Raw genomic sequence first — 57,671 nt, forward strand, 5'->3', positions numbered from 1 at the left:
CCTCGTCGTGCAGGCGCTGCTGCTGCCGGGGTCCGGCGGCGGGCTGAACGCGCTGTTCACCCCGGACTGGGCGGCTCTGGCCGAGCCCGGTGTCTGGGGAGCCGCCTTCGGGCAGATCTTTTTCTCGCTGTCGATCGGGTTCGGCGTCATGATCACCTACGCGTCGTACGTCCGGCGCAAGACCGACATGACCGGGTCCGCGATGGTGGTCGGCTTCTCCAACTCCGGCTTCGAACTGCTCGCCGGTATCGGCGTGTTCGCCGCGCTCGGATTCATGGCGCAGGCGTCCGGAGTGGCCGTCGGCGAGGTCGCCTCCGACGGCATCGGACTGGCGTTCGTCGCGTTCCCCGCCATCATCAGTGAGGCACCGGGCGGGGCGGTGCTCGGTGTGCTGTTCTTCGGCTCGCTCGTGGTCGCCGGGCTGACGTCGCTCATCAGCGTGCTCGAGGTCGTGATCTCGGGTGTGCGGGACAAGTTCGAACTGTCCCGCCTGACGGCGACCCTGTCCGTGGTGATCCCCACCGCGCTGGTGAGTCTGGTGCTGTTCTCCACCACCAGCGGGGTGTACGTGCTGGACATCGTGGACCACTTCGTCAACCAGTTCGGCATCCTGCTGGTCGCGGTGGTGAGCATGCTCGTGCTCGCGTGGGGTGTCCGGCTGCTGCCGGAGCTGATCCGGCAGCTCAACCACCACGGTTCGATCTCGGTCGGCCGGGCGTGGAAGCTACTTGTCAGCGTGGTGGCGCCGCTGGCGCTGGTGTACGTGCTGGTCCGGCAGTTCATCACCGATATCGGCACGCCGTACGAGGACTACCCGGCGTGGATGCTGGCCACCTTCGGCTGGGGCGTCGTCGTCGGCGTGATCGTCGTGGCGGCCCTGGCTTCGCTGGCGCCGTGGAAGCCGGAGACCCGACTGGACCTGACCGAGGAGGAGGTGCGCTGATGGGCGTCTCGGCTGTCGTGATGATGGTGGTCGCGATCGCGGTGATCTGGGGTGGCCTCGCGCTGGCGATCGTCAACCTGGTCCGGCGCAGCCCGGAGAACGGCGAGGACTAGGCCACCGCCGGTTCGGGCCCGGCCGCGCGGCGCGCGCCGCCGTGCCAGCGGTCGGGTGCGCGCGCCCTGAGCACGAGCGTCGAGCCCGCCCGGAAAGCGTCCTCTCCGGGCGGGCTCGACGGGTCCCGGACGCCGTCGGGCGGTCACCCGCGCTGCGGCGTCGTGGCGTTCCGGGTCACTTCGTGGCCGGTGCGGTGTCCTCCTCGGGGTTCTCCTCTTGTTCCTCGGCGGCGAGCGCCGCCACGGCCGGCTTGGTGATCAGCACGGCCAGGGCGATCGCGAGCACGCCGCCGACCAGCTTGCCGATCAACAGGGGCAGGATGAGGTTCGGCTGGAAGTTCGCCGTGAAGGCGAGGTGATCGCCCACGAGGAACGCCGCGCAGACGGCGAACGCGATGCACAGCACCTTGTCCTTGGGCGGCATGTCGCGGATCAGCCGGAACAGTGCCAGCACGTTCGCGACCGCGGCCAGCAGGCCTGCCGTGCCCTCGGAACTCATGCCGACCCGGCGCCCCAGCGCGCCCAACGGCCGGGCGAGGCCCTTGCGCAGCACGTACACCATCGGGAAGGCACCGGCGAGCATGATGCCGATGTTGCCCGCCACCTCCAGTGCGCGGTACTGGTCCTCGGAGTCGGCGATGATCGGGTCGAACCCGAAACCGCCGAACACGGCGGAGAACACACCCGTGAAGTGCTCGATGATGCTGACCGCCAGCACGAGCTTCAGGGCCGCGTCGAGGATCCGTCCGAACCAGATGAACAGGCGGATCATGAACTTCGGTGCGAACCACAGCGCGCCGGCGAGCACGACGACGAACACCGCGAGCGGCAGCAGGTTCAGCAGGATCGAACCGGTGTCCAAACCCGACAGCGCGGTGTCGGATGCGCTGTCGGCGGACACCTCACCGCGTACCGTGGTCGACGACGCCGCCAGGATCGTCGTGGTGACGAGCACGCCGATCGGGATCGCGAGCACACCGGACATCACGCCGAGCGCCATGTACCGGTGGTCCCGCTTGTGCAACATGGCCAGGCCGACCGGGATGGTGAAGATGATCGTCGCGCCTGCCATGTAACCGACGACGGTGGCCATGATCCAACCACCGGTGCTGGCCGCGGTCTCCTGCGCCAACTGGTAGCCGCCCATGTCGACGGCGATCAGGCTCGTCGCGGCGATCGCGGGATCGGCGCCGATCGCGTCGAACAGCGGCCCGGCGACGGACTCGACGAGCGCCGACAGGTAGGGGATGGCCGCCATGATCCCGGCGACCGGGATGAAGATGGCGCCGATGGAGTGCAGGCCTTCCTTGAACTCCTTGCCGAGGCCGTGTTCGTCGTCGCGGATCGACGCGACGGCGCCGATCACGACGAACGCCATCATGATGTAGATGATCAGGTTCCCGAAGGACTCCACGCGTCCTCCTCCTTCCGGTGGGGGACAGGGTCAGCGCAGGAGCGGGCGCAGGTGGTCGTTCAGGAACACGCCGTCCGGGTCGAACTCCCGGCGTACGGCGACGAACGTGTCGAACTCGGGGAACAGCTGCTCCAGCCGGTCCCGGGTCATGAAGTGGATCTTGCCCCAGTGTGGGCGGGCCTGGTACTGCTGCAGCCGCTGGTCGACGGCGCGCAGGAACGGCCAGTAGTCCGTGCCGGGCGCGCCGGAGACCGAGATGACCATGGTGTCGCGCTTGTAGTTCGGCGACAGGTACGCGTCGTCGGCGGCGGTCCAGCGCACCTCGATGGGATAGAGCTGATCGGGGAACTCGTCGAGCATGAGCCTGCGGATCTTGTTGAGTGCCTCCAGTCCGTGCTCGGCGGGCACCATGTACTCCATCTCGTGGAAGGGCTCGTCGTACCCGCCGGGGTACACCCGGTAGGCGCGGTCGGTGCGGTTGCCCACGTCGTCGGAGACCAGTCCGTCGGGTTCGGTGACCTCGACCTCGTCGTAGATCTTGACGTAGCAGTGGTTGCGCATCGGCTGGTCGGGAGGCGCGGGCAGCTGGTACAGGTCGACCGAGTGGTCGGCGGGGCACCAGAAGAACGAGAAGTGCCGATGGTTCGCGATCAGCTCGTCCCAGGACTCCTCGATCTCCTGCCACGGCCGATAGCTGATCTCCTCGGCGATGTAGTACTTGGGGGAGACCTCGAGTTCGACCTCGAGCATCACGCCGAGCGTGCCGAGTGCGACCTGTGCCGCGCGCAGCTCCCGCATCCGGTCCTCGCCGATCTCGACGACCTCGCCGCGGCCGTCGACCAGGCGTACCCGGCGCATCGCGGCGGACATGTTCGGCAGTTCGATGCCCGAACCGTGGGTGGCCGTCGCGAGCGCACCGGCGATGACCTGCTTGTCGATGTCACCCTGGTTGGACAGTGAGAGCCCGTCGTTCCACAGCGGTTCCCCGAGCCTGCCGACCGTCGTGCCGGCCAGCGCGGTGGCTCGCAACCGCTGCGGATCGGTGCCCGTCACCCCGCTGAGCTGCGTCAGGTCGAGCATGAGGCCGCCGGTCGGCACGATCGGCGTGAACGAGTGGCCGGTTCCGGCGACGCGCACGTTCATGCCCTGCCGGACCGCGTAGCGGACCGCGTCGACGACTTCGGCTTCCTCCCGGGGCTGGGCGTACATCGACGCGGTGACGGTGTGGTTGCCCGCCCAGTTGGTCCATACCCGGTCGTAGCTGGTGGGCGCGGACAGCGATGGCTCGGTCACGTGCATGCTCCGATCTTGTGCAGCGGATCTCGGTCGGCGCCGCGGCCCGCCTCCCGTGCAGGCGGCGCGGGTGTGACAGCGCGGGCCGGCATCGGCACCCGGTGGTCCGGGGCCGATCAGGACGCGTCGACCACGACGTGCCGCGTCCGGGAGCGGGCGTCGAGCGGGCATCCGGGTGCCCTGCCGAGGCTCCGAGCGCCGGGACCCCGGACGGGTCGGTCGGTCCGGGTGCGGCGGCGGTGGCCCGACGTCGTCGTCATGGACCTGCTCCCGATAACTCGTCGGGTGCGCACCGGCAGGCGAAGTGTTCGACGCTGAACACGGCCGGCGGCAGCCCGGTGGACGGCGGCGCAGGAAACATAAAACACTCAAATTTAAATGACAAGTCCGTGTGAAGCCGGGTGTGGCGGCTACGCCGGATCGGTGCCGTACCGTGACAAGCGGGCGACGCGCCCGCGTCCGCACGTTCGAACCAGCCTGGACCATGTCGTGAGCAGAGGAAACGCAACGGTGTCGAGTTTTGCTGCGTATCTGCGGTTGGACGCCACCGAAGGTCCGGGCCTGCCGCAGAACGTGGCGCGGCAACTGGAGACCGCGGTCGCCGTCGGACTGCTCAGCCACGGCGACCGGCTGCCGCCGGAGTCGGAGCTGGCGGGCGAGCTGGGCATCTCGACCGGCACGCTCCGGCAGGCTCTGGAAACGCTGCGTCAGCGCGGTGTGATCGAGACCCGCCGTGGCCGCGGCGGCGGCAGCTTCGTGCGGAGCGCCACACAGCCGCCGCCCGAAGCCGTGCTGAACCGGCTTCGCGAGCGCAGTGCCGACTCGCTTCGTGACCTCGGTGACGCCTGCGCAGCCGTGATCGGTGGCGCCGCACGGCTGGCCGCCCAGCGCGCCGCGGGGGACGACGTGGCACACCTGCGGTCATTGGCCGAACACTTCCGCCGCGCCGAGACGGCCGACGAGCGGCGCCGCGCGGACAGCCGTTTCCACATCGAGATCGGTGTGATCGCTCACTCCGCCCGGCTCACGCAGTCGATCGTGCATCTTCACGACGAGCTGGCGTCGTTGTTCTGGATGGTCGGCGGGGAGGCCGGCCATCACCCGGTGACGGAGAGCGCACACGCTGCGGTCATCGCAGCCATCGACGGTGCCGACCCCGACACGGCGCGTGACCTGGTGATGCGCAACGTCGAAGAACGCGTCCAGCACCTCCTCGACCTGCACCTGGACCTGGCGGTGCGCGGTGAACCATGATGCCGACAACGCGCAGGCGAGAAGGTGAAGGATCGTGACCGACGGAGACCTGACGTCGCTGCGCCGCCCCGCGGAACGCATCAGGCAGCGTGTCGACAGTGTGCTGACGGACCTCGGTGCCACGGCCGACGACATCGTCCGGACGCTCGCGCCCGCACCGCGCCCGCTGCACCGAGCCGACCTCACGCGAGTGCAACCCGCCCTGTCGCAGGTCATCGACCGGCATCACGGCTTCGTCCAGGGCGTCGGCCTGGCACTGGACGACGGCCATCTCACCGACGCGCCGCGGTGGATGGAGTGGTGGCGCAGCGAGGACGGTGAACCCGCCGTGTTCGTCCGTCACAACCTGGATCCCGAGCACAATCACTTCTACGACTACGTCGGCAAGGAGTGGTTCGCCCTTCCCCGGAGCACGCGGCGGCCGACGGTCACCGGTCCGTTCGTCGACTTCGCGGGAACCAACGAGCACACCATCACCCTGGCCGTTCCGGTGGTCCACGACGACGGTTTCGTCGACGTCCTCGGTGCCGACGTCGCGGTCGAAGGCGTGGAGCGGCTGCTGATGGAGTCGCTGCGGTCGCGGTCACCGGACACCGTGCTGCTCAACGAGCACGAACGCGTCGTGGCCTCCACCAGCGCCCGCTGGTGGAGCGGGACGCTGCTCCGCACCGACGAGCCCGGCGCGGACTGGTCGGAGGTCGTCGACCTCGGCGGCGACCTGCGCTGGCGCCTGGTCAAAGCCCGCGACTGACGTGCGGGCGCAGGCCGGTGCGCCGGAGGGCGTAACTGGTATTCGTTATGGTCGCCACGGGTGAGCGCTCGTACCGTCGACACCGGACCGGCCAGTTGGCTGTGGCCTCCATCCTCTAAGGATCGCTGACCATGGGCGTATGCGGTAACGGTGTGGCGCGGGGACACACGCACGTTCGTGACGGCGGGGATGCGTTGAGTCAGGACGATGCCTTGTTGGATGCCGCCAATGCGAGGCTGTGGCGGTGTCCGACGCCGGAGATTCTTCGCTGGTACGACGATAACGTTACGGCGAACCACCTCGAAGTCGGTCCGGGAAACGGTTACTACCTCGACCGTTGTACGTTTCCCTCGAAGTCCCCGAACGTCACGTTACTGGACAATGATCGTGCAGCGCTGCATCGTTCGGCCTCGCGAATTCATCGTCACAGGCCCCGTGTGATATTTGCCGACGTGTGTGATCCGTTGGCCGCTGGTGTATTCCGTTTCGAATCGGTCGGCTTCAACTATGTGTTGCATCTTTTGCCGAGAAGCATGCAGGTCATCGATGTGGTCATGGTGAATCTGAGACGACTGCTGGTTCCGGGGGGTGTGATATTTGGCGCTACGATCCTGGGGAGTGGGGTGGAGCACACGCGGGTGTCCCGAAGGGTCAATGACCGAAATAACGCTGCGGGCTACTTCTCAAATCTCCATGACAGCCCCGAATGGCTGGAGAGAACGCTACGATCATATTTCGACGACTGTCGCGTCCGGTTGCTGGGTTGTGTTGCGCTGTTCAGCGCACGGCGGCGCCAAGGGCGGGACGTACAGGCGTCGCCGTCACCTGAGAAGTATTGCGGCACTGTCGGCGGATGTGTACGTCGCGGGACGTTCGAGTGGTAGGGGTGGGCGGATACGGTTCCGCTCCGAGTTGGCACCGCGCTGTTGGCGCCGGCGGCGCGCCGCTCCGACATGGGAAATCCGTGTGGAAACGTTTCAACAGATCAATGTAGTGGGCCGAACGGCCCAGTACCTCGGTATTCCGTTCCGCTTACTGAGCGGTAGTCGGACGCCGTCAAGCGGCGCTTCTTCTGTTTACTTTACGGTCAACTCGGTTGCGTTGACATGCCCAAAATGTCTGCATAGTCTTGGCGTCACGATGGCCGACGCTGGGGGTCAGCGGATGAACGCGCTCGATGGTCGGAAGTGGCTGATGGGCCGCTTCGGTGGAATGTTGGAAAGAATACTGGAAGTGTCACCACTCAGGGCAGGTCCTCGATAGTGTTGTTCGCCGTTCGGCGTACCACTGTCAGGGTTTCCACCTATTGCGAAATCGGTCTTCGTCCCGCGTCGGGATGTGCGTCGATGTAGCCTGTCCTAGTGGAAGGAACGCGTATGTTCCAGCACTGTCCGCCCGGTCTTCGCCCCTCGTTTGGGAGGGGATTCTCCGTTGGATCGAACGGATTTCACGCGTTCCTCCGTGAGCAGCTGGCGGGTCCGGATCGGCGTATCGCCGTACTGAACGACGAACTGGCGAAGATCGGAGCGCGCGGTCCGGCGGCGGTGCCACTCTTGATCGAGGCCGGGCAACATTACGGCCTCAAGCACGACCACAGGACGCGCCTGCGATATGCGGTGCAGGCATATGAGTGCGCCGTCGAAAGTCGGGATCGCAACGCGATCATGGACGCCCACGTTGCCGTCGCCGTCGCCTCGTGCTGGACCGGCGACCGACTCGCAGCGAATGCGCACGTCGAGCAGGTTGTGCGCGACGTCGACGTCATGGACGAGTCCGACATCGGGGACAGGTTGCCGGTGCTGACGGAACTGGCATGGGTCGAGTTGCAGCTGCAGCGCCTGGCGGCGGCGGAAGCGCATGCGGGACGAGCGCTTCGTGCCGCCGAGCTCGCGGGGAAGGATGTCCACGCGACGAGCTGCCGCCTTCTTCTGGCGAAGATCGCCTGTGAGCTGGGCAGTCTTGCCGAGGCCCGGAGGCACAGCGACCACGTCGGGTCGAATGCGGAGGAGAACGGAGACGTGTTCCACGCGGGGCTGGCCGAGCTTGCGAGGGGCATGATCGCCATGGAATCAGGGGATTACGAGGCGGCCCGGTCGCATGCCGAACGGGCACAGGAAGCTGCGTGCGGATACGAACACGCTGCCGGTGTCCTGGCCGGCCTCAGCATGATCCGTACCGGCGAGGTGCGCGAGGGAAGGGACGCCGTGGTCGAGGCGGGTGGTGGAAGGCTGCTGCCGCTGGTGCCGGTGAGTACGCGCGCGAAGGTCTATGGTGGTTTGGCCTGCGCCGAGGCCTCTCTTTCGAATGGGGAGGAGGCGGTTCGATGGGCGGATCTCGCGATGAGCTCCACGTGGGCGGGGGGCATCGAGCGGACACGTGGGCATGCGCTGCTGGCGCGTGCGGAGGCGCTGCTCCGGTCCGATCCGCACGCTGCGCGAGTGGCTGCCTGTGCGGCCTGGGAGATCTTCGACGGTCTCGAAGCCGATCTGGGACGCGCGGCCGCGTCGGTGCTGGAGGGGATCACGAGGGACGCCGCTCGTGATGCGATCGAGCGTGAGGAGGCGCTGACGCGTGGCGAACGGATGTACCGCCGTGCCGGTGCAACGGCGGCGGCGGACCGCATTGCGCTCGCGCGGGTCAGGTCGGCGGAATCGGTGGACGTCCCGACGGATCGCCCGAATCCGCCGACCGACTGCTTGTCGCCGCGGGAGACCGAGGTCGCCAGGCTGATTGCCGAGGGTAAGACGAACCGTCAGATCGCAACGTCGCTCAACATCACGCTCAACACGGTGCAGGTCCACGTTGGACGGATATTGCGCAAGCTCCGTGTCGAATCGCGGGCGGCGGTGGCGAGGTTGGTGACACTGGCGGAGTCGGAATCGATCGTTCTCGGCGCGCCCGTGGCGGGCGGCTAACTGGTTTCTGTTATGGCCCGGCTGTGAGCCACGTTGCTAGCTTCGAGGGGCGTTACACCGACAGGAGAGGGTACGAATGACTACCGTGGCCGGCCCGAACCGTGATGTACTCGACATGTCGTTCTTCCAGGACCCGTACGCGGTGTACGAGCGACTGCGCGAGGCCGGTCCGGTTCATCCGATGCGCACACCGGACGGCATCGACGTGTATGTGATCACCCGCTACGAAGAGGCGAAGGAAGCGCTGTCGGACGCGCGCTTCACCAAGGACTTCAGCGGTGTTCCCGAGATCTTCGCGCAGCAGAGCACCGGAATCGCCTCGCACGAGGCCTACACCGACGTGCTGACCAAACACATGCTCTTCGCCGATCCGCCCGACCACACGCGCCTGCGTGAGTTGTCGTCGAAGGCGTTCACGCGACGGCGTGTGGAAGGCCTGAGGCCCGAGATTCAGCAGATCGTCGACGGTCTCCTCGACAAGATTGCGCCGCAGCGAGAGGTCGACCTGCTCCGCACGCTGTCCTTCCCCATGTCCATGGCCGTGACCTGCCGACTGCTCGGAATCCCGCCTGCCGACGAGGATGCGTTCCGCGCGTGGACCGAGACGATCTTCACGACCAACGAACCTGCGCGGATGAACGAGGCGGTGCGCGCGGTCGACGAGTATCTCATCGGCGTCGTCGAAGCCAAGCGTGCCGACCCGGCGGACGATCTCATCACAGCGCTGATCAACGCGCGCGATCAGGGCGACAGGTTGACGGACCGCGAGCTCGTGTCGACGTGCGCGCTGATGTTCGTCGCAGGCTACGAGACGACGGCGAGTATGGTCGGCAACGCGGTGCTTGCGCTGCTCGAGCACCCGGAGAAGTTGGCCGAACTCAAGGCCGACCCCTCCTTGATGCCCAACGCCGTCGACGAGTTGCTGCGGTTCGACGGTCCGGTGAACGTCGCGACACTGCGTTCCACTGCGACGGAGGTGACCGTCGGCGACGTCACCATCCCCAAGGGACAGTTCGTCCTCGTGTCGCTCATCTCGGCCAATCGTGACGGCGACAAGTTCCCGGATCCGAAGGCGCTCGACTTCAACCGGCCCCTCGGGGGAAGCCTGGCGTTCGGCCACGGCATCCACTACTGCTTGGGCGCACCCCTGTCGCGCGTCGAGATCGAGGTGGCGTTGAGCAGGTTGCTCACCCGGTTCCCGGATCTGAGCCTCGCAGGTAAGGCGGAGACGCTGAGCTGGCGTAACAGTCTCCTCGTGCGGGGACTGACGTCGTTGCCGATCCGGTTGTACTGAAGGGCCGGCGGAGACCACGGGCAGGGGGCGACGTGCTTGGTGCGAGTCTCATGGACAGGGCGGCCGAACGGCTCCTGCAGGACGAGCCATTGTCGGGATCGGAAGGTACCGGTGGAAGCGCTCGATCCTTGCTCGCCGAGGCCGGACAGTTCATCGAGCTGTACTACGGGGAGGGCAACGACCCGGAGGGGTCGGCGGCCACGCGCATGGAGCGGATCCGCGCCGAGGTGGAACGGACAGGAACGTACGAGCACACCTACGACGAGCTCAGCTTCGGTGCCCGGGTGGCGTGGCGGAACAGCAACAAGTGCATCGGCAGGCTGTACTGGAAGAGCCTGAAGATCCGCGACCGGCGGTCCACAACGGACGCGGCGGAGATTGCGGCCGAATCCGCCAAGCACCTCGTCGAGGCGGGCGGCGGAGGCAGAATCCGTCCCACGATCACCGTGTTCGCCCCCGACCGGCCCGGGCGGCAGGGGCCCCGGTTCCGTAATGAACAGCTGATCCGGTACGCCGGGTACGTCCACGAGGACGGAACTGTGACGGGCGACCCACGGAACTCGGCTGTCACGGAGCTGGCGCTGCGGCTCGGATGGCGGGGCGCGGGCACCCGGTTCGACGTTCTCCCACTGTTGATCGAGACGGCCGACAACGGGATCGAGGTGTTCGACCTGCCCACGGACGCTGTACTCGAGGTCGAACTGACCCACCCGAGGTACCCGTGGTTCGCCGCGCTGGGTCTGCGGTGGCACGCGGTTCCCGTGATCTCCTCGATGAATCTGGAGATCGGTGGCGTGAACTACCCGGCGGCACCGTTCAACGGCTGGTACATGGGGACCGAGATCGGGGCGAGGAACCTGGCGGACACCGACCGATACGACCTGCTCCCCGTGGTGGCGGCCAGGATGGCGCTCGACACCAGTAGCGAATCCACGCTGTGGCGGGACCGTGCCCTCGTCGAGCTGAACATCGCCGTGCTGCACTCGTTCGAGCGGGCCGGGGTGAAGATCACGGACCACCACACCGAATCGCAGCGCTTCCTGACCCATCTCGAGCGGGAAGAGGAGGCGGGCAGGGTGTGCCCGGCCGACTGGTCGTGGATCGTGCCACCGGTTTCCGGCGGGTCGACGGCGGTGTTCCACCGCTACTACGACGACGTCGACCTACGTCCCAACTATCTACATCGGACGGATTGTCCGGTGGTCGGCAACGCCGGCGACGGATAACGACGAACCGACGGTGAAACACGGCGGGTGGACACCCGTCGTGGCGATGGCGCGCGCCGTCGGCACATCGATGAGTTACCGAGACAGGAGGAGGTGCAGAGATGGCGGGCGACAACACACCGCCCGAGGCGGTCGCGGTCGTCGGTGTCTCGTGCCGCCTCCCCGGCGCTCCGGCCCCGGCGACGTTGTGGGGGAACCTGCTCGGCGCCGTCGACAGTGTCGGCAGGCCGTCGACCGAGCGGCGGACGGCCCCGGTCCCGGTGGGCGAGGGGATTCCCGAGGACGGTGGTTTTCTCGACGACGTCAGTTCGTTCGATGCGGGGTTCTTCGGGATACCGGCGCGCGAAGCGGCGGCGATGGACCCGCAGCAGTGGCTGGCACTCGAACTCGCGTGGGAGGCTGTCGAGGACGCCGGTTCGGCGACGGGAGATCTGCGTGCCCGTCGCGTCGGCGTGTTCATCGGAGCGGCCTCGGACGATTACGCGATGGTTCGTGCGCGTGACGCGGACACCGAACTGTCCCACCACGCCATCACCGGGCTGCAGCGCGGCGTCATCGCCAACCGTGTGTCGCACCATCTGGGTGTCCGCGGGCCGAGCATGGTGGTCGACACCGGCCAGTCGTCGTCGTTGACGGCGGTGCACCTGGCGCGCCTCGGCCTACTGGCGGGTGAGTGCGACGTGGCCGTCGTCGGCGGGGTGAGTCTGGCATTCTCACCACACAGTCAGGTGGCGGCGGCGAGGTTGGGAGTGCTGTCGCCGACGGCGCGGTGCCGCGTGCTGGACCGCGGCGCGGACGGCTTCGTTCGTGGCGAGGGCGGCGCCTGTGTCGTGCTCAAACCACTCGCCGCTGCGCGTGCGGACGGCGATCACGTCTACTGCGTGGTCGAGACCAGCGCGGTCAATCACGACGGCGCGGGCGAGGAGATGGCCGCGCCCGATCGCGGCGCGCAGGCCGAGCTGATCGGCGAGGCGCTCCGGAACTCAGGCTCCGGGGTCGACGGTGTTCAGTATGTCGAGCTGCACGGCACCGGGACGCCCGCGGGGGATGCGACCGAAGCGCAGGCGCTCGGCGACGTGTTCTCCGGCCGCGAGGAGCCGGTCGCGGTTGGCTCGGTGAAGACGAACATCGGGCACCTCGAGGCCGCGGCGGGCATCGCGGGTCTGCTGAAGGTCGTGCTCGCGATCCACCATCGCCGACTGCCGCCGAGCCTGCATTTCGCGGCAGAGCCGGCGACGATTGCGGTCGGCACGCTGGGCCTCCGGGTGACCACGGAGTCGGCGCCGTGGCCGCGACCGGTCGAGAGACTCGTGGCCGGTGTGAGCTCGTTCGGAATGGGCGGCGCGAACTGCCACGTCGTCCTCGCCGAGAACCCTGATACGGATCCGCCGGCGGACGGCGCCGATCCCGGACCGCTGCCGTACGTGCTGTCCGCGCGGACGCCCACCGCACTGGCGGCACGGGCATCCGCGTTGCGCGACCACTTGTCGGGTCGACCGGACCTACGCGGTCTCGACGTGGCGTACACGCTGGCGACGGGGCGCACGGTGCACGAGTGCCGAGCGGTGGTGCTCGCGCGTCACCGGTCCGAGCTCGTGGCACGGTTGGACGAGGTCGGCGACGGTGAGGTCACAGGACCCGCCGTGCCGGAGCCGTTCGGCCCGGAGGTGGCGACGTTCCTGGAGGGCGGGGACGTCGACTGGCGCGCCGCGTTCGACGGTCTCGGCGCCCGTCGCGTCCCGTTGCCGACCTACCCGTTCGAACGGGCCCGGCTCCTGTCCACGCCGACGGCCGGGCGAGCCGAGGCCGCGCTGCCGGCCACTCCGCAGGCTTACGCTCCGGCGCTGACGCTCGACGACGTCCTCGGAGCCGCGGCCGAGGTGCGCGGGGAGTCCGGGGTACTGGACCACGTGCCGTTCAAGGAACAGGGGTTCGACTCGATGGCGGGCCTCGAGCTGCGTGACCTGCTCGAGGAACGGTCGGGCCGACGGCTCCCGGCGTCGCTGCTGTACGACCACCCGACCCCGGCGGCCGTCGCGGTGGCGTTGGGCGGGGGACCAGGCCGCGCGGTTCCTCCGACGTCGTCGGTCGGCGACGGTGAAAGCCGCGACGCCGGCCACGGGAATGCCGGGAACGGCGACGCCGGCGTGTCCGATCCGGTGGCGATCGTCGGCATGGGGTGCCGGTATCCGGGCGGCGTCGAGAATCCGGACGACCTGTGGCGGATCGTGGCCGAGGCGGTCGATGTGATCACCGATCCGCCCGAGGACCGCGGATGGCACCGACTGGACACTGCGGCGCTGCGCCCGGGCGGATTCCTGACCGGGATCGACCTGTTCGACGCCGAGTTCTTCGGGATATCCCCGCGTGAGGCCGCGGCGATGGATCCGCAGCAGCGGATCTTCCTCGAAACCGTGTGGGAGGCCCTGGAATCGGCCGGCATCGTGCCGGGTGCGCTGCACGGCAGCAGGACCGGCGTGTTCGCGGGCGCGACGGGCCAGGACTACGGCGCCCGATTGCACGAGCCCGCGTCCGATGCGGACGGCTTCCTGCTGACCGGTGGTACCCCCAGTGTGCTGTCCGGCAGGATCGCCTACGTTCTCGGCCTCGGTGGGCCCGCCATCACCGTAGACACCGCATGCTCGTCGTCGTTGACGGCGGTGCATCTCGCATGCCGGTCGTTGTTGTCCGGGGAGACCGACCTGGCCGTGGCCGGCGGCGTCGCCGTCATGCCCTGGCCGGGCATGTTCACCGAGTTCGCCAGGCAGGGAGGACTGTCCGAGGACGGGCGTTGCCGGGCCTTCGGTGCGGAGGCGTCCGGCACGGGGTGGGCCGAGGGATCCGGTGCAGTCGTGCTGGAGCGGCTCTCGGTGGCACGACGGAACGGGCATCGGGTGCACGCCGTGATCCGAGGAACGGCCGTCAATTCGGACGGGGCGAGCAACGGGTTGACCGCGCCGAACGGAACGGCGCAGCGGGACGTCATCAACGCCGCACTTGCGGCGGCCGCGCTGAATCCCCGCGACGTCGACGTCGTGGAGGCCCACGGGACGGGAACGACGCTCGGTGACCCGATCGAGGCGAACGCACTGTTGGCGGTACAGGGCGCGGAGCGCGACGCGCAGCGTCCGCTGCTGTTGGGCTCGCTGAAGTCGAACATCGGTCACACACAGGCGGCCGCCGGAGTGGCGGGTCTGATCAAAATGGTGATGGCGATGCGGTACGGCTCGGTCCCGCCGACGCTGTACGCGGACCCGCCGACACCCCACGTGGACTGGTCCCCGGGCACCGTCTCCCTGGTGCGGAACCGCATGCCGTGGCCGGAGACGACATGCCGGCGAGCCGGGGTCTCGTCGTTCGGGATCAGCGGCACGAACGCGCACGTCGTTGTGGAGCAGGCCGAGGAGGACCCGTCCTGCGGGCATGCCGAGCGCCACCCGGTGGGTGACGACGCGCAGGTGATGCTGGCCGTGTCGGCACGCACGGAACAGGCTCTGCGCGCACAGGCTCTGCGGTTGCGCGAGTTCGTGACTGCTTCCGGCCACGAGGACACCGATATCGCCCATTCCCTCCTGACCACGCGCACCCGGTTCGCCCATCGCGCGGCCGTCGTCGGCCGCGGTCGCGGGGAACTGACCCGCGGGCTCACCGCTGTGGCGGAGGGAAGGGAGGCCTCCGGCGTCGTTCGCGGACGCGCCACGGACGGGCATCGCCCGGTGTTCGTGTTCGGTGGGCAGGGCGCGCAGTGGGCCGGCATGGGTGCGGCGTTGCTCGACGCGGAGCCCGTGTTCGCGGCGGCCGTCGAACGGTGTGAGCGCGCCCTGGCTCCGCACGTCGCGTGGAGTCTCACCGCCGTTCTCCGGGGTACGGAGGGTGAACCCGGTCTCGACCGGGTGGACGTGGTCCAGCCGGCCCTGTTCGCCGTGATGGTGTCGCTGGCGGAGCTGTGGCGCAGTCGCGGCGTCGAGCCCGCGGCCGTGATCGGGCACAGTCAGGGTGAACTCGCCGCGGCATGCGTCGCAGGGGCGCTGTCGCTCGAGGACGCCGCACGCGTTGTCGCTCTGCGGTCGCGCGCACTCACGGCGCTGTCCGGACGTGGCGCCATGGCGTCGATCGCCCTTCCCGTCCGAGACCTGCGCGCGCGGCTGGACGAGACGGGTGACGACGTGGCCGTGGCCGCGGAGAACGGACCCACCGCCGTTACCGTGACGGGCGAGCCGGACGCGGTCGACGCACTCGTGCGACGGTGCACGGAGGCGGGGGAGCGGGCGAAACGGATCGCGGTCGACTACGCCTCGCATTCGCGCCAGGTCACCGAACTGCGGGAGCAACTGCTCCGTGAGCTGAGCGGTATCGAACCGCACGGGGCCGAGATCCCGATGATGTCCACGGTGCATGCCGATTGGATCGCAGGAGGCGACCTCGACGCCGACTACTGGTACCGGAACCTGCGGGAACGGGTGCGGTTCGACGAGGCCGTCGGCGTTCTGCTGGCGACGGGCCACCGGACCTTCGTGGAGATGAGTCCGCATCCGGTGGTGTCGGCGGGTATCGCAGAGCGGGCGGACGAAGCCGCCGAAACGCTGACCCTGCTCGACACCCTGGCCCGGGACGACGGCGGGGCCGACCGCTTCCTACGTTCGCTCGCGGCGGCGGACGCCCACGGGCTCCGCGTCGACGTCGGAATCCGCGGCCGCACGGTTCCGCTGCCGAGCTACGCGTTCCAGCGGACGTCCCACTGGCTGGCTGCCCCCGCCGGCTCCGGTGATCTGGGTCCGGCCGGCCTCGACACGGCCCGTCATCCCTTGCTCGGTGCGCACGTCGATCCCGCCGAACACGGGGGAGCACTGTTCACCGGATCCCTTTCGCCCACGACGACGACGTGGTTGTCGGACCATGTGGTCCTCGGTACACCGGTGGTTCCGGGGACGGTCCTGCTGGATCTCATGCTGTGGGCGGCGCGCCGGTTCGGTTGCACGGAGATCACCGAACTGCTGCTCGAGAACCCTGTGGTGCTGTCCTCCGGCGATCCGATCCGCGTCCAGGTGACGGTGACCGAGCCGGATGTGCGGGGGTCGCGGTCGGTCTCCCTGTACACGCGCGCCGACGCGGTGACCGGCTGGTGGCGGAACGCGACGGCCGAGGCTCGCCCCGGCGTGCGGGGCCGACCGGACTCCGTGGAAACCGAGCCTCCCGCCGGCTCCGAGATCGTGCTGTCCGGCCACTACGACCGCCTTCGTGGTATGGGACTCGACTACGGTCGGGCTTTCCACGGCCTGCGCGGTGCCTGGACGGACGACGACGGCGCGATCTGGCTCGATGTGGCGCTGCCCTCGGGCGATTCCGAGGGGTTCACCGTTCACCCGGCGCTGTTGGACGCGGTGCTGCACGGTGTCTGGCTGGTTCCCGGGCATGACGAGGGCTGTCGTCTGCCGTTCGCGTGGGCCGGTGTGCGTCATTGGAGTGACGGCGGCACCGCGCTGCGGGCCCGGTTGTCGAGTGTCGACGACGACGGCGTCGCACTCGAGGTGTGGGATGCCGACGGCGCGCCGGTGATGACCGTCGACCGCTTGCAGTTGCGGCCCGTGGCGGAAGACCTGATCGGCGGCGTGGGTGGGCTCTTCGCCGTGCGATGGGAAGCGCCGCGGGAGACGGCTACGGAAGCCGCAGGCTCCGGCACCGAGGTCGTGGTGCTCGACGACGCCCTGCCCGGCGTACCGCCCGAGATCGCGGTGCTGCCCTGCCGGCCAGGCACTGACCCCGAGACCGCCGCCGCACGCGTGCTGGGGGTCCTGCGTACCTGCCTCGGAGACGGACGCTACGAGCGGACCCGCCTCGTCGTCGCGACGGTCGGCGGGGACGGTGAGGGAACCGACGCGGGCCACGGCGCGGTGTGGGGACTCGTCCGCTCGGCACAGGCGGAGAATCCGGGACGGCTGATCCTGCTCGACACCGACACCCTCGACGAGGCCCGGATCGCGGAACTGGCCGTGCGCGGTGAGCCCCAGGTGAGGGACCGGAACGGAACGATCACCGTCCCGCTGGTCAGGAGGCTCCCGGCCACGCCGGCTCCCGCCGCCGGCATGAGACCGGGTGGTACCGCCCTCGTCACCGGAGGGACCGGTGAACTCGGCGCGCTGGTCGCGCAACGTCTCGTCACCGCCCACGGTGTTCGCAACGTCGTGTTGCTGAGCCGCCGCGGACCCGAGGCACCCGGCGCGGATGCCGTGATCGCCGAGCTCACCGGACGGGGCGCGCGGGCGTGCGCCGTTGCGTGCGACGTGACCGACCGCCGAGCCCTGCAGGAGGTTCTCGCGACGATCCCTGCCTCCGAGCCGTTGACCACGGTCGTGCATGCCGCGGGGGTGCTCGACGACGGTCTGACGGCCACGATGGACGACGAGTCGTTGACCACGGTGATGAGGCCGAAGGCGTCGGCGGCCGTGTTGCTCGACGAGTTGACGTCGGGTATCGGCACAGTGCGGGCGTTCGTACTGTTCTCGTCGGTCGCAGGATTGGTCGGCACAGCGGGGCAGGCCAACTACGCCGCCGCGAACGGCGTGCTCGATGCGGTCGCCCGTCGTCGTCGTGCTCACGGCCTTCCCGCGACGTCGATCGCATGGGGACTGTGGTCTCGCAGGTCGGGTATGACCGCCGAACTCGACGACACCGCCGTCCGGAGGCTCGCCGCGGCGGGCATCGAGGAACTCGACACCGAGACCGGCCTCCGGATGTTCGCCGCGGCCGTGGAATCGGACGAGCCGTACGTGGTGGCGGCGCGGTTGAGGCCGAGCAGGACGGGACCGCTGCGCGGCCTCGCTGCCGACCCGCCGCGCAGCCGTGCCGACGAGCCGGGTGGGCCGCTCGAGATCGCCGATCTGGCTGCGCTGCCGGTGCCCGCGAGGCGCGCGCGACTGGTCGAGGTGGTCCGTGAACACACGGCCGCAGCGCTGGGCCACACGACAGCGGAGGTGATCGACGGCGAGTTGTCGTTCCGTGATCTCGGATGCGACTCGCTCATCGGTGTCGATCTGCGCAACCGGTTGGCACGGATCACAGGACTGCGGTTGCCCGCGACCGTGATCTTCAGTCACCCCACCCCTGTGGAGCTCGCCGAGCGGTTGCTGACCGAGCTCGGGCTGGCCGGCGCGGACGACCCCGGCGACGACACCGGCGGGGAGACCGAGGGCGGTCGCCGTCGGACCGCCGTGCCTGCCGACGACCGTGCCGACGAGGAGGCGGACCCTGTGCTGTTCGCCGATGCCGACGTCACCGAACTGTTCGCGGTGATCGATGCCGACCTGGACGAGGACGTCGAGGCGGGCGCCGCAGGAGGAAGGGGTCCCGATGGCCGATGAGACCGAGCTCGTCGCATACCTCCGCAAGGCGACCACCAAGCTGCACGCCGCTCGGCAACGGCTCCGAGAGGTCACCGAGGCCACGCGCGAACCGGTCGCGATCGTGGCGATGGGATGTCGTTTCCCCGGCGGAGTACGAGGGCCGGAGGATCTGTGGACCCTGGTCGACCGGGGCACGGACGCCGTGACGGAGCTGCCGGCGGACCGTGGCTGGGATCTCGAGACGTTGCTGGCCCCGCAGCCCGGCACGCCGGGGCGGACCTACAGCACGGCGGGCGGTTTCCTCGACGACCCGTACCGGTTCGACGCCGCCTTCTTCGGGATCAGTCCGCGGGAGGCGGCTGCGATGGACCCCGCGCAGCGCCTGCTCCTGGAGGTGTCCTGGGAGGTTCTCGAGCGTGCCGGCATCGATCCGGGCGCGCTGCGGGGCAGCGACACCGGGGTGTTCGTCGGTTCGATGGGTGGCGAGTACGGACCGCGGCTGCAGGACGCCGACGAGGAAGCCGCGGGGTACCTGCTCACCGGCAGGTCGCTGAGCGTGGCTTCCGGTCGTCTCGCCTTCCGATACGGCTGGCACGGTCCCGCGATCACGGTCGACACGGCGTGTTCCTCGTCGCTCGTCGCGGTTCACCAGGCTGTGCGTTCGCTGCGTTCCGGGGAGTGCGATCTCGCGATGGCGGGCGGTGCCACGGTGCTGACCTCGCCGGGGGTGTTCGTCGAATTCGCCCAGCAGCAGGGGCTTTCACGTGACGGCCGCTGCAAGTCGTACGCGGACGGCGCCGACGGCACCGGCTGGGCCGAGGGCGCGGGACTGGTGCTGTTGGAACGGCTGTCCGATGCGCGGGAGCGCGGGCACCCCGTGCTCGCCGTCGTCCGCGGCGGCGCGGTGAACTCCGACGGTGCGAGCAACGGACTGACCGCACCGAGCGGTCCTGCGCAGGAACGTCTCGTCCGAGCCGCGCTCACCGACGCCCGTATCGGTCCCGACGACGTGGACGTGGTGGAAGGGCACGGAACGGGAACACGCCTCGGCGACCCGATCGAGGTGGAGGCGCTTCGTGCCGCCTACGCGGGACGAGCGAGCACGGAACCGCTGTGGCTTGGCTCACTGAAGTCCAACATCGGCCACGCGCAGGCAGCTGCGGGCGTCGGCGGTCTGATGAAGACGGTGATGGCACTGCGCCGCGGTGTCCTGCCGCGGACGTTGCACGTCGACGAGCCCAGCAGCGAGGTCGACTGGGGCGAGGGGCCGGTCGCGCTGCTCACCGAGGCACGGCCGTGGCCGGACAGGGGCCGGCCGAGACGGGCGGCGGTCTCGGCCTTCGGGATCAGTGGTACGAACGCCCACCTCGTCGTCGAGGAGGCCCCCGATCCGGCGGACGCGGACGATACCGACGGCGAGCGGCCGTGGCCCGTCGTGCTCTCCGCGTCGAGCCCGGAGGCGCTGCGGCGCAGGGCCGACGAACTGGCCGAGCACGTCCGGTCGCATCCGGAACTGCGACTCCCCGACATCGCCTACACGCTCGCCACCGGGCGCGCGCGACTGCGGCACCGGCGTGCGTTCGTCGCGGAGGATCGTGACGATCTGCTGCGCGCACTGGCCGCAGAGTCACTGTCCACACAGTCGCGGCCCTCCCATGACGGCGAGTACGGAGCGCTGTGCCGGGCGTTCGAGGCGGGCGACGACGTGAACTGGCCGGGCGTGTTCGAGGGAGCCCCGGTGCGTTCGGTGGTCCTGCCGACCCACCCGTTCGACACGCCGCGGTACGCGCTGCCCGGCGAGCGTTCGCAGTACGGTGCACCGGGCACGGTCACCGAGCAGACCCGCGCGGTGACGCTCACCGGGACGGAGCCGTACATCGCGGGTCACCGGCTCCGCGGTGTCCCGGTGATGCCGGCCGCCGCCGCGATGCTCACCGGACTGTCGGCCGTGCGTGTCCTGCAGGACGGAGGGACCACCGCGCCGGTGGAGGCGACGTTGTCCGGGGTGCGATTCGCCGCCACCTGCGACGTCGATGCCCCGCGTGCCGTGATGATCACGGCACGGGCCGACGGCGGTTTCGCACTGCGTGGTTCCGGCGGCGAGCTCTACTGCGCCGGTACCGCGTCGACTGTGCCGACCCCGCTTTCCGCGGACGCAGCCCCGGGGGTGCCCGACGGTGCGGGAAGTCTGCTCGGCACCGACGATTGCCACGCTTTGCTCGCCGCAGGTGGCCTCGAGCACGGGCCAGGGTTGCGAACCCTTCGCGCCGTCCGGGTGTCCGGCGCCGATGCCACGGGTGAACTGGAGCCGCCGATGGCATCCGGGTTCGAGGTGGACGTGGCGGTCCTCGACACCGCGATCCAGGTCGCGGCGGTGACGGCGTTGCATCCCGTCCGGGCGGGAACGCTACTCGTTCCGACCGCGGTCGGAACGGTGACGATGACCGGTTCGTTGAGTGCCGCCGCGACGGTCACGGCGCGGGTGTCACACGGCGACGGTGTGTTCGACGCCCGTGTCCGCCTTCACGATGCCGAGGGCGGGGTGGTCGCCGACCTCGACGGACTCGAACTCCGCATCGTCGGTGACGGCGGTCCTGCTCTCGTCACTCGGGAATGGGTGGCCGATCCCGGCGATCCGGCGGCCGGGGAACTCGACGGTCCGTGCCTGGTGTTCGGGCAGGCCGCGCTTCGGGTTCACGGGACGCTGGTGCGCGTCACGGAGGCGGCGGCGTTCCGCAAGCTGGACAGTGCGCGCTACGAACTCGACCCCGCCCGCGACGAGGACTACACCAGGCTTCTGGAGGCGTTGGCCGAGGACGGCATCGACCCCGGGCACGTCGTCCACTCCTGGCTCCGGGACGCCACCCCCGGCGTGCCGTCGGACCGTGACCTGGACAGAGGAGTGCGGTCCCTGGTCCATCTCGCGCGGGCACTGGCCTCGCGGGGCGGCCGGACTCGCATCGTGGTCGCGCACGGCGGCAGCCCCGCGGCACTCGGACTGGACGGGCTCGCCCGGTCGCTCGAGGCGGAGGATCGCCGGATCCGGATGAGCCTGGTGGACGGTCCCGACGACGTCCTGCCGTACGAGTTCACCTGCGACGACCCGATCGTCCGCTACCGCGACCGGGTGCGGCAGGTCCGCCGCTATCGCAGCGCGCCCCGTGATTCCCGGCCTCTCCGGGTACGCCACGGCGGGGTGTATGTCATCACGGGAGGTGCCGGGGCTCTCGGCCTCGAGATCGCGGACGGGCTCGCCGCGCGTGGTGACGTCCATCTGGTGCTCACCGGACGCTCGGCCGAGCCACCGCCGGAGGCCGGTGCCGCCATCGACGCGCTGTCACTGAGGGCGCGATCGGTCCGGTACCGCGCGGTCGACGTCATCGACGAGACACAGATGGTGGACCTCGTCGCGGAGCTGCGCCGGGAACTCGGGCCGGTGGCAGGAGTCGTGCACGCGGCGGGCGTGCTCGACGACGCATTGCTCGACGATCTCACCGCCGAGCGTCTCGACGCGGTGCTGGCACCGAAGCTGCGCGGTGCGGCTGCCTTACAGGCCGCGCTGACGGGGGAATCGCTCGATTTCCTCGCGTTCTTCACCTCGGTCGCGGGCGTGACAGGCAATGCAGGGCAGGCTGCCTATGCCTACGCCAACGCCGTACTCGACGCCGTCGCGGAGGAACGGGCTGACGGCGACCGGGACGGGGGCACGGTCGCGATCGCCTGGCCCCGGTGGCTCGACGGCGGCATGCGGCAGCACGCCTCCGCGGCGGCCGAGCTCGAGACGAGGTTCGGTATCGGTGCCCTGTCCACACCGGATGGTGTCGGCGCGTTCGCGGCGGCGATCGGTGCCGGACTACCGCTGTCGCTGGTCGTACCGGACGACCCGGCTGCCACGATCGAGGCGTTGAACGGTGCCACTCTGCACCGGGTGGCGGCAGCGGAGCCCAGCTGCACCGTGCAGAACGGTCGCTGCGCCGATCCCGAGCCGCGTGTCGTGCCGGAGGCGGCTGCGAAGCCGGACGTCGCATCGGTTCGCGGCCTCATCCGCGAACTGGTCGCCGAACAGACGCGCCTGCCGTTGCGGGACGTCGACGACACGGCTCCGCTCGATCGCTACGGACTCGACTCCCTCATGATCACGCGGGTCTCCGTCGAGTTGGAGGACCGCTTCGGGGTCGCGATCGACAAGACCGTGTTCTACGAGTATCAGACGCTTGCCGAGCTCGCGGCCCACATCGAGGCCGTGCACGGCTCGGTGCACATCGAGCCCGTGGCGCCGGAACCGGCGACCGAACCGGCGAAAGAGCCGGGCTCCGGTGCCGTCGCGATCATCGGCGTCAGTGGCAGCTATCCGGGTGCTCGCGATCTGGCCACGTTCTGGGAGAACCTGTGGACGGGCAGGAACTGTGTGAGCGAGATCCCGCCCCAGCGCTGGGACCCGTGGGCCGCTTTCGATCCCGAGGCGGGCACTCCCGGCCACACCTATTCGCGGTGGGGTGCCTTCCTCGACGACGTCGCCGCGTTCGACCCGCTGTTCTTCGGCATCTCGCCGCGCGAGGCGGAGCTGATGGACCCGCAGGAGCGGCTGTTCCTGCAGACCTCGTGGCACGCCGTCGAGGAGGCGGGGTACCGGGCATCGGCACTCGCGCGCCGGGCGGTGGGCGTCTACGTCGGCGCCATGCACGCGCACTACCAGCTGTACGGCGTCGACGCCATGCGCTCGGGTGAGCCGGTTCCGGGGTCCTCCTACGCGTCGATCGCCAACCGGGTGTCGTACTCGCTGGACCTCCATGGGCCCAGCGTCGCGGTCGACACAATGTGCTCCTCCTCGCTGACAGCCCTGCACATGGCCTGTTCGGCGCTGCGGTCCGGTGAGTGCGAGCTGGCCATCGCGGGCGGTGTCAACGTGACGTCTCATCCGTACAAGTACGTGTACCTCAGCCAGGGCCGGTTCCTCTCCACCGATGGTCGATGCCGTGCCTTCGGCGCGGGCGGTGACGGGTACGTACCCGGCGAGGGCGTCGGGGCCGTACTGCTGAAGCCGCTCGACCGTGCACTGGCCGACGGTGATCACGTGCACGGCGTGATCACGGGACACGCGGTCGCCCACGGTGGACGGACCAACGGTTACACCGTCCCCAACCCGGACGCCCAGCGCCGCGTCATCGCCGCCGCGTTGGACGCGGCGGAAGTCGCCCCTTCCGATGTGTCCTATGTGGAGGCGCATGGCACGGGGACGAGCCTCGGCGACCCGATCGAGATCGCGGGCCTCGCGAAGGCGTACGCGGGTGCGGGGCGGATCGCGGTCGGATCGGTCAAGTCCGGGATCGGGCACCTCGAGTCCGCGGCAGGCATCGCCGGACTGACGAAGGTGCTGCTCCAGTTCCGGTACGGAAAGCTCGCCCCGTCGCTCCACGCCGACGATCTCAATCCGGAGATCGACTTCGATCGGACTCCGTTCGTTGTCCAAAGAGAGGCGGAGGACTGGCCGGCGCCGGCCGCCGGACCCCGCAGGGCGGCACTGAGCAGTTTCGGAGCAGGCGGAGTGAACGGCCATGTGGTCGTCGAGGAACCGGCGCCGGTCGAGAAGGGCCGCACGGCGGTCGTCGAGCAGCGAACCGAGCCGATGGTGTTCGTGCTCTCGGCGCGCGAGGACGACCGGCTCCGTGCCTACGCCGCACGCATGGCGGCGTTTCTGGCCTCGGCGACCGCCGAGCTCGCCGACGTCGCCGCCACCCTCATCTCGGGGCGCGAACCGATGCAGCACCGGCTCGCCGTCGTGACCGGCAGCGGAGCCGAACTCGTGCACGCCCTGGACGAGTTCGCCGCCGGCCGCAGCACGCCCTGTGTTGTGCACGGCACCGCCACAGTGCACAACACAGCCACAGCTCCCGGCGCAGGCCTGGTGCCCGGCGTCGGGCCGGATACGACGGAGCCGAAGACACTCGCCGATGCGTGGATCGCGGGTGCCGACCTGCCGGTCCCGGAGGCCGGGCGTCGGATCTCGCTCCCGCTGTACCCCTTCGCCGAGGAGCGGTACTGGATCGACGCCGCACCATCGCGGGACCGGGTGACGGTGAGCCCGGAGGACCCGATTCTGCGGGACCACGTCGTACACGGCGTCTCGTTGCTGCCGGGTACCGCCTGCCTCGAACTCGTCCGCGCAGCCGCTGCCGGCCGGGGGCGTGGCACCGTCCGCGGTCTGTCCAGTGTGACCTGGGGCAGTCCCGTCACCGTCGATTCCGGGCCGGTTACTCTGCGCATCGAGATCGGTGAGGGCCACCGCGCCCCGTTCGAGTTGCTCGGCGACGGCGGTCGGAGTCATGTCAGGGGCCAGGTCGAATTCGGCGACCCGGCCGAGGACGACGCCCCGGCATCGATCGACCTCGACGCCGTGCGCGGTCGATGCCGGGACACGTGGGATCGCGACGAGATCGCCGACATCTACCGCATGTCGGGGTTCGCCTACGGACCCGCCTATGAGGTCATCGACCGGGTCCACGCGGGACCCCACGAGGCGCTCGTCAGAGTCGGGCGGCCCGCCACCGAGCCCGGTGCCACGGGCGGTGGGATGCTGCATCCCACCCGGCTGGACGGGGCGCTGCGGGTGTGTCATTGGGTCGGCGGCGCGTTGTCGCCCGACCCGGCGATCCCGTTCGGCCTCGGTTCGGTGCGGTTCCGCGGGCCGCTTCCGGACGAATGCTGGGCCCACGCGGTCCGGCGGCCCGGCACCACCGCGGACCGGCTGCGCTACGACGTCACGGTGACCGACGCCGAGGGCCGCGAGGTGCTGCGGGTCGACGATCTGGCGCTGCGCGCACCGGTGAAGGACGACGAGGCCGCCGGAATCGGGATCACCTGGTACCAACCGCGGTGGCGCCCGGCGGCTCCGGCCGGTCCGGTCGCGCCTGCGCCGACGTTGCTGGTGGGCTCGGCTTCCGGCCTGTCCGTGGACGGGCCTTGGCAAGCGATCCGCACCGTCTCCGGCCCCGGGGACCTCGCGGCGGCCGTGCGTGCCACAGAGGGGCCGCTGGACCTGCTGTTGGGCTGGGGGCTGGACGCGGCGGACGCCGAGCACGGCGTGCTGCCCGTACTCGCGGCAGCCCAGGCCGGTGCGGGCCGTCGCATACGCTGCGTGGTCCTGTCCCGTGACGACGGCGCTCCGCCGCACGAAGCGGTCGCGGGGTTCGCCCGTTCGGTACCGCGCCACTTCCCGTGGTTCGGGATCGTGACGGTACGCGTCGGCGAGGGCGTCGATCCGGTGCGGGCAGCCGTCGCATCCTTCGGCGCACCCGCCGGGACCGAGCTTCGGCACACGTCAGAAGGACGTCACGTGCGTGTCCCGGAGCGCGTCCCCGATCTTCCCAGAGGTGCCGCGCCCCTGCGGCGGGCCGGTGTCTACGTGATCACCGGCGCGACGGGAGCGTTGGGCCGGTGGCTCTCCGGAGAGCTCGCGGTCCGCTTCGCTGCGAAGCTCGTCCTCGTGGCGCGTGGCGCGGAGAGCCACGGCGAACTGGCCGACCGTGTTCGCACCCGCGGGGGAGAGGCGCTGCTCGTGTCCGCGGACGTGTCCGTCGCGGCCGATGCCGGGCGTGTGGTCGCCGCAGCGACCGAGCGGTTCGGTGAGCCGGACGGGGTGTTCCACCTTGCCGGTGCCGCGGACGACGCCTCGCCGCTCGACATCGCTCCGGACCGGTTCCTCCTTGGTATGGCGGCGAAGGCGGAGGGCGCCGCCCACCTCAGTGCGGCGATCCCCGACACGTCGCTGTTCGTCGTGTTCTCCTCGCTCGCCTCCCTCATCGGTGATTTCGGTGGAGCCGGGTACGGCACGGCGAACCGATACGCCGACGCGGTAGCACTGCGCAGGCCCGGCGGCATCACGATCAACTGGCCATTGTGGACGATCGGCGGGCTGGACGAGGAACTCGACGACTCCCAGTGGGAGTCCTACCGTGCGACGGGACTCGAGCCGTTCGACGCGGCCGTCGGATGGCACGCCCTGGAACAGGCTCTGTCCTCGGGCCGGTCGTGGCTCGTCCCCGTGCTCGGCGACCCGGCCCGGGTCGATGCGACGTTCCGTGCCGCGACGGGTGGCGCGGCCGAGGACGGTGCAGCGGAGCACGGTGCAACGGATGACGGCGCGGCGGACGACGGCGCGGCGGCAACGGACACCGCGTGCCGTACGGGCGCGGCCGGTGTGTCGGCGCCGGTGCCCGCTGTCGCGGCCTCTACCGTCGGCCTCGACGGCGGGGAGGACGAGCACCTGCGCTCGGCCGCACTGCGGATTCTTCGTGAGAGGCTCTCGAACGTCCTCAGGGTTCCGGCCCATCGGATCGGCGATCACGACACGCTGGACCGGTTCGGTATCGACTCCGTGCTGATCATGGAGCTGAACGCCGAGCTCGCGAAGATCGTGGGCGACGTGCCGCCGACGTTGTTCTTCGACCATCGGACACCGGCAGCGGTAGCCGACCACCTGGTCTCCGCATACGGCGACCGGTTGGCCGAGTACGCGCGGCCGGCGGCGGGCGGGCCTGCGGTCGCCCCTCCTGCCGTGGAACCGGGACCGGGGGACGCTCCCCGCCGGGATGCCGGGGCGCGGGCCGTCCCGCGGGAGGACGCGGCGACGGTGCCCGGCGCCGCCCGTGTCCCGCGGGGCGCGGTGTCGGGAATGACTGGCCCCGCCGGCGCGTCCGACGACGGGGACGTCGCGATCATCGGCATGAGCGGGCGGTACCCGGGAGCACGCGACCTCGACGAGTTCTGGGAGGTGCTCCGCGACGGTGCCGACTGTGTCACCGAGGTGCCTGACTCTCGTTGGGACGCCGACGCGGACTACGACCCCGACGGCCGCGGCCCCGGTTCGATCACGGGCCGCTGGGGCGGCTTCCTGTCCGAGGTGGACACGTTCGACTCGCGGTTCTTCCGGCTGTCCCCGTTGCAGGCCCGCACCATGGACCCGCAGGAGCGGCTATTCCTCGAGACGGCGTGGGCCGCGCTCGAGGACGCCGGTTATCCGCCGTCGCGGTTACCTGCTGCACACCACGCGGACGCAGGGCTGGATGTGGGCGTGTTCGCCGGGGTGATGTGGGGCGACTACGCGACTCTCGCCGCCGAGGAGACATTCCGGGGAAACCCGGTGTCGGTGCCTGCCAACCGCGCCTCGATCGCGAACCAGGTGTCGTACTTCGGCGACTTCCGCGGTCCCAGCCTCACCGTCGACACGGCGTGCTCCTCGTCACTGGTCTCGCTCGTCATGGCAGTGGAGAGCCTGCGGAGGGGCGAGTGTTCCTATGCGATCGCCGGTGGCGTGAACGTTCTCGCGCACCCGTTGAAGTACGTGAACCTGAGCCGCATGAACATGCTCGCCGCGGACGGCCGGTGCCGCTCGTTCGGAGCGGGCGGAACCGGTTACGTCCCCGGTGAAGGTGTGGGCGCAGTGTTGCTGAAACCGTTGACGGCGGCCGTCGCCGACGGGGACCGGATCCATGCGGTCGTCAAGGCGGGCACCGTCAACCACGGAGGCCGCACCAACGGCTACACCGTGCCGAATCCGGCGGCCCAGCAAGCACTGATCGAACGGACGCTGCGGTCGCGCGGCCTCGATCCGGCGTCGATCGGTTACATCGAGGCACACGGTACCGGAACGGCGCTCGGAGATCCGATCGAACACGCGGCGCTCGAGCGCGTGTTCGGCGGCGACGGAGAGCCGGTCGGGGGCCGTGGTCTCGGGTCGGTGAAATCGAACATCGGCCATCTCGAAGGGGCTGCCGGTATCGCGGCCCTGACCAAGGCCGTGCTCCAGTTGCGGAACCGCACGCTGGCACCGTCTTTGCACTCCGCCGAGCCGAATCCGGAGATCGACTTCTCCCGTTCGCCGTTCGCCGTGCCGCAGCGACCCACGGCATGGCCCGCGCCGCCGACCGGCGGTCCGCGGCGCGCCGGTGTCAGCTCGTTCGGAGCGGGCGGTACCAACGCGCACGTCGTCGTCGAGGAGTACCCGGATGAGCGCGTCGCGCCGGAATCCGGTGCGCCGGAACTGGTCGTGCTGTCGGCCCATACCGAGGAGCGGCTGCGCGAGTACGCGCGCCGCGTCGCCGCGGCGCTGACGGGACCGCTCGCGCTGGCCGACATCGCCCACACGTTGCGCATCGGCAGGACGCCGATGCGGCACCGGCTGGCCTTCGTGGCGCGATCGACGGGGGAGGCGGCCGAGGAGCTGCGCGCGTTCGCCGACGGGCGGGGGTCCAGTGAGATCGTGGTGGGCGATGCCTCGGCGGCGACCGCGCTCGCCGACGTGTTCGCGGGTACCGCGGCCGGCGACGAGTTCGTCCGAGGACTCGCCGGAGAGGGCAGGTCCGATCGGCTCGGCCGGCTATGGGTGTCCGGAGTGGACCTCGACTGGAGTGTCCTGCCGCCGCGCGATGTACCGCCGCGGGTGGTGTCGCTGCCGACCTACCCGTTCGAACCCGAACGACACTGGATCACGCGGATGTCCGACCCGGCGGGCACATCGGTGCAGGCGCTGGTGGTCCGGCCGGACGACCCGGTGGTCGCCGACCATGAGGTCGAGGGTGAGCGACTCCTGCCCGGCGTTGCCCACGTCGGGTTCGCCGCGCGTGCACTGGCGGGAGGCGAGGGCCGTGACGGAGCGTTCGTCGTCGAGGACGTCCGATGGGTCGCACCCGTCGTGGTCGGTTCGCGGCCCGTCCGGCTCGAGCTCGAACGGCGGGATCCGGGCGAGGACACGGCCTACGCGCTGCGTGCCGGAGGCCGGGTCTGCTCCACCGGTACGGTACGAGCCCCGCGGAGCGAACCACGGTTCCCGGTGGACGTGGCCGCCGTGGAGCGCCGGTGCACGCGCGTCGTCGAGGCGTCCGAACTGTACGCACGGCTGCGCCGGCAGGGGCTGCGGTACGGACCGTTCTTCCGCCTGGCCGAGCACATCCGGGTAGGCGACGGCGAGGTGCTGGCGAGGATCCGGGCCGATACCCGCACTCCGGCCGAGTACGCGGTGCATCCGGGATTGTTCGACGCCGCACTGCACGTGCTCGCCGCTGTGGTGGCCGACGACGACGGCCCGGTCCTTCCGTTCGCCGCGGAGCGGATCGCCGTGCACGGACCGGTACCGGAGGAGTGCCGGGTCCACGGCGTGTGGCGTGACGGTAGGTGTGACGTCACGGTCCTCGCCGACGACGGCACCGTGCTGCTCGGTGTGACGGGCCTGGCGTTGCGGGCGCGTCCGGCGGCCGCCCCCGACTTCGTGTACGTCCCCGGGTGGACGCCGTCACCCGTGTCGACCCCGAGCGACCGGTCCGGCCGGCCGGTGCTCGTCGTCGCCCGCGAGGAGGACAGCGAGGTGGCGGAGCGTATCGCGGCCGGCCATGCCGGATCCGACGTCGTCCGCATCGCTCCCGGGGAGCCCGCCACCGCGTTCCGGACCCTGCCGGGGGCCGCCGACGGACTGCTGTACTTCGTCGGACCGGTCCTCGGGGCAGGGAACGAGGAGGGCGACGAGGTCACCCTGGCGTTGTTCGAGCTGCTGGCGGAGCTGCGCGATCACGGCCTGCTCGGAGGGTCGCTCGGAGTGAAGGTGGTGACGGCGGACACGTGCACCCTCGGCCGGAACGGCGAGGTGCGGCCCGTGGCGGCCGGCCTGGCGGGTCTGGCGATGGCGCTCAACGCCGAACGTGACGCGACATCGGCGATCGTCGACGTACGGCGTTCCGACGTCGTGGCCGATGTGGCCGCCGTCGCCGAGGCGATCGTCGCGGAACCGCTCGTGCCACGGGCGCGGCAGGTGCTCCTGCGTGCGGGCGTGCGTTACACCCGCACGCTGCGCCGGCTCCTGCTCGGCCGTCCCACCACGCCGGCGTTCCGCGAGGAGGGCGTTTACCTGGTGGTCGGAGGCCTCGGCACCATCGGCTTCGACACGGCGTTGCACCTGGCACGTCGGTATTCGGCGCGCTTGCTCCTCACGGGACGGGGCCCGCTCGACGAGCACAAGCGCGCCCGGATCCGGACCCTCGAAGATGCGGGTGGTCGTGTGCACTACGTCGCGGCGGACGTGACCGACCCGCATGCGGTCGCGGACGCCGTGGCCACGGCCGAAAACCGGTTCGGTGCGCTGCACGGGGTGATCGACTCCGCGATGGTGCTCGTCACCACGGCTTTCGGCGAACTCGATCACGACGGGTTCGTGTCGGCGCTCCGGGTCAAGTCGGAGGGGACACGCGTGTTGTGCCGCGCCGTGGCGGACAAGCCCCTCGACTTCCTGGTGTTCTACTCCTCGGGCGTCTCGTTCCACGGGAACCAGGGCCAGGCCGGGTACGCGGCGGGCAGTGCCTACCAGGACGCCTACGCGGCCGCATTCGGCGAAACGGCGCCGTTCCCCGTCAGGACGATCAACTGGGGCTTCTGGCACGACGGCGGTGACGACGACCGGCGACGCACGCTCGCCCGGCTGGCGAGCTCCGGAATCGAACCGATCGGGGCAACCGAAGGTATGCGGGTCCTCGAGTACGCCCTCGCAGGACCGGCACCGCGCGTGCTCGCGACGAAGGCCGACCGACTTGTGCTGTCCGGCCTCGGGGTGGACGCCGACGTCACGCTCGAGAGCGACGCGGTGGCCGACGTCGCCGATCGCGTGCCCACTCCCGAGATCACCCAGGACCGGGCCGCGGTAGCGGCGATCACCTCGCAGCAACGTGCCGATCGCGCGCTCGACGTCGCGACGGCACACGTGCTCGCCGGTGTCCTCCGGGAGCTCGGCATCGAACTGGTACCGGGCGCACGGTATCCGCGTGCGGCGCTCGCCGGCCGCGCGGGCGTCGTCACGGAGCATCGTGAGCTGTTCGCCGCGGCATTGGATCTGCTGCTGCGGCATGGGCTGTTCCGCGAACATCCCGGATCCGAACCCGGTGGGAGCGAGCTCGAGGTCGTCGAGTGGGTCGATTCCGTCGACCCGCAACGACCCCTCGCGGATGTGACCGCCGAACACCCGTCGGCACGCGCGGCGGCGCCACTGCTGGCCCGGTGTCTCGGCGCACTGCCGGACGTCCTCCGCGGCAGACGCGACGGTGTCGACGTGCTGTTCCCGGACGGCTCGACCGTTGACGTCGCGGGTTTCTACCAGGCGAACGCCGTCATGGAGCAGTACAACGCGCTGCTGGGTGCATTGTTGCGCGACATGGGCGCCGATCGGGAGCTTCGGGTTCTCGAAGTCGGCGCGGGTACGGGCGCCACGTCGCGGGCGGCGTTCGCGGCGGCGTCCGACCGAATGCGTTACACCTACACCGACCTCTCCTCGAGTTTCGTCCGGCACGGCCGCAGGGAGTTCGGTGGCGTCGCCGGCGTCGAGTTCCGGCCCCTGGACATCGAGCGCCGACCGGGTCAGCAGGGCTTCGATGCGGTCTACGACGTGGTGGTCGCGACCAACGTGCTACATGCCACCCGCAACATCGCAACCACGTTGGCCCACATCAAGGAGCTGCTCGTGCCGGGCGGGGTCGTGGTCGTCAACGAGGGCATTCGGCCCGCCTCGTACCTGACCTTCGTCTTCGGCCTCACGAGTGGTTGGTGGGCCGCCGACGACCGGGCGATCCGGCTGCCCGCCTCGCCCGTGCTGGACGCGGCCCGCTGGCGGGACTCGTTGTCCGCGGCCGGTTTCACCGGCGTCACGGAGCTGGCGCTGCCCCGCGAACCCGCCGACCAGCGACTGTTCGTGGCACGGTCCGACGGAATACGCAGGGCGGCCGGTGAGGCATCGCCCCGCTCCGACGATACGGAACCTGCCCGGGACCATCCGTCGACGGCACGGCACAACGCATCGGAGTGTGCCGGCGGTGAGGGCGCGGCGTCGCCCGAGGCGGCGGAGGCGCACGTGACCGCGATCCTGGCCCGGGTGCTGGAGCTGCCGGAAGAGCGGCTCGCCCGGGACGTCACGTTCGGCGAGTACGGCGTCGACTCGCTGGTCGCGCTGGAGTTGACGAAGGCTCTCGAGACGGAGTTCGGGCCGTTGCCCGCGACGCTGTTGTTCGAACACCCGACCATCGCGCGGCTGGCGGAGCATCTGCACACGGACCGGCGGCCACGATCCGGGCACCAGGACGGCAGGGAGACCGACGTTTCGGCGCAGGCGCCCGCCCCGCCGGAGCCGTCGTCCACTGTGGACAATCCGGTACCCGGAGGGCTTCGCGCGGCCGTCGACCGCCTCTCCGACGCGGAGGTCGACCGGATGCTCGGGATGTTGTCCGGCCTTGCCGCCGGTGAGAAGAAGGGCGAGACCGCATGACCGTGCCGTTCGAACCCGTCGGCGACAACGGGAACACCCCCGCCGACCGCCGCGAGCTCCTCGCGCGCGTGCTTGCCGACCTGGGTGCCGTCGTCGACCCGCCCGCAGACATCGCGATCATCGGTGTCGCCGGCCGTTTTCCGCTCGCCGAGGACGTCCAGTCGTTCTGGAGCAACCTGCGCGCAGGCCGGGACTGTGTGCGGGAGGTGTCACCCGGTCGGTGGCGCGCCGACGAGCACTTCGACCCCGCGGGCTCGGCGGGGCGCAGCTACAGCAAGTGGGCGGGCTTCCTGGACGACGTGGACGCCTTCGACCCGCTGCTGTTCCGGATCTCTCCCGGTGACGCCGAGGACATGGATCCCCAGGAGCGGCTGTTCCTCGAGACGGCGTGGACGGCCGTGGAGAACGCCGGCTACCCACCGCGTGGATTGGCTGCCGCCGACCCGGTCGGCGTGTTCGCAGGCGTCATGAACAACGATTACGAGTGGATGGGCGGTGAGGCCGCTGCTCGGGGAGTGCACTCGCACGCCCGGTCGAACCACTGGTCGGTGTCGAACCGGGTGTCGTACACGCTCGATCTCCACGGGCCGAGCATGACGGTCGACACGGCGTGTTCCTCCTCCCTGACCGCGATCCACCTCGCGATGCAGAGCCTGCGCTCCGGTGACTCGGCGGTGGCGATCGCGGGCGGGGTGAACCTGATCCTGCATCCCGCGCACCTGTGGCACCTCTCCGACCGGCAGATGATCTCACGCGGCAGCTGCAACCGGACGTTCGGTGCCGATGCCGACGGTTTCGTCGACGGCGAGGGCGTCGGTGCCGTCGTGCTGAAGCCACTGCGTACCGCGGTCGAGGACGGCGACAGGGTGCTCGGCGTGCTCCGGGGATCGGCCTTGAACGCGGGCGGTCACACCAGCGGCTACACGGTGCCCAATCCCGACAGTCAGGCGGAGGTCGTCGCGACGGCGTTGCGGCGGGCCGGAGTCCGCGCCGACGAGGTCGGTTACGTCGAGGCACACGGTACGGGCACTCCGCTCGGCGACCCGATCGAGATAGCCGGACTGCGCCGGGTGTTCGGCGGCCTGCCGGAGGGCACCGTGCCGCTGGGGTCGGTGAAGTCGACGATCGGGCACCTCGAGTCCGCCGCCGGTATCGCGGCGCTCGCCAAGGTGCTGGCACAGTTCGGCGACGACACGATCGCGTCGTCGCCGCACGCCGAGCCGCTGAACCCGGAGATCGATCTGCGCGGGACTCCGTTCCGCGTCCCGGCGGAGGCGGAGCCGTGGCCTGCCCGGGTCGTCCACGGCGTGCGGAAACCGCGGATCGCGGGGATCAGCTCGTTCGGCGGCGGCGGAGCGAATGCGCATCTCGTCGTGTCGGAGTACCTGCCCGAGGTCGACGACCGCCTCCCCGCCGACCCGGCGCCCCAGCTCGTCACCGTGTCGGCTCGAACGGGCGAACGGCTCCGCGTGCTGGCCGGGAGACTGGCCGACTTCCTGGCGGGGCCAGCAGGGCAACCGGCCGTGCCGACGTGGCAGGAGGGCCGACGGGAGGCGGCGCAGGCCGTCGCCGATGTCCTCGGGGTGGACCCGGACGACATCGACCCCGATGTCGACCTTCGTGACTACGGTGTCGGGCCGACGGAATGGACCCGCCTCACAGCACGGACGAACGGCAGGTTCGGCCTTCCACCCGAACTACCGCCGGGCACGTCGGTGGCGGAGTTGGCGCGCCACAGCGCGCGTGCGACGTCGGCTCAGCCTGCGCCGGGCCCCGAGCTCGCCGACGTGGCGCACACCCTCCGCAGCGGCCGCACCGCGATGGCGTCCCGGCTCGCCCTGGTGGTCCCGGACGTCGCAGCGTTGCGGGATGCGCTGCGAGCCGTCGCCGAGGGGCGAACGCCGGCATGCATACATGTGACCGGTGAGGCCGAGGGCTCGCGGGCGGAGTCCGGGGCGGATGTCGCGGACGCCGTGGGCGCGGCACCCACGGCCGCCGACCTGCCTGCGCTGGCGCGCCTGTGGGCGCGCGGTGCCGACGTCGACTGGTCACGGATGCCCGTGACGCCGGGAAGCCGTCCGCCGCGGCGGATCGCCCTGCCCACGTACCCGTTCGAACGGAAACGGTTCTGGATCCCGACTCCGACGCCGGCGGCCCCGGGGGCTGTGGAGGAGACGGCTCCGCTGGGCCGGTACGCGCCGCGTTGGCGCCCGGCCGGACCGGTCGGTCCTGCTCCGGAGCCGACGGGGTCGGTGCTGGTGCTGGCTCCGCCGGAGGCCGCGCAGCTGGCCGAGGCGGTCGCCGCGGCGGCCCCGGGAGCGAGCGTGGTCTGGCTCGACGGTCGCGGTTCGGCAGTGGAACGGCCATCCGGTGTCGACACGGTGGTCCACCTCGGAGGCGTGCGGCAGCCGGGCCCCGCGCCGTCCGCCTCGGAACTGGATCGTGGAGCCTGCTCGGTGTTCGCACTGCTCACCGAGGTTCGTCCCCGTTCATTGCGGCTGGTCACATCGGATGTGCATTCGGTCGGGGACACGGACGTCGAGGCCGGTGGAGGGGGAAACCCGATCGGTGCGGCGGTGCACGGCCTCTCCCAGGTCGTCGCCGCCGAATTCGCCGGGGTCGCGGTGTCGTGTGTGGACGTGTCGGTCGCGGATCCTCTGGCGGATCAGGCAGCGGCCGTGCTGGCCGCGCCTGCGCACGACCGTGGGAGAGCGGTCGTCGTCCGGGGCGGGCGCAGCTACACGCGCACCCTGGAGCGCGTCACCGGTGGTGACGGCATGGCGTACCGCGACGGTGGCGTGTACGTGATCGTCGGCGGCACGGGTGGAATCGGCCGACGGCTCACCCGGCAACTCGTCGAGCGACACGGGGCGACCGTCGTGTGGCTCAGCCGTCGCGTGCCGGACACGTCGGAGGCTGCCGAGATCGAGGAGCTGTGTGCCCGCGGCGGCACGGTCGTGCACGAGCGGGTCGACGTGACCGACGCACCGTCGGTGCGCAACACCATGGCGGATATCCGCAGCCGTTTCGGAGTCGTCCACGGTGTCTTCCACGCCGCGATGACGTTCGACGACCGGCAGATCGAGCAGCTCTCGGGCGCGGAGTTCCGCGAGGCGCTCGCGGTCAAGGTCGACGGGGTGCTCGCGCTCGACGAAGCGCTGTCCGGGCATCGTCCCGACTTCCTTGCTCTGTTCTCGTCGGCGGGTTCGTTCGGCTCCAGCTCCGGTAACAGCGCCTACACCACGGCGTCGGCGTGCCTGGATGCGCTCGGGCGGTATCTCGACGGCGTTCGCGACCACCCGGTGCGTGTGATCAACTGGGGGTACTGGGGAGCTGTCGGATCCGGTGCACGGCAGGGACTCCCCGAGATATTCCGGGCGCTCGGCATCGGTGCGCTGACTCCGGGTGAGGGACTCGGAACACTTCCGGACGTGCTGACCGGCGCGGAGCCGCAGGTCATGGTCATCCGTGCGGAACCGGCGGCGCTCGGCGCGCTGTTCGACGAGCCCGCCACGGGCGCGCTGGCTGCGGTGACCGGCCGCGTCAACACCATGCCGTCCGACCGGGACGGAACCGGCCGCGTGCTCGCGGCGTACGCCGAGCTCGAGCCGGTCGTGCTTCGTGGGATCGTCGGCGTGCTGTCGTCGATGGGTGCGTTCGCACGCGGCGACACGATGTCCGAGACGGAGATGGCGGACGAACTGGGTGTGGCCTTCGCTCACCGGAGGCAGTTCACCGCGCTGGTGCAGTTGCTCGCGACGGCCGGTCATCTCGTTCGCGACGGCGACACACTACGTTCGTCCCCCTCGTTCGCCGAGACGGTGCGCTCCTGGGGCGCTGCACGAGTGGACGGCGAGCTCGGCCGGCTGTCGGAGACGTATCCCGAGGTGGCCTCGACGATCCTGCCGGTCCGCCGGTTCCTGGCCTCGTACGCCGAGGTGCTGCGAGGCGAGGTCGGTGCCACGGAGATCCTGTTCCCAGGCGCGTCGCTCGAGCTCGCGGTCGGGTTCTACGAGGGCAACCCGGTGACGGACCACTACAACGACGTGATGCGCGACGTCGTCCTGGAACGACTGCGAGCGCGGGAGGGTGACCCACTCTCCGTCGTCGAGCTCGGCGCCGGTACGGGAGCCACGACGGAGCGGGTACTGCCCGCGCTCGACGGCGAGGCGGCGCGCGTCCGGTACGTCTACACCGACGTGTCGCCGCGGTTCCTCGAGCACGGCCGATCCCGATTCGGGGGCAGGTCGCATGTGGACTTCCGAATTCTGGACCTGCGCGGCGACGCGGCCGACCAGGGTTTCGCACCGGCGAGTCACGACGTGGTGTTGGCGACGAACGTCGTGCACGCCACGCCCGACCTGCTCGCGACACTGCGGTCGATCCGTGGGCTGTTGCGCCCGGGCGGCTGGTTGGTGCTCAATGAACTCACCACGGTGCGTCCTTCGGTGACCGTTGCCGGGGGAGTGCTCGACGGCTGGTGGTCGTTCCAGGACGCCGAGCACCGCATCGCCGATGCGCCGCTCGCCGAACCCGGAACGTGGACACGGTTGCTCCGTGAAGCCGGCTTCGACGAGGTCGTCAGCCTGGGGACCGGCGCCGACCTGGGACAGACAGTGCTGGTCGCGGCGGCCGGAGCCGGTGCCGTGGGACCTGCCGGCTCTGCCGGTGCCGCGCCGCACGCACGTGCCGGGACCCCAACGGGCAGTGACGGCGTCGGCGATGTGGATGCCGAATTGCGTGACCTGGTCGAGCGGGCGCTGAAGCTGGACGAGCGCATCGATGCGAGCAGGCCCCTCGCCGACTACGGATTCGACTCGCTGACCGGGATGCAGGTCGTCAACGAGATCGCCGAACGGTACGGCGCCGAGCTGCGGCTCGTGGATGTACTCGAACATCCGACGCTGACGGCGCTGAGCGCGTACCTGGCCCGGACGGGGGTGACCTCGGCGCCCGCCGGTGAGGAGTCGGGCGTCTCGCAGTCCCCGGCCCCACCGGCAACGGCCGAGCCGGATCCGGGTGCGCCCTCGGCGGGACCGGAGTGGTATCCGATGTCCGAGGGCCAGCGCGCGCTGTGGATCGTCGAACAGACGGCGCCCGGGAACGCCGCCTACAACTTGCCGATCGCAGTGTGGCTGGACCCGGCTACCGACCTCGAGGCCGTGCGGACCGCGTTGGAGGACCTCGTCGCCCGCCACCCGGCCCTGCGCACCACCTACGGCAGCGCGAGCGACGGGACACCGATGCAGTGCGTCCACCCCTCGATGCCCATGGAGTTCGAGGTCGGGCGCATGTCGGAGGCCGACGCGGGCCGGCTCTCCGAGAGGCTGCGAGGCAGTGTCCGCAAGCCCTTCGACCTGGCCACGGGTCCTCTTCTGCGCGCCGGCGTCTGGACAGTGCCGGACGGACGACACGCGTTGCTGATCACGGTGCATCACGGCCTGTTCGACGGCACGTCGATCGCCGTGCTGCTCGACGAGTTCGCCGACGCCTATGCAGCGACCACGGGACGTTCCCGGAGACCTCGTGGCAGACCGGCGGCGGAGTACCGCGACTTCGTCGACTGGCAGCGGTCGATGCTCGACGGTCCTCGCGGTGCTCGGCTGCGGGAGTTCTGGCAGGCGAACGTCGTCGACGCCGAACCGCTCAGGATCGCCACCGACCGACCTCGTGCGGAGGTGCCGTCACTGGACGGCGCGAGCACCGAGCACGTTCTCGACGCGGCGTTGCTCGACAGGGCGAAACACTGCGCGGCGGCGGCGGGCGTGTCGGTGTTCACCGTGCTGCTGACCGCATACCTGGTGACCCTCGAACGGCACGGCACACAACGGCGGCTCACCGTCGGTACCCCCGTCGCGGGGCGGCCCGAAAGCCGGTTCGCCGACACGATCGGGTACTTCGTCAACCTGGTACCGGTCACCGTCGAATGCCGCGAGGACGACACCTTCGCGGAGTTGTTGGCACGGACGAGAAGTGCCGCGCTCGACGCCGTCGAGCACGGCGATTACCCGTACCTCCGCATCGCAGAGGCGGCGGGCGGGCCGATCGTCACGACTGCGTTCTACTTCCAGAACTGGTTGGACACGGGATCCGGGGACTCACCCGTGCGAGGCCTGGTGGGCGGTGTCCACCAGGAGGGCGAGTTCGAGCTGACCGCCGATGTGGTCGAGCTCGAATCGGGATGCACGCTGACGATGAAGTACGACCCGGCGTTGTTCGACCGCTCCACCGTGGACGCGATCGCGGAACGCTTTCACGTGGCGCTCGACGCCTGCGCGTCCGAACCGGACCGCGAGCTCGCCGAACTGGACGTGCGGACCGAGGCCGAACGTGCCGCGATCGCCGGCGAGCATGCCGGTGCGCGCCGGGACTACCCCCGGGAGCGTACGGTCGTGGACCTGGTCGCCGACCGTGCCGACCGTCATCCCGACCGTGCGGCCGTCGTGTCCGGCGAGCACGTGCTCACCTACGGCGCGCTCGTGTCGCGCGTCGGCGATCTCGCGAGCTGCCTCACCGAACGTGGGATCGGCCGGGGCGACCGCGTGGGAATCCTGGTGGAGCGATCGACGGACCTGGTCGTATCGTTGCTCGGCGTACTCGCTGCGGGCGCGGCGTATGTGCCGCTCGACCCGGGCTACCCGGCCGAGCGCCTCCGCTACATGGCCACCGACGCAGCGCTCGCCGCCGTGGTGAGCGGTGACCCGGCCGCGGCGCCACCCGTCGACGTTCCGGTTGTGCACGTGGCGGCGCGCGCCGCGACGAGTGCGCCGGCTACGTCACCGCGACCCGAGCCCGGCGACGAGGCCTACGTCATCTACACCTCGGGATCGACGGGACGTCCGAAGGGCGTGCGCGTCGGGCACCGGGCCCTGGTCAACCTGCTGTGGTCGATGGCCGACGAACCCGGATTCGGCGAGCACGACCGCATGTTGGCGATCACGACGGTGTCGTTCGACATCGCGGCACTGGAATTGTTCGTGCCACTCGTGACCGGCGGCAGTGTCGAGGTGGCACCTACGCCCGCGACCCGCGACGGGTTCGCACTACGGCGTGCCGTGGAAACCGGCGCACCCACGGTCATGCAGGCGACGCCCGCGACGTGGCGGATGCTGATCGCCGCGGGGTGGGACGGCGACGACAGGATCAGGGTCTTCACCGGCGGTGAGGCGCTCGACGAGGAGACCGCCGGCGCGCTGCTGAGCCGGTCGTCCGAGGTGTGGAACCTCTACGGCCCTACGGAAACGACGATCTGGTCGTCGGTCGCCCGGGTACACGCGGGAGAGCCGGTCCGGCTGGGCCGTCCCGTCGCCAACACGGTGATCCATCTGCTCGACGACGAGGGCCGCCCGGCGCCCGCCGGAGTTCCGGCGGAACTCTGCATCGGCGGGGACGGGCTGGCGGCCGGCTACGTCGGGCAACCGGATCTGACACGACAGCGGTTCGTGCCGAACCCCGTCGACCCTGCGACGTCGCCGCGGCTCTACCGCACCGGCGACCTCGCACGGCGGACGGCCGACGGGTCGATCGAGTACCTCGGCAGACGCGACTCCCAGCTGAAGATCCGGGGGCACCGTGTCGAACCCGGAGAGATCGAGGAGGTGGCGCGGCGACTGCCCGGCGTCGCCGACGCCGCGGTGGTCCTCGCGCGGATCGGCACAACAGGGGAGGCGTTGCGGTGCTTCTACACGCGGGACGAGGGTGGGCCCGCGCCCGACCGTGGCGCCTTCGCGGACGTCGTGCCGGATTACATGGTTCCGGACGAACTGATCGAACTCGAGGCGCTCCCGACCACGCTGAACGGCAAGATCGATCGGGCCGGCCTGAGCTCGCACCGTGGTCGACGCAGCGAGGTCCCCACGCCGCGTACCGGGGCCGATGCATTGTCCGGCGAGGTCGGGGCGATCGTCGCGGATCTGCTGGGGCTGGATGGCGAAGACGTCGATCCCGACGACCGGTTCGGCGCCCTCGGTGTGGACTCGGTACGGCTGACCGAGCTGAGCGCACGTATCCGGGAGAACTGGGGCGTCGAGATCGCACCCCCGGCGTTCTTCCGACACCCGACGGCGCGAGCCGTTGCGGCGCACCTCATCGACACCCGGCCCGACGTGTGCGCGGTGGCGGACACGGCACGCGCCCCGGAGTACGCGCCGGCGGAACCGCCGAACCCCGGTGCCATCGCCGTGGTCGGCATGGCGGGTGTGCTGCCCGGCTCCTCGGATCTCGACTCCTTCTGGGAGCACCTCGTGGCCGGGGACGACCTGGTGACCGAGACGCCCGTGGAGCGGTGGGACTGGCGCGAGCTCGGCGCCCGTCACGGCCGTCACGTGGGTCGGGTGGCGCGATGGGGCGGATATCTCGACGACGTCGCGGGTTTCGACGCGGCGTTCTTCGGTGTTTCGCCGCGCGAGGCCGAATTGATGGATCCGCAGCAGCGGCTCGTACTGGAGACCGTCTGGAATGCGCTCGAGGATGCGGCGCTGCGGCCGTCGGACCTCGCGGGCAAGCGGGTCGGGGTGTTCCTCGGCGTGTCCGCCGTCGAGTACGCGGAATGCCAGCGCGGTGCGGGCAGGGCCGTGGAGGGGCACGCGGCGACCGGCGCGGCACAGTCGATCGTGGCCAATCGCGTCTCGTACTTCTTCGATTTCCGCGGCCCCAGCGTCACGATGGACACGGCCTGCTCGAGTTCGCTGACCGCGGTCGCACAGGCCGCGGCATCACTGCGGACCGGGGCGTGCGACCTCGCGATCGCGGGCGGCGTGAACCTTCTGCTGTCGCCCGAGGTGTATCTCGCGATGGCTGACGGCCACGTTCTCAGCGAGACCGGCCGTTGCCGGACCTTCGACGGAGCGGCCGACGGGTATGTGCGGGGCGAGGGGGCGGGCGTCGTCGTCCTGCGGGATCTCGCGTCGGCGGAGCGAGCGGGGGACGTCATCCACGCCGTGGTGGAGGGCGTCGCCACCGGACACGGCGGGCTGAGTTCGTCGCTGACAGCGCCGAACCCGGACGCTCAGGCCGACCTGCTCGTCCGTGCCTACCGGGACGCCGGACTGCGCGCAGTCGATGTGGATTACCTGGAGGCACACGGCACCGGAACCGAACTCGGCGATCCCGTCGAGGTTTCCGGCATGACCGCGGCTTTCGAGGAGCTGGGCGCGCGCCACGGCGCCGGACGGCCCGAGACCCCGTGGTGCGGCGTCGGTTCGGTGAAGTCCAACATCGGCCACCTCGAGACCGCTGCCGGAATAGCCGGGCTGTTCAAGGTGATCCTGGCGATGCGGCACGGGATGATCCCCGGGAACCTGCACTTCTCGACGCAGAACACGTACCTCGAACTCGACGGGGGACCGTTCCGGGTCGTCGCCGAACACGCGGCGTGGCCGCGGGACGCGGCCCGCAGGCGCGTGGCCGGGGTGAGTTCGTTCGGCGTCGGCGGGTCCAACGCCCACGTCGTGGTGGCCGAATCGCCGCAGCTTGCGGGCGACGGTGCGGACGCACCCGGCCCGCTGGCGTTCCCGCTGTCCGCACGCACCGGCACGGCGCTGTCCCGCCGGGCCGGTTCACTGGCCCGGTTCCTGGAAGGCCCCGGCGCTGACGCGGCCCTTTCCGACGTCGCACACACCCTTGCCACGGGCAGGGAAGAGCTGGCGGAACGGGCCGTGATCGTCGCTTCCACCCGGTACGAGCTGATCACCGAGCTGACCGCACTGGCCGAGGGCCGGGACACCGGCAGGGTCGTGCGGGGCACGGCGGCGAAACGGAACCGCCGCAGGCCCACCACGGACGAGGGTGGCGCCGGCACTGCCGAGGATCTCGCGCAGCGCTGGGTCCGAGGCGAGCCGGTCGCGCTCACCTCCGGGGTGCGCGGCCGCCGCATCGCCCTGCCGGTATACCCGTTCGAACACACACGCTTCTGGGTGGAGGCGGACCCGGCCGAGGAGTGCCCCACCGGCAGCGCCCCGGTGGGGACGGCGGGCGCGCCCCAGTCCTCCACGGCACCTCGCGCCGTGCCGCCGGGCTTGCCTTCCGCGCTTCATCCCACGCTACTCGACCGGAACGTGTCCACACTGGATGGAATCGCGTTCGAGAAGTACCTGACCGGAGACGAGTTCTACCTCGCCGATCACGTCGTGGCCGGCGACGCCGTGCTTCCGGGCGTGATCCCGATCGAACTGGCGCGCCTCGCGGGCGAGCACGCAGGAGTCGGCGACGTTCGCGCGATCGCGGGTCTCGGGTGGGGCAGGCCGGTGCGGCCCGGACCCGACGGGGCGCGCCTCCAGGTACGGCTCGAGCCTGCCGTGGGCGATCACGTGCCGTTCCGGATCGTCACCTGCGAGTCCGATGGCGATGTCGAACACGCTGCCGGATCGTTGGTGCGCGGTGAGCGCACCGCCCCGGAAGACCTCGACATCGGCGCGATCCGGGCGCGCTGCGTGACCGTACGCACCCGCGACGAGTGCTACGAGAGGGTGAGCGCACTGGGTTTCGAGTACGGCCCGAGCCTCCGTGCGATCGAGGAGATCCGACACTCCGAGGGCGAGGCGCTCGCGACGCTGGTGCTCCCGGAATCCCGTACCGCGGACCTTGCGACGTACGTGTTCGAACCGGCCTTGCTCGACGGCGCTCTGCAGACGGTGGGCTGGATCGTCGACGCAGCCGCCGCCGGTGACACCGGAGGGCGCCCTGCGCCGTATCTGCCGTTCTCGATCGACGAGGTCCGTTCCTTCGGACCCTTGCCCGAACGGTGTTTCGTGCACGTGTCGCGTGTGCGCGCCGCCCGGTCGGTGCAGGTGTTCGATGTGACCCTGACCGGTACCGACGGCACGGTCGTGTGCCGGCTCGCCGGGTTCGCGTTGAAGTCGACGGCAGGAGAAGCGGATTCCGTCCCGGCCGAGGGGCCGGTGCACGCGTTCGTGCCGGTTCGACGCGCGGTGCCGGAACGACCGGCCCCGCCACCGGGCACCGTCGTGTTCGTCGGTGGCGCGCGGCCGGAGCTGTGCGCGGCGGCCGCACCGGCCAGGGTGGTCGAGCACCGGGCGGGCGCGCCGATGGAGGACCTGGTCGCCGGATTGGCCGACGCACCGGCGCCCGTCGTGTTCGTGCAGCACGCCGTGACCGATGGTGACCTGGAGGACGCCGTCGACGACGGTTTCCACGCCGCGCGCGAGCTGGCCGCGGCGTGGATCGCGGGCGGCAACGGACCCGCGCGCTGGCTCTATTCGTACGACCTGGACGGGCCGCATGCGGAACTGCACGGTGCGATGGCGGGATTCGCGCGGTCACTGCGGTGGGAGTACCCGGAGCTGGCCATGCGGGTGGTCGGTTACCGCGGTGACGCCGTGCGGCTCCTGCCCGCCGAGCTCGTCGACGATGGCCCCCTCGACGTCCACATCACCCCGGAAGGGCGGTCGGCCTCGTCGTGGCGGCGGATCGCGTTGCCCGCGGCCGGGTTCACCCCGGCCGGCGGAGGGGTGCATCTCGTCACCGGCGGTACCGGAGCGCTCGGCCGCGGGCTGGCTGCATGGATCGGTGAGCACGACCCCGAGGCCACGGTCGTGCTCGCCGCGCGCAGCGAACCGGAGGAGGGGACGCTCGCAGCCCTACGGCGGACCGGCGTCGACGTGCGCTTCGTGCAGGCCGACATCGGGACGCGGGACGGCGTGCGGACGGCGGTGGCGTGGGCGAGAGAGGCCGGTCGCCTCGTCGGTGTGGCGCACTTGGCGGGCACGCTGCGCGATGGGTTCTTGCTCCGCAAGACCCGTGCGGAAGCCGACGAGGTGTTGCGGCCCAAGGTTCTCGGTGCGGCATGGCTCGACCACTTCACCCGCCGTGACGAGCTGGACTACTTCGTCACGTACTCGTCGACCGCGGCGGCGTACGGCAATGTCGGCCAGGCCGATCACGCCACCGCCAGTGCGTTCCTCGATGGGCTGGCCCGCCGACGCGCAGCTCGAGCGGAGGAAGGGGAGCGGTCCGGCGTGAGCCTGTCCGTCGAGTGGCCACTGTGGGCCGACGGTGGCGTGACGGCCGACTCGCAAGTCGTCGAGGCCATGACGACACGCTTCGGGCTCCTCCCCATCCACAGTGGACCCGCGATGGCCGCCCTCGGACGGGCTCTCGGCAGCGGAGCGGCCGAGATACTGCTCGCGCCCGGGGACCCCGACCGCATCGTCGCGAGCGCGGGCGGCGAGCACGCGGACCCCGGCTCCGCACCCGGGCAGGCAGGGCCGGCAGCTGAGGCGGAGCCGCCCGTGCGGCCGGCGGTGTCGTCCGGGCCGTCCGATGGCGGCGACCTCGCCGAGCGTGCGGAACGGTTCCTGGCGGGACTGCTCGCCGAACAGCTGAAAATGCCCGCCGACGACCTGGACCCGGAGGAGGAGCTCGACGGCTACGGAGTCGATTCGCTCATCGTGATGAGCGCGACGGCGCAGTTGGAGCAGCACTTCGGCGCCCTGTCGAAGACACTGTTCTTCGAGTATCTGACGCTGCGCGAGCTCGCCGGGTACTTCGCGGCGCACCACACCGCCGCGTTGACCGAGTTGCTCGACGGAGCCGCGCACTCCGACAGCGCGGACGGCGCCGTCGCTGTTTCCGGTAGGACCGAAGGCTCGGCGGCTCGCTCCGACCGAAACGAGCCCGTGGCAGACCCGGCGGACGCGGTGGATGCGGAGCCGCCCGCCGCCGAACAGGAACATCCGCCCAGGAGGAAGACCGTCGCGGTCGCGCAGCACTCCGCGGACACGACGGCGTCGGTGACCGTGCCGGTGCCCGGCGCGGCCATCGACGACTCCGGTGGGGCCGCGGACGACCCGATCGCGATCATCGGCGTGGCCGGGCGGTATCCCCAGGCCGACGACCTGTGGGAGTTCTGGGAAAACTTGCGGGACGGCAGGGACTGCGTCGAGGACGTCCCGCCGGAACGGTGGGACCACGGACGCTGGTACGACCCGGAGCCGGGGACCGCGGGCAAGACCGCCACGCGTACCGGAGGCTTCCTCCGTGACGTGGCGGCGTTCGACCCGATGTTCTTCCGGATCTCTCCGGTCGAGGCCAGGCACCTGGACCCACAGGAACGGATCTTCCTCGAAACCGTGTGGCACCTGCTGGAGGACGCCGGGCGCACCCGCGCCGAACTCGCGTCCGGACGGACCGGCGTCTTCGTCGGGCTCATGTACGGGCACTATCAGCTCTACGGCGTCGACGCGGCGCTGCACCGCGGCGGCATCGCGACCTCGTCGTCGTACGCGGCCGTCGCCAACCGGGTCTCCTACTTCTACGGACTGACCGGGCCGAGCATCGCGCTGGACACGATGTGCTCGTCGTCGCTGGCCTCCATCCACCTGGCGTGCCAGGCGATCCGGACCGGTGACTGCGACGTCGCCATCGCGGGCGGGGTCAACATCACGAGCCACCCCGTGAAGTACCTGCAGCTCTCACGGAGTGGATTCCTCTCCGAATCCGGGGCGTGCCACAGCTTCGGCGAGGACGGCGACGGGTTCGTGCCCGCGGACGGATCGGGTGCGGTCCTACTCAAACGACTGTCCCAGGCCGAGGCCGACGGCGATCGGGTGCTGGCCGTCGTCCGGGGATCGGCCGTGAACCACGGCGGTGCGAGCAAGGGGTACAGCGTCCCGAACCCCAAGGCGCAAGGGGAACTGGTCGCCGACGCGCTGACGCGTGCGGGTGTCGATCCGTGCGATGTCGACTACATCGAGGCGCACGGCACGGGGACCTCACTCGGAGACCCGATCGAGATCAGCGGGCTGTCCCGCGCGTTCGGCGGACCCGCCTCCGCAGGCCGCGCAGTGGGCACGGTGCGATCCGATCGCACCATTCCGATCGGATCGGTCAAGTCGAACATCGGCCACGCCGAGTCGGCGGCCGGGATCGCCGCGGTGACCAAGGTCCTTCTGCAATTCCGCGAGCGGACACTTGCTCCCTCACTGCACTCCGAACGGCTCAACCCGGACATCGACTTCGCCGCGACACCGTTCCGTGTGCAACGGGAGGCGGCGCCGTGGATCGCACGCACCGGAGTGGACGGGCGCGAGCTGCCCCGCATCGCCGGGATCAGCTCGTTCGGTGCCGGCGGCAGCAACGCCCACCTGATCCTGGAGGAAGGTGTGTCACCCCACCGTGCCGAGCCCGACCGGACCGGGCCGTTCCTCGCCGTGCTGTCCGGGACCACGGCGGACCGGATGCATGCGAACGTCGAGCGGCTCGCGGACTTCCTCGAGGGGCCGGGACGCGAAACCGATCCGGCCAGGCTCGCGTTCACCCTGCAGGCCGGCCGTGAGCACCTCAAACACCGTCTTGCGGTCGAGTTCGCCGACGTCGCCGACCTGGCGCGGGAACTGCGTGCCCACCTCACCGGAGGCGGATCGGCCGTGACCGGTGTCGCCGACAGGTCGGCGGCGCGCGGGTCCGTCCCCGACCGCTGGGTCGACGGGGCCACGGTCGACTGGCGGGCATCGTGGGGGCCGGTGCCGCCGCTGCCGGTGTCGTTGCCGGGCTACGCCTTCGAGCGCGACCGGTGCTGGTTGCCCGAGGCTGCAGCGGACCTCGCGGGAACCCGGGTTCCCGCCGAGCTCGGTGAGACCGGAGACGCCCGGTCCGAGGTCACGATCCCGGGCGGCACCGCACCGGTCGGCCCGGCAGCGGAGTCGGGCCGACCGCGAACCGGGTTCCGGGAGGAGACCGCCGTGTCGATGGCGACGGGTTACGTCGCCGGCCACCGGGTCGACGGCCGCGCGCTGATGCCGGCGCTCGGCTACGTCGAGCTGGTCCAGTCCGTGTTCGGCGCGCGGGGCCACGGTCCGGGGAGTCTGCGCCTCACCGATCTGACCGTGGTGCGGCCGCTCGTGGTGACCGACGTCGCACCGGTGCGGCTCACCGTCGACGCCGAGACCGGGCACGGGACCGGCTGGACCGTGACCGTCGCCGACCCGGACGGCCCGTATGCGACGGTGCACGTGGACCACGACGACGGAGGACCGTCCGCGACGCTCGACATCGCCAGGGCGCGCGAGACGGCGGTGCGCCGCACGTCGCTGTCCGATGTGTACGACGCGGATGCAGCCTCGGGCCAGTCGTACACCGGAGCCGCCAGGGCCTCCGGTGAGATCTGGGACGGTCCGGGCGTGCTGGTGGTCGAGCTGACCGCGCCGGCCGGCGCCGAGGATCATGCCTTCGACCCAGCCCTGCTGCTTGCGGGGGCGGTGGCTCCGGGGGGTCTGCTGTCGGACGGGCCCGCCTCCTTCTTGCCCTTCCACGTGGCGGAGTTCCGGGCCCACGGCTCCCTTCCGACCCGGTGCTACGCGCGCATCGACACGTCCGCGATACGACGCGCCGACGGTCTGATCACCCTGGACATCGGCTTCCACGACGAGCAGGGCACCGCCGTGGCGGAACTGACCGGCCTGTCCAGCAAACTGCTCGACGACGGCAGAGAGCCGACACCGCATCACGGCACCGCGGTGGGCGTCTCCGCGCCCAGCGCGGCGGAGACCCTGGTTCAGCGTGTGCTGGCCCAACGCCTGCAACGGGATCCGGGTGAGTTGGATGTGCGGGCGGGGTACTTCGACCTCGGCATCGAATCGGTGAAGGTGCTCGATCTGGTCGCGGCTGTCGAGGAGCTGGTCGGGGAGAAGCAGGATCCCACGCTGCTGTTCGAACACGCCACCATCCGAGCGCTCACGGCCCACCTTGAACCGCGCTACCCACAGGTGTTCGCGGCTGCTGCCGTGACCGATGGGCAAGGCACGGCGGCCGACGCGGTGGCAGCGGCCGTCACCGGGGACGGTGCGCCCGGTACCGGTGGGTCGTCACCGGGTCCGGAGGACGCGGACCGGTGGGTTGCCAGGAACACCCTGTCGCGGCTCCGGGACCTCGGCCTGTTCGCGTCGGGAGCGGAACCACGGGACGGACTGGCTGTGCGGCACGGCGTCGTGACGAAGTACCAACGGTGGCTCGACGAGGTTCTGCGTCTGTGCGAGGACGCGGGATTCGTCGGCGGCGGGGACCCGGTGGAACTGCGTGACGCCGGACGGGCGGCGCTGGCCGCCGAGTCGGAGCCGGACTGGGCCCGACTGCGTGAGGCCCTGGCAGCGGACGACTACTGGCATGCGCAACTGGCACTCGTCGAGGATTGCATCGCCGCTCTCCCGGAGGTGCTCACCGGGAAGCGGCCGGTCACCGAGATCCTCTTCCCCGGCGGGTCGCTCGACCGTATGACCGGTGCGTACCAGGGCAACGACGTCGCCGACGGACTCAACCGGACCGTGGCCGAGACCGTCGCGGCGTTCGTGAGCGCCGGTGACCGGCCGATGCGGGTCGCCGAGATCGGGGCGGGCACCGGCGGCACGACAGCGGTCGTGCTGCCTGCACTCGACGCCGTCGGTGGACCGGACGAGTACTGGTTCACCGATCTGTCCCCCGCATTCCTCTCCAAGGCCGAGGACCGCTTCGGTCCCGGCCGCGACTATCTCCGGTACGGACGCTGGGACGTCGAACGTGCGGATGCGGGCACACAGCTCGGCGACGGTGGTCGGTTCGACGTGCTCATCGCCTCGAACGTGCTGCACGCGACGAAGGACCTCCGCCGCGTCGTCGCGAATCTGGCGGAGGCACTGCGGCCGGGTGGACTGCTCGTCGTCAACGAGGTCACCCGCAAGTCGGCACTGTTGACGTTGACGTTCGGACTGCTCGACGGCTGGTGGCTCTACGACGATGCACGCCTGCGGATTCCCGGTGCCCCGTTGCTCACGGCGGACGGGTGGCACCGGCTGCTCGCCGAGCACGGCTTCGGGGAGATCTCCCGGCCGGACGCGCACGACGGTGCGTTCGCCGAGGTGATCACCGCGACGGCACACACCCGTACCGCCCCGAGGGTGCGGCTGCTCGCCGAACAGTGGGAACCGGCCGTGCCCGGGCAACAGGAATGTGAACCGGGCGAGGTCCTCGTCGTCACCGGTGACGGCGGCGCGGCGACGGCGCGACGGCTGGCCGAGACGATGCCCGGTGCGACCGTGGTGCGGACCGAACGACTTCGTAGGCAGGAGGAGGCCGAGCCCCGCACGGCGGAGACCGCACGCACCGTGGTGGATCTGACCGGACTGGACGCAACCGGCACGGCGTTGGAGCTCTGGTGGCCGTGGGTGCAGCGGGCCTGCGCGACGGCGGAGCGGATCATCGGTGTGACCAGAGCGGATTCCCACGATCGCCACGCGAGCCGGGTCGCGGGTCTCTACGGCATGCTCGGGCACGAGGTCCGCAGGGTCGAGACCACGCACCTGGACCTCGAACCCACCGCACCGGAGGAGGCTGCGGAACGGATTCTCACCGAACTGTGCGCCGCGGCGCCCTCGTCCCGGGTCCGCGTGAACGGTGGTGTCCGGACCGTGCCGACCCTGCGGCGGGAGGAACCTCCCGCCGCAGGGTCGCCGCCGACGTTCGCCGACGAGGAGACCCTCGTTGTCACGGGTGGTACGCGGGGCGTCGGCCTCGCCGCGGCCCGCCACGCCGTGACGGCCTGGGGCGTACGGTCGTTGGTGCTGATCGGCCGTGACGAACTTCCGCCCCGTGCCGAGTGGCCACGGCGCGCAAGGGTGGACGATCCGCTCGGACGGAAACTCCGTGGGCTGCTCGATCTGGCGGCCACCGGGGTACGGCTGCGGGTCGAGGCCGTCGACCTGGACGACGCTGCGAGCGAGGACCGGCTGCTCGAACTGTTCCGGGAGTGCGGCCCGATCGCCGGGGTACTGCATGCCGCGGGGGTCGTCGACGAGCAGACGCTGTCCTTCGCCCGCAAGACCGCAGCCGGCGTGCGGCGGGTGCTGGCGCCCAAGACGGACGGCGCCGAGATCCTGTTGCGGGCTGTGGCAGGCCAGCCCGTCCGGTTCGCCGTGCTGTTCTCGTCCGTCGCGTCGGTGTTGCCGGCACTGGCGGTCGGCCAGAGCGACTACGCGATGGCGAACACTCACCTCGACCGGCTCGCGTGCGCACCACGGCCGTTCCCTGTCGTGAGTGTGCAATGGCCCAGCTGGGACGGCCTCGGCATGGGGGCGGCCGGAACCGGGCCCGCCTACACGGCGGCCGGGCTGGCTCCTCTCGAGGTGGCCGAAGGTCTCGGCGTCCTCGACCGGGTTGCAGCCGGGGGCACGGCCCCGGTGGTGGTGCCCGTGGTTCCCGCTGATGAGCGCCCGCTGTCGCAGCTCGGTGTGCCGTCGGTGCCGGAGCGGCCCGCTCCGGCACCGACACGGCCCGACGCCGCGGGACCGGCCCGGACCGGGCACGGCGGTGCTGTGGACGGTGCCGCGGCCGAGTCCGCCGCGGCCGCCTGGCTGCTGGACCTGATCGCCGAGCAGCTGGATTTCGACCGGGACCGCCTCGATGCGGACACGCCCGTCCAGGACTACGGAACGGATTCCATCACGCTGGTCGAACTCACCCGCGCCGCGGGAGGCGAGCTCGGCGTCGAACTCGACCCGTCCGTCCTCATCGAACACCCGACGGCGGCCGGCTTCGCGGCATGGCTCGCGACCGCGCACCCGGAGACCGTGGCGGAGCGGTTCGGCGACGCGGGTGCGGCGCCCGCCACCGCCCCCGCAGTGGCTGTCCCGTTGAGGACGCCGGCCGGTGCGGAGGTCACGGTGCCGGCCGAGCCCGGCCCGCGGCCGGGTGCGGGCGGTGTGGACGTCGGTGCTCGGCCTGACGACCTGGCGGTGATCGGCCTGTCGTGCCGGTTCCCCGGGGCCGCGGGGCCGGAGGAGTACTGGCGACTGCTGGCGGAGGGCCGTTCGGCCATCGCACCGGTGCCGCCGGGACGGTGGCCGGGTGAGGAGAGCGGATTCCACGCGGGGCTGGTGTCGGAGGCCGATCGGCGATTCGACCCCGGTTACTTCGGCATAGCCGACACGGACGCGGCGGCGATGGACCCGCAGGGGCTGTTGCTGCTCGAGGAGACGCTGTTCGCCTGGAACGACGCGGGATACCGGCCGGACGAGCTGAAGGGCAAGGAGATCGGCGTCTACGTCGGCGGCCGTACCGCGCGACTCCCCGCAAGGGACAGCGTGCTCGAGAGCCGGAACCCGGTGGTGCTCGGGCAGAACTACCTGGCGGCGAACGTGTCGCAGCACTTCGACCTGCGTGGGCCGAGCATCGTGGTCGACACCGCGTGTTCGTCGGCCCTCGTCGCGCTGAACATCGCCGCACAGGCACTGCGTTCCGGCGAGTTGGAGGCCGCGGTCGTCGGCGGCGTGACCCTCATCGAGGGCGCCGCCGCACATCAGGTCTTCCAGCAGCGCGGACTGCTGACTGCCGAGCCGGAGTTCCACGCTTTCGACCGGCGCGCAGGCGGGTTCGTGCCCGCGGAAGGCGCGGGTGTGGTGATCGTCAAGCCTCTCGCCGCGGCGCGCGCCGACGGCGACCGCATCCTGTCCGTCGTCAAGGGGATCGCGGTCAACAACGACGGGCGCACGGCGGGCCCGGCGACCCCGAATCTCGTGACCCAGCAGAGCGTGCTCTCGCGCGCCCTCGCTGCGAGCGGACACGAGCCGGACGACGTCGGTTACGTGGAGGCGAACGCGTCCGGGTCCCAGGTCGTCGACCTCATCGAGCTGAAATCCGTGCGGTCGGTCTACCGCGCGGACTCCGATGAGCCGTGCGCACTGGGCTCGGTGAAGCCGAACATCGGCCACCCCCAATGCGCCGAAGGTATCGCAGGGCTGATCAAGGTCACGATGATGCTCGAGAGGGGCACGCGGGTTCCCTATCTGAGCGGCCAGGAGCCGCCGGAACACGCCGACCTCGAAACCTCGCCGTTCCGCTTCGACCGGGAACAGACGCCGTGGCACGGGCCACGGGTGGCAGCGATCAACAGCTTCGGCGACGGCGGGACGAACGCCCATGTCGTACTGGCCGCGTGGGCCGGGAGTGGGGGGACACGCAGTCCGTTGCCGCGACCGGAGTTGAACCGCAGGCCGATCCGTTCGACCGGCCTGCCACTCGGCCCTGCACCGGAGTGCGGTGCCGACCCGGGCGGGCAGGCTGTGGCCACTACGACCGCGCCCACCGTGGAACCGGTCGCCGTGATCGGCATGTCGGGCCGCTACCCGGGGGCCGCCGACCTCCGGACTTTCTGGGCGAATCTGCTCGACGGCGTGGACAGTGTCACCGAAGTGCCCGCGGACCGGTGGGATCCCCGGCGCTTCGAGAACGTGCGAAGCGCCACCGGTCGTCCGGTGTCGTCGTGGGGAGGCTTCGTCGAGGACGTCGACGCCTTCGACGCCTCCTTCTTCCGCATCTCGGCGGGCGAGGCCGCGGTGCTCGACCCGCAGGAGCGCCTGTTCCTGGAGACGTGCTGGGAAGCGATCGAGGACGCGGGACACACGCCGGAGACGCTGTGCCCGCCGGACGGAGCATCGGGCAGGCGGCGAGGCGGCGTGTTCGCGGGCGTAATGCACAAGGACTATCCGTTACTCGGTGCGGACAATGCCGCACGGGGCGGCGCACCCGTGCCGATCGGGCTCAGTCAGGGACAGGTTGCCAACCGGGTGTCGTTCTTCTGCGACTTCCACGGGCCGAGCCTCACGGTGGACACGCTCTGCTCGTCGTCGCTGACGGCCGTGCATCTCGCGGTGCAGAGCCTCCGTGCGGGAGAGTGTTCGGTGGCGATCGCGGGTGGCGTGAACCTCTCGCTGCATCCCGCGAAGTACGTCTCGTACGGACTCGTGAACATGCACGCGACGGACGGCCGGTGCCGCTCGTTCGGCGACGGCGGCGACGGGTACGTATCGGCCGACGGAGTCGGGGCGGTCGTCCTCAAGCCGCTGTCGGCCGCCGAACGCGACGGCGATCACGTGTACGCGGTCGTCAGCGGAACTGCGGTCGGTCACGGCGGTGCGGCGGGAGGATTCAGTGTTCCCAACCCGGCGGCGCAGGCGGCGGTACTGACGGATGCGCTCCGGGACGCCGGTGCCGAGCCCGGAAGCATCGGTGTGCTCGAAGCACACGGCACGGGGACGTCGCTGGGCGACCCGGTCGAAGTGCGGGCTCTGACCGACGCCTTCGGCAGCGACGTGCCCGCCGGATCGTGCTCGCTGGGGTCGGTGAAGTCCAACATCGGGCACGCCGAGGGGGCCGCAGGCATCTCGGGTTTGACCAAGGCGATTCTGCAGCTCCGCCACCGGACACTGGTACCGACGCTGCATTCCGACCGGGCCAACCCGCTGCTGGAACTCGACGGGACGCCGTTCCGTCTTCAGCACGAGGTCGCCCACTGGGCCTCGGAGAACGGGACGCCACGCAGGGCGGGCGTGAGCTCGTTCGGCGCCACCGGCTCCAACGTCCACGTGATCGTCGAGGAACACGCGCACGAGCGGATCCCGGTCGCGAACGGCGGCCCCGTCGTCGTACCCCTGTCCGCGCGCACGACGGACGCACTTCGGGAATCGGCCGACCGGCTGCGCGAGCGGATGTCCGGCGGAACGACGGACCCCGTCGGCGAGGTGTCCCGCATCCTCGCCGAGGTACTCGGCACCGACGCCGCGGCCATCGACCCACTACGCCCGTGGCACGAGTACGGGATCGTGGCCGGCGACCTCGCCAGGATCGCGAAGTCGCTGGCCATGCTGTCACGCACCGGACAAGCCCCCCGGCTCACCGCGGCGGACACGACCGCTGGGGTAGCGGCGACGCTGCCGAGGGACGGCGCGGTTCCCCAACTCTCGGACGTCGCGTACACGCTTCAGCACGGGCGCCCTCAACACGCGCAGCGGGCCGCCTTCGTCGTGTCCGGTGCCGAGGAGCTGGTACGGCGACTCGACGCGTTCCTCGGAGACGTCCGGATCCGGGTGCACGGCGAGGATGCGGATCTGCGGCCCGTGGCCGAACGGTGGGTCGGCGGCGCGACCGTGCCGTGGCCGACGATCCCCGGAGCCCGGCGCACGAGCCTCCCGACCTACCCCTTCGAACGCGAGCGGTACTGGTTCACCGACCACGCCGGTGAGCCCGCGATCGAACCCGGGAACGGCACGTCCGGGTCGGTGGCGCAGGAGAAGCTGTCGGTGCGGAACGCGTCGGGTGACGAGGCTGTGGTCCCGACGGAATCCGCGCGTGGGCTGTTACGCACTCCCGTGTGGACGGAGCGGGAGGCGCCCGTGACTCCGATGTCGCAGTCCGCCGCCGTGGTCGTCCTCGATTCCGGGGCACCGCTGCTCGCGGATGCCGTCGCGTCGCGGCATCGTCGGGATGGTGCCGACGTCGTGCGGTTGACGACCGGTACGGCGAGTGGCCCCGGCGTGGTCTCCGTCCACGACGGGGATCCGTTCCGCGGGGTGTTGGCCGGGATCCCGGCCGTCGACACGGTGCACCTCGTGGTGGGAGCCGAGGACCGGCACGCACGTTCGGACGCCGACGTCCAGCTGCTCGCGGTGCGGCTCGTGCGGGCACTGTCGGCCGTGGCTCGTGGGGACCGGATCGCACTGCACGTAACCACCCACGACACACACGGGCTCGACGGCACGGCGGCGAACGCGCGCGGAGCCGGGCTGACGGGACTCGCGTACTTCGTGGCCGCGCAGGAGCCGCGGTTCGCAGTGCGGAACGTCGACGTCTCGACCGTGGAGGACGACCATGACCGTGTTGCGACGGCGTTGTTGGCCGAGCCCGCCAGTCCTGTGGCAGAACCGACGCTCCTACGGGGTGGACGCCGGTACCGGCAGCGGTTCGACGGCGTCGAACCGCCTGCGGGGCTGCCGGCGCTCCGTGACGGCGGAAACTATCTCATCGTCGGCGGAGCCGGGGTGGTCGGCCGAGCGATCACGCGTCACCTCCACCGGCACTATCGCGCACGGGTCGCCTGGACAGGCCGTCGGCCGGCCGACGACGCGGGCGTTCGCGCGGCCGTGGAGGCGGCCACCGTGGACGGCGTCGGCCCCGTGTACGTCGGGGCGGACGTCACCGATGCGGCGCAGCTGCGGACGGGTATCGACGAGGCGAAGGCTGCTCTCGGGGATCTGAACGGCGTGGTGTTCGCGGGTGCAGCCACGATCACGGAGCAGGCCCGATCACTCACCGAGGTGGACGAGGCCGAGTTCCGGAGGCACTACGACGTCAAGGCCAACGGGGTCGTCCAGATCGCCGCTGCGGTGGCGGCGGAGCCGCTCGATTTCCTGTGCCTGCTGTCGTCGGCGCAGGCGTTCGCGTTCGGGGGCGCCGGTACGCACCCCGCGTATGCGGCGGGCATCACCTTCGCGGATGCGTTCGCCCGCACGATCTCCGCCATGGCGCCGTTCCCGGTCGGCGTTCTCAACTGGGGAGCCTGGGAGTCCTCGTTCGGTACGGCGGCTGCCGACCACCCCGGGGTCGGGTTCCTTTCGGACGACGAGGGAGCGGCCTGTTTCGACGCGGCCGTGCGACTGCTGACGGCCGGCGGTCCTGCGCAGACGATCGGGCTGAAACCGGGTGGCGGAGCCGGGCCGCGTCCGGAGTCGCCGACGCAACAGGTGCCGCCGGAGCCGACGTCCACGACACCGGGGGCCGAAGGTTCTGTCGGAGCGGGGGCGGGTGGCGCCGCGCCGGACCGGGACCGGGAACCGGCGGTCGCCGTCGACCGGGACCGGATCAGGGCACTCGTGGTCCGGAGGCTCGCCCGGGTGCTGCACGTCCCGGAGGACGGACTGTCCTCGCGTGAGGCGTTCGCCGAACTCGGGGTCGACTCCATCACAGGAATGTCTTTCGTGTCCGAACTGGGCGAGGAGCTCGGCCTCGAGCTCGACGCCGCGATCCTCTACGACCACACGACCATCGACAAACTGACCGACCACCTCGCCGACCTGGTCGGCAACTCCACCGGAGGGCAGCGATGACGAGTACCGAGTTCCGATCTGTCGTGGATCGCTACCTCGCCGACGGGGCGGGGCACGAGCAGACGACCCCGGGCGCAGCGAACGCCCTGGACATTGCCGTCGTCGGCATGTCGGGCCGGTTTCCCGGCAGCGATGACGTGACGTCCTTCTGGGAAAGCTTGGCCGAGGGCCGCACTGCGGTCGGCGAGCTCCCCGGCGAGCTCCTCGGCGAGAACGCCCGTGGCTACCGGTGGGGCGGCGTGATCGACGATCGCGAGTGCTTCGACCCGGAGTTCTTCGGGATCGACGAACGCGAGGCCGACTCGATGAACCTGCACCAGAGGTTGCTGCTCGAGGAGGCCTGGCACGCGCTGGAGGACACCGGCATCGACCCCATGTCGCTGTCCGGTTCCGACACCGGGATGTTCGTCGGTTCCGAACCGGCGGGGTACCTGCACGAGTCATTCACCGGCGCGTCGGACGCCCTCGTCGCAGCGCGACTGCCGTACTTTCTCGACTGGCACGGACCGACCTTGGTCGTCAACGCGGCGTGCGCGTCGTCGAGCGTGGCGATCCACCTGGCATGTCAGAGCCTGACCAGTGGTGAGTGCGACATCGCGCTCGCTGCGGGGACGAACGTCGGCCTCAGCCAGGAACCGCTCAACCTCCTCGCCGACATGGGTGTCCTCTCACCGTCCGGTGAGTGCCGCGTGTTCGACAACTCGGCCAACGGCACGATCTTCTCGGAGGGCGTGGCCGTCCTCGTCCTCAAACGACGGTCCGATGCGGAAGCGGCGGGTGACGACATCCGCGGCGTCATCCGTGCCACGGGGATCAACCACGACGGAGCCAGCAACGGGTTGACCGCCCCGAACGGCAAGGCACAGGAACGGCTGATCGACACGGTGTACCGCCGTCACGGTGTCGACGCGTCACGCATCGGCTACGTCGAAGCGCACGGTACGGGCACGACACTCGGTGATCCTGTCGAG

Annotated in this window: 14 protein-coding genes (2 of these 14 cut by a window edge); 12 read left to right on the forward strand and 2 right to left on the reverse strand. The window is 70.7% G+C overall.

All coding sequences use genetic code 11. The features are described 5' to 3' along the window. A protein-coding gene (locus LY13_RS00280; RefSeq protein WP_253826065.1) for a sodium-dependent transporter crosses the window boundary here: on the forward strand, positions 1-943 show its 3' portion. The gene continues 605 nt to the left of window position 1, outside the view; only the last 943 of its 1,548 coding nucleotides appear in the window; the start codon falls outside the window, past its left edge; it ends in the stop codon at positions 941-943. Beyond that, positions 943-1,056 (forward strand): methionine/alanine import family NSS transporter small subunit, encoded by a 114-nt coding sequence (locus tag LY13_RS00285; RefSeq protein WP_253826066.1) that lies wholly within the window; start codon positions 943-945, stop codon positions 1,054-1,056. Before LY13_RS00280 ends, LY13_RS00285 begins: the two co-directional genes overlap by 1 nt. Before the next feature lie 175 nt (positions 1,057-1,231). Here LY13_RS00285 and eutH read toward each other — a convergent pair whose 3' ends face one another. Next, positions 1,232-2,470, reverse strand: coding sequence for an ethanolamine utilization protein EutH (gene eutH, locus LY13_RS00290; protein ID WP_253826067.1), 1,239 nt, complete (start codon positions 2,468-2,470; stop codon positions 1,232-1,234). A 30-nt stretch (positions 2,471-2,500) separates the two neighbouring features. Beyond that, positions 2,501-3,763 (reverse strand): D-arabinono-1,4-lactone oxidase, encoded by a 1,263-nt coding sequence (locus LY13_RS00295; protein WP_253826068.1) that lies wholly within the window; start codon positions 3,761-3,763, stop codon positions 2,501-2,503. A gap of 510 nt (positions 3,764-4,273) precedes the next feature. On the opposite strand from LY13_RS00295, the gene LY13_RS00300 reads away from it, so the two are divergent. The 10 genes from LY13_RS00300 to LY13_RS00340 all read left to right on the forward strand — a co-directional run. Continuing rightward, positions 4,274-5,017 (forward strand): FadR/GntR family transcriptional regulator, encoded by a 744-nt coding sequence (locus LY13_RS00300; RefSeq protein WP_253826069.1) that lies wholly within the window; start codon positions 4,274-4,276, stop codon positions 5,015-5,017. Positions 5,018-5,051: 34 nt separating this feature from the next. Beyond that, positions 5,052-5,768 carry a cache domain-containing protein gene (locus LY13_RS00305; RefSeq protein ID WP_253826070.1) on the forward strand — a complete coding sequence of 239 codons (717 nt, stop codon included), beginning with the start codon at positions 5,052-5,054 and terminating at the stop codon, positions 5,766-5,768. Positions 5,769-5,899: 131 nt separating this feature from the next. Next, positions 5,900-6,652 (forward strand): class I SAM-dependent methyltransferase, encoded by a 753-nt coding sequence (locus LY13_RS26105; protein WP_372493705.1) that lies wholly within the window; start codon positions 5,900-5,902, stop codon positions 6,650-6,652. 492 nt (positions 6,653-7,144) lie between these two features. After that, entirely contained in the window at positions 7,145-8,683 is a 1,539-nt protein-coding gene (locus LY13_RS00310) for a LuxR C-terminal-related transcriptional regulator (RefSeq protein ID WP_253826071.1), read from the forward strand. A gap of 76 nt (positions 8,684-8,759) precedes the next feature. Continuing rightward, the gene (locus LY13_RS00315; RefSeq protein WP_253826072.1) at positions 8,760-9,977 is read left to right on the forward strand and encodes a cytochrome P450 family protein; all 1,218 of its coding nucleotides are present in this window, start codon (positions 8,760-8,762) and stop codon (positions 9,975-9,977) included. Positions 9,978-10,027: 50 nt separating this feature from the next. Continuing rightward, complete coding sequence (locus LY13_RS00320; RefSeq protein ID WP_253826073.1) at positions 10,028-11,203, forward strand: nitric oxide synthase oxygenase; 1,176 nt, start codon at positions 10,028-10,030, stop codon at positions 11,201-11,203. Between the two features lie 101 nt (positions 11,204-11,304). Continuing rightward, positions 11,305-18,561, forward strand: coding sequence for a type I polyketide synthase (locus LY13_RS00325; RefSeq protein ID WP_253826074.1), 7,257 nt, complete (start codon positions 11,305-11,307; stop codon positions 18,559-18,561). Further along, a complete protein-coding gene (locus LY13_RS00330) occupies positions 18,497-32,836 on the forward strand; it encodes an SDR family NAD(P)-dependent oxidoreductase (protein ID WP_443678901.1) in 14,340 nt (4,779 codons plus the stop codon). The genes LY13_RS00325 and LY13_RS00330 overlap by 65 nt, the downstream gene beginning before the upstream one ends. Continuing rightward, entirely contained in the window at positions 32,833-56,700 is a 23,868-nt protein-coding gene (locus LY13_RS00335) for a non-ribosomal peptide synthetase (protein WP_253826076.1), read from the forward strand. Before LY13_RS00330 ends, LY13_RS00335 begins: the two co-directional genes overlap by 4 nt. After that, positions 56,697-57,671: the start of a beta-ketoacyl synthase N-terminal-like domain-containing protein gene (locus LY13_RS00340; RefSeq protein ID WP_253826077.1), read on the forward strand. It continues 3,069 nt past the right edge of the window; 975 of the gene's 4,044 nt are visible here — the first part of the coding sequence; it begins with the start codon at positions 56,697-56,699; its stop codon lies off the right edge, out of view. Before LY13_RS00335 ends, LY13_RS00340 begins: the two co-directional genes overlap by 4 nt.

This window comes from Prauserella aidingensis, assembly GCF_024171865.1.
GTDB classification, from domain to species: domain Bacteria; phylum Actinomycetota; class Actinomycetes; order Mycobacteriales; family Pseudonocardiaceae; genus Prauserella; species Prauserella aidingensis.

Excerpts from the sequence above, each read along its gene's own strand:
- LY13_RS00325 (WP_253826074.1), top strand. The coding sequence starts at position 11,305 with ATGGCGGGCGACAACACACCGCCCGAGGCGGTCGCGGTCGTCGGTGTC.
- LY13_RS00285 (WP_253826066.1), top strand. The coding sequence starts at position 943 with ATGGGCGTCTCGGCTGTCGTGATGATGGTGGTCGCGATCGCGGTGATC.
- LY13_RS26105 (WP_372493705.1), top strand. The coding sequence starts at position 5,900 with ATGGGCGTATGCGGTAACGGTGTGGCGCGGGGACACACGCACGTTCGT.
- LY13_RS00310 (WP_253826071.1), top strand. The coding sequence starts at position 7,145 with ATGTTCCAGCACTGTCCGCCCGGTCTTCGCCCCTCGTTTGGGAGGGGA.
- LY13_RS00320 (WP_253826073.1), top strand. The coding sequence starts at position 10,028 with ATGGACAGGGCGGCCGAACGGCTCCTGCAGGACGAGCCATTGTCGGGA.
- LY13_RS00315 (WP_253826072.1), top strand. The coding sequence starts at position 8,760 with ATGACTACCGTGGCCGGCCCGAACCGTGATGTACTCGACATGTCGTTC.
- LY13_RS00330 (WP_443678901.1), top strand. The coding sequence starts at position 18,497 with ATGCCGACCTGGACGAGGACGTCGAGGCGGGCGCCGCAGGAGGAAGGG.
- LY13_RS00335 (WP_253826076.1), top strand. The coding sequence starts at position 32,833 with ATGACCGTGCCGTTCGAACCCGTCGGCGACAACGGGAACACCCCCGCC.